This is a genomic window from Clostridium sp., assembly GCF_036660475.1.
GTDB lineage: Bacteria > Bacillota > Clostridia > Clostridiales > Clostridiaceae > Clostridium_J.
This window is the reverse complement of record NZ_JAVXAO010000012.1, coordinates 1-57,671: the sequence shown is the minus strand read 5'-3', so window position 1 is coordinate 57,671 and position 57,671 is coordinate 1. Positions and strand designations below refer to the sequence as shown.

At 30.3% G+C, this 57,671-nt stretch carries 45 protein-coding genes and 1 other annotated feature; of the genes, 39 read left to right on the top strand and 6 right to left on the bottom strand.

Annotation, left to right across the window (positions count from 1 at the left end; translation table 11 throughout):
* Positions 1–142 precede the first annotated feature (142 nt).
* Positions 143–354 (top strand) — a binding site (T-box leader).
* A gap of 114 nt (positions 355–468) precedes the next feature.
* Together ileS and RSA29_RS15175 are read left to right on the top strand one after the other, a co-directional pair.
* Positions 469–3,570: an isoleucine--tRNA ligase gene (gene ileS, locus RSA29_RS15180; RefSeq protein WP_346944599.1), complete on the top strand. Its 3,102-nt coding sequence runs from the start codon at positions 469–471 to the stop codon at positions 3,568–3,570.
* 191 nt (positions 3,571–3,761) lie between these two features.
* Positions 3,762–4,757 (top strand): LacI family DNA-binding transcriptional regulator, encoded by a 996-nt coding sequence (locus RSA29_RS15175; RefSeq protein ID WP_346943584.1) that lies wholly within the window; start codon positions 3,762–3,764, stop codon positions 4,755–4,757.
* Between the two features lie 176 nt (positions 4,758–4,933).
* Here the strand turns inward: RSA29_RS15175 and RSA29_RS15170 are convergent, their stop codons facing one another.
* A complete protein-coding gene (locus tag RSA29_RS15170) occupies positions 4,934–6,424 on the bottom strand; it encodes a 4Fe-4S dicluster domain-containing protein (RefSeq protein WP_346943585.1) in 1,491 nt (496 codons plus the stop codon).
* Positions 6,425–6,749: 325 nt separating this feature from the next.
* Between RSA29_RS15170 and RSA29_RS15165 the strand changes: the two genes are divergently transcribed.
* The 33 genes from RSA29_RS15165 to rfbB all read left to right on the top strand — a co-directional run bounded on the left by RSA29_RS15165 (position 6,750) and on the right by rfbB (position 47,623).
* Positions 6,750–8,057 carry a hypothetical protein gene (locus RSA29_RS15165; RefSeq protein WP_346943586.1) on the top strand — a complete coding sequence of 436 codons (1,308 nt, stop codon included), beginning with the start codon at positions 6,750–6,752 and terminating at the stop codon, positions 8,055–8,057.
* A gap of 53 nt (positions 8,058–8,110) precedes the next feature.
* A complete protein-coding gene (locus tag RSA29_RS15160) occupies positions 8,111–8,470 on the top strand; it encodes a hypothetical protein (protein WP_346943587.1) in 360 nt (119 codons plus the stop codon).
* Between the two features lie 446 nt (positions 8,471–8,916).
* Positions 8,917–10,344 carry an MBOAT family protein gene (locus RSA29_RS15155; RefSeq protein ID WP_346943588.1) on the top strand — a complete coding sequence of 476 codons (1,428 nt, stop codon included), beginning with the start codon at positions 8,917–8,919 and terminating at the stop codon, positions 10,342–10,344.
* Positions 10,345–10,359: 15 nt separating this feature from the next.
* A complete protein-coding gene (locus RSA29_RS15150; protein WP_346943589.1) occupies positions 10,360–12,102 on the top strand; it encodes a DHHW family protein in 1,743 nt (580 codons plus the stop codon).
* A 197-nt stretch (positions 12,103–12,299) separates the two neighbouring features.
* Entirely contained in the window at positions 12,300–13,001 is a 702-nt protein-coding gene (locus RSA29_RS15145; RefSeq protein WP_346944598.1) for an acyltransferase, read from the top strand.
* 19 nt (positions 13,002–13,020) lie between these two features.
* Positions 13,021–14,442, top strand: coding sequence for an oligosaccharide flippase family protein (locus RSA29_RS15140; RefSeq protein WP_346943591.1), 1,422 nt, complete (start codon positions 13,021–13,023; stop codon positions 14,440–14,442).
* A 3-nt stretch (positions 14,443–14,445) separates the two neighbouring features.
* Entirely contained in the window at positions 14,446–15,540 is a 1,095-nt protein-coding gene (locus RSA29_RS15135) for a glycosyltransferase family 1 protein (protein WP_346943592.1), read from the top strand.
* An 18-nt stretch (positions 15,541–15,558) separates the two neighbouring features.
* Positions 15,559–16,878 carry a hypothetical protein gene (locus tag RSA29_RS15130; protein ID WP_346943593.1) on the top strand — a complete coding sequence of 440 codons (1,320 nt, stop codon included), beginning with the start codon at positions 15,559–15,561 and terminating at the stop codon, positions 16,876–16,878.
* A complete protein-coding gene (locus RSA29_RS15125) occupies positions 16,857–17,726 on the top strand; it encodes a glycosyltransferase family 2 protein (RefSeq protein ID WP_346943594.1) in 870 nt (289 codons plus the stop codon). The genes RSA29_RS15130 and RSA29_RS15125 overlap by 22 nt, the downstream gene beginning before the upstream one ends.
* A 477-nt stretch (positions 17,727–18,203) precedes the next feature.
* On the top strand, positions 18,204–20,630 hold the full coding sequence (locus RSA29_RS15120; protein WP_346943595.1) for a hypothetical protein: 2,427 nt from the start codon (positions 18,204–18,206) through the stop codon (positions 20,628–20,630).
* 310 nt (positions 20,631–20,940) lie between these two features.
* Complete coding sequence (locus RSA29_RS15115; RefSeq protein WP_346943596.1) at positions 20,941–21,948, top strand: hypothetical protein; 1,008 nt, start codon at positions 20,941–20,943, stop codon at positions 21,946–21,948.
* A 69-nt stretch (positions 21,949–22,017) separates the two neighbouring features.
* On the top strand, positions 22,018–22,881 hold the full coding sequence (locus RSA29_RS15110; RefSeq protein ID WP_346943597.1) for an SLAP domain-containing protein: 864 nt from the start codon (positions 22,018–22,020) through the stop codon (positions 22,879–22,881).
* A gap of 274 nt (positions 22,882–23,155) precedes the next feature.
* A complete protein-coding gene (secA, locus tag RSA29_RS15105; RefSeq protein WP_346943598.1) occupies positions 23,156–25,633 on the top strand; it encodes a preprotein translocase subunit SecA in 2,478 nt (825 codons plus the stop codon).
* A complete protein-coding gene (locus RSA29_RS15100) occupies positions 25,620–26,558 on the top strand; it encodes an NAD-dependent epimerase/dehydratase family protein (protein WP_346943599.1) in 939 nt (312 codons plus the stop codon). Before secA ends, RSA29_RS15100 begins: the two co-directional genes overlap by 14 nt.
* A gap of 2 nt (positions 26,559–26,560) precedes the next feature.
* Positions 26,561–27,340, top strand: coding sequence for a sugar phosphate isomerase/epimerase family protein (locus RSA29_RS15095; protein ID WP_346943600.1), 780 nt, complete (start codon positions 26,561–26,563; stop codon positions 27,338–27,340).
* Positions 27,341–27,356: 16 nt separating this feature from the next.
* Complete coding sequence (locus RSA29_RS15090) at positions 27,357–28,136, top strand: glycosyltransferase family 2 protein (protein WP_346943601.1); 780 nt, start codon at positions 27,357–27,359, stop codon at positions 28,134–28,136.
* A gap of 23 nt (positions 28,137–28,159) precedes the next feature.
* Positions 28,160–29,278 carry an FAD-dependent oxidoreductase gene (locus RSA29_RS15085; protein ID WP_346943602.1) on the top strand — a complete coding sequence of 373 codons (1,119 nt, stop codon included), beginning with the start codon at positions 28,160–28,162 and terminating at the stop codon, positions 29,276–29,278.
* Positions 29,275–30,222 carry a glycosyltransferase gene (locus RSA29_RS15080; protein ID WP_346943603.1) on the top strand — a complete coding sequence of 316 codons (948 nt, stop codon included), beginning with the start codon at positions 29,275–29,277 and terminating at the stop codon, positions 30,220–30,222. The genes RSA29_RS15085 and RSA29_RS15080 overlap by 4 nt, the downstream gene beginning before the upstream one ends.
* A 29-nt stretch (positions 30,223–30,251) precedes the next feature.
* Positions 30,252–33,209 (top strand): hypothetical protein, encoded by a 2,958-nt coding sequence (locus tag RSA29_RS15075; RefSeq protein ID WP_346943604.1) that lies wholly within the window; start codon positions 30,252–30,254, stop codon positions 33,207–33,209.
* Between the two features lie 198 nt (positions 33,210–33,407).
* A complete protein-coding gene (locus tag RSA29_RS15070) occupies positions 33,408–34,079 on the top strand; it encodes a sugar transferase (RefSeq protein WP_346943605.1) in 672 nt (223 codons plus the stop codon).
* Between the two features lie 51 nt (positions 34,080–34,130).
* Entirely contained in the window at positions 34,131–35,234 is a 1,104-nt protein-coding gene (glf, locus tag RSA29_RS15065) for a UDP-galactopyranose mutase (protein ID WP_346943606.1), read from the top strand.
* Complete coding sequence (locus RSA29_RS15060; RefSeq protein WP_346943607.1) at positions 35,234–36,007, top strand: DUF4422 domain-containing protein; 774 nt, start codon at positions 35,234–35,236, stop codon at positions 36,005–36,007. Before glf ends, RSA29_RS15060 begins: the two co-directional genes overlap by 1 nt.
* Before the next feature lie 32 nt (positions 36,008–36,039).
* Positions 36,040–37,170 (top strand): CDP-glycerol glycerophosphotransferase family protein, encoded by a 1,131-nt coding sequence (locus RSA29_RS15055; RefSeq protein WP_346943608.1) that lies wholly within the window; start codon positions 36,040–36,042, stop codon positions 37,168–37,170.
* A 37-nt stretch (positions 37,171–37,207) separates the two neighbouring features.
* A complete protein-coding gene (ispD, locus tag RSA29_RS15050) occupies positions 37,208–37,915 on the top strand; it encodes a 2-C-methyl-D-erythritol 4-phosphate cytidylyltransferase (RefSeq protein WP_346943609.1) in 708 nt (235 codons plus the stop codon).
* A gap of 114 nt (positions 37,916–38,029) precedes the next feature.
* A complete protein-coding gene (locus RSA29_RS15045; RefSeq protein WP_346943610.1) occupies positions 38,030–39,118 on the top strand; it encodes an alcohol dehydrogenase catalytic domain-containing protein in 1,089 nt (362 codons plus the stop codon).
* Between the two features lie 12 nt (positions 39,119–39,130).
* Entirely contained in the window at positions 39,131–40,117 is a 987-nt protein-coding gene (locus RSA29_RS15040) for a glycosyltransferase (RefSeq protein ID WP_346943611.1), read from the top strand.
* 77 nt (positions 40,118–40,194) lie between these two features.
* Positions 40,195–41,718 (top strand): O-unit flippase, encoded by a 1,524-nt coding sequence (locus tag RSA29_RS15035; RefSeq protein ID WP_346943612.1) that lies wholly within the window; start codon positions 40,195–40,197, stop codon positions 41,716–41,718.
* 57 nt (positions 41,719–41,775) lie between these two features.
* Entirely contained in the window at positions 41,776–43,050 is a 1,275-nt protein-coding gene (locus tag RSA29_RS15030) for an O-antigen ligase (protein ID WP_346943613.1), read from the top strand.
* The gene (locus RSA29_RS15025) at positions 43,051–44,091 is read left to right on the top strand and encodes a mannose-1-phosphate guanylyltransferase (protein ID WP_346943614.1); all 1,041 of its coding nucleotides are present in this window, start codon (positions 43,051–43,053) and stop codon (positions 44,089–44,091) included.
* A gap of 21 nt (positions 44,092–44,112) precedes the next feature.
* Entirely contained in the window at positions 44,113–44,991 is an 879-nt protein-coding gene (locus RSA29_RS15020) for a glycosyltransferase (protein WP_346943615.1), read from the top strand.
* Positions 44,991–45,857 carry a glucose-1-phosphate thymidylyltransferase RfbA gene (gene rfbA, locus RSA29_RS15015; protein ID WP_346943616.1) on the top strand — a complete coding sequence of 289 codons (867 nt, stop codon included), beginning with the start codon at positions 44,991–44,993 and terminating at the stop codon, positions 45,855–45,857. Before RSA29_RS15020 ends, rfbA begins: the two co-directional genes overlap by 1 nt.
* 22 nt (positions 45,858–45,879) lie before the next feature.
* On the top strand, positions 45,880–46,437 hold the full coding sequence (gene rfbC / locus RSA29_RS15010) for a dTDP-4-dehydrorhamnose 3,5-epimerase (RefSeq protein WP_346943617.1): 558 nt from the start codon (positions 45,880–45,882) through the stop codon (positions 46,435–46,437).
* A 142-nt stretch (positions 46,438–46,579) separates the two neighbouring features.
* Complete coding sequence (rfbB, locus tag RSA29_RS15005) at positions 46,580–47,623, top strand: dTDP-glucose 4,6-dehydratase (RefSeq protein ID WP_346943618.1); 1,044 nt, start codon at positions 46,580–46,582, stop codon at positions 47,621–47,623.
* A 132-nt stretch (positions 47,624–47,755) separates the two neighbouring features.
* On the opposite strand, the gene RSA29_RS15000 is transcribed toward rfbB, so the two are convergent.
* Both RSA29_RS15000 and RSA29_RS14995 read right to left on the bottom strand, forming a co-directional pair.
* A complete protein-coding gene (locus RSA29_RS15000; RefSeq protein WP_346943619.1) occupies positions 47,756–48,841 on the bottom strand; it encodes an acyltransferase in 1,086 nt (361 codons plus the stop codon).
* Between the two features lie 158 nt (positions 48,842–48,999).
* Entirely contained in the window at positions 49,000–49,569 is a 570-nt protein-coding gene (locus RSA29_RS14995; protein ID WP_346943620.1) for a sigma-70 family RNA polymerase sigma factor, read from the bottom strand.
* Positions 49,570–49,865: 296 nt separating this feature from the next.
* Here RSA29_RS14995 and rfbD point away from each other — a divergent pair, with 296 nt between their 5' ends.
* The 3 genes from rfbD to RSA29_RS14980 all read left to right on the top strand — a co-directional run bounded on the left by rfbD (position 49,866) and on the right by RSA29_RS14980 (position 53,320).
* Positions 49,866–50,747 carry a dTDP-4-dehydrorhamnose reductase gene (rfbD, locus tag RSA29_RS14990; RefSeq protein WP_346943621.1) on the top strand — a complete coding sequence of 294 codons (882 nt, stop codon included), beginning with the start codon at positions 49,866–49,868 and terminating at the stop codon, positions 50,745–50,747.
* A 73-nt stretch (positions 50,748–50,820) separates the two neighbouring features.
* Positions 50,821–51,561, top strand: coding sequence for a DapH/DapD/GlmU-related protein (locus RSA29_RS14985; protein WP_346943622.1), 741 nt, complete (start codon positions 50,821–50,823; stop codon positions 51,559–51,561).
* A gap of 31 nt (positions 51,562–51,592) precedes the next feature.
* On the top strand, positions 51,593–53,320 hold the full coding sequence (locus RSA29_RS14980) for a phospho-sugar mutase (RefSeq protein ID WP_346933320.1): 1,728 nt from the start codon (positions 51,593–51,595) through the stop codon (positions 53,318–53,320).
* An 83-nt stretch (positions 53,321–53,403) separates the two neighbouring features.
* On the opposite strand, the gene RSA29_RS14975 is transcribed toward RSA29_RS14980, so the two are convergent.
* From RSA29_RS14975 to RSA29_RS14965, 3 genes are all read right to left on the bottom strand, one after another.
* Entirely contained in the window at positions 53,404–54,444 is a 1,041-nt protein-coding gene (locus RSA29_RS14975) for an LCP family protein (protein ID WP_346943623.1), read from the bottom strand.
* 47 nt (positions 54,445–54,491) lie between these two features.
* The gene (locus RSA29_RS14970; protein WP_346943624.1) at positions 54,492–55,721 is read right to left on the bottom strand and encodes an LCP family protein; all 1,230 of its coding nucleotides are present in this window, start codon (positions 55,719–55,721) and stop codon (positions 54,492–54,494) included.
* A 231-nt stretch (positions 55,722–55,952) separates the two neighbouring features.
* Complete coding sequence (locus RSA29_RS14965) at positions 55,953–57,053, bottom strand: LCP family protein (protein ID WP_346943625.1); 1,101 nt, start codon at positions 57,051–57,053, stop codon at positions 55,953–55,955.
* 361 nt (positions 57,054–57,414) lie between these two features.
* Between RSA29_RS14965 and RSA29_RS14960 the strand changes: the two genes are divergently transcribed.
* Positions 57,415–57,671, top strand: a 257-nt coding sequence (locus tag RSA29_RS14960) for a sugar phosphate nucleotidyltransferase (protein WP_346944597.1), incomplete at its 3' end; no start/stop codon positions are given.

The following is a 57,671-nucleotide window of genomic DNA, read 5'->3' as shown; positions in this document are numbered from 1 at the left end:
GATTATTATAATATCATTATTGACAAGAATCATAGAATTTAAAATTCAGACATAGAATTTTATAATTTATAAATTCCCTTTACATTGAAAAATATATGTAATATAATTATTATAAAATTAATTTTCAAAAACAATTATGTATATAAAAGCTAAGAATAGGAGAGTATTCTAAAGGAAACTTAAAGAGAGTGGGGACTGGTGGAAACCCATAGTTGAGATTAGAAGAAAATCACCTAGGAGCTGAGGACTGAAATTAAGTAGGTTTTTCCGTATTTCTGCGTTAAAGAATAGGATATGTTGGTATCTGAAAAAATTAACACTGTGGTGGTATAGCGAAGTAACTTCGTCCTTAGTTGGGCGGAGTTTTATTTTTATAATTTAAAATTGAAGATTAAAAATTATAAATTATAATTCACAATTTAAAGTCATTTTGCATTTTAAATTTTTAATTTAGAAAGGGAGGGTATTATGTACAAGAAAATCGACAATACAAAATCATTTATGGATATCGAAAAAGACATATTAAAACTTTGGGAAGAAAAAGACGTAATACAAAAGAATTTTGATTTAAATGATGAAGGGGAATACTTCACATTTTATGATGGTCCACCAACGGCTAATGGGAAGCCTCATATAGGTCATGTTATAACAAGAGTTATGAAGGATATAATTCCAAGATATAAAGTTATGAAGGGTTATAAGGTTTTAAGAAAAGCTGGATGGGATACACATGGACTTCCAGTAGAGCTTGAAATAGAGAAGAAACTTGGAATCTCAGGAAAGCCGCAAATTGAAGAGTATGGTGTAGAGAAGTTCGTTACAGAATGTAAAGATAGTGTATTCTCTTATGTTGAAATGTGGAGAGAGATGTCTGAGAGACTTGGATATTGGGTTGATATGGAGAATCCATATGTAACATACCATAATGACTATATAGAATCAGTATGGTGGGCATTAAAGAAAATGTGGGATAAGGATTTACTATACAAAGGTCATAAAGTAATGCCTTATTGCCCAAGATGTGGAACTACTTTATCATCACATGAAGTAGCTCAAGGATATAAGGATGTAAAAGATAGCTCTGCATATGTTAAGTTTAAAGTTAAGGGTGAAGATAAATCTATATTAGTATGGACAACAACTCCTTGGACATTACCAAGTAACGTTGCACTTGCAGTAAATAAATCTTATGACTATGTAGAGGTTTTACATGAAGGTGAAAATCTTATTCTTTCAAAAACACTTTTAAATAAGCTACAAGGCGAGTATGAAGTGGTAGCTGAGTTTAAAGGGGAAGCTTTACTTGGAAAAGAATATGACCAAATGTTTAACTTTGAAGTGCCAGAAGAAAAAGCTTTCTATATAGTTCATGGTGATTTCGTTACATTAACAGATGGTACTGGTATAGTTCATATAGCGCCTGCTTATGGTGATGATGATAACCAAATAGGAAAGAAATATGGTCTTCCAATGATAAATCTAGTAGATGGAGAAGGTAACTTTGTACCTGCAGTAACTCCATGGGCTGGAACATTTGTTAAAAAAGCTGATGAAAAGATTTTAGCTTATTTAAAAGAAAATAATATACTTTATAAAAGTGAAAAATTCACTCACTCATATCCACACTGCTGGAGATGTGACACACCACTTCTTTACTATCCAAGAGAAAGCTGGTTTGTAAGAATGTCTTCTGTAAGAGATCAACTTATGGAGAATAATAATAAAATTAACTGGTTACCAGACAATATAAGAACAGGTAGAATGGGTAAATTCCTTGAGAATGTAATTGATTGGGGTATTTCAAGAAATAGATACTGGGGAACTCCACTTCCAATATGGGAATGTGAATGTGGACACAGAGAAATGATAGGTAGCATCGAAGAACTGAACACTAAGGGTATAAATGTACCTGAGGGAATAGAACTTCATAAGCCATATATCGATAAAGTTAAGTTAAATTGCCCTCATTGTCAGAAGGAAATGACTAGAGTGGAAGAGGTTATTGACTGTTGGTTTGATTCAGGATCAATGCCGTTTGCACAATACCATTATCCCTTTGAAAACAAAGAGCTATTTGAAGCTAACTTCCCAGCACAGTTTATTTCAGAAGCCGTAGATCAAACAAGAGGATGGTTCTATACATTACTTGCAATATCTACAACAGTATTTGAAAATAAACCATTTGAAAACTGTATAGTATTAGGTCATGTCCTTGATAAAGATGGAATAAAAATGTCTAAGCATAAGGGTAATGTACTTAGTCCATTTACAGTTCTTGAAAATGAAGGCGCGGATGCTTTAAGATGGTACTTCTACACTGGTAGTGCACCATGGCTTCCATCAAGATTCTATGAGGATGCAGTTATAGATGCTCAAAGAAAATTCATAGGAACTCTATGGAATGTATATTCATTCTATGTTCTATATGCAGAACTTGATAACTTTAACCCAATAGAGTATAAAGACTTTAAGTCAGAAAATATAATGGATAAGTGGATGATGTCTAAGCTTAATACATTAGTAAAAAATACTGATGAGCATTTAGCTAACTACAGAATAACTCAAGGGGCTAAAGAACTTGAAGAGTTCGTAGATGAATTATCTAACTGGTATGTAAGAAGAAATAGATCAAGATTCTGGGGAGAAGAGCTTACAAATGGTAAAATAGGAGCATACATGACTTTATATAATGTGCTTGTAACATTCTCAAGAATAGCATCTCCATTCATACCATTTGTAACAGAAGAATTATATCAAAATCTTGTAGTTGCATTTGATACAGAAGCTCCAGAAAGTGTTCATTTATGTAAATGGCCAGAATATATGGAATGTGAAGTTGATAAAGAACTAGAAGATCAGATGGATAAGGCTTATAAAATAGTTAAACTTGGAAGAAGTGCTAGAAATGGTGCTAACATCAAGAATAGACAGCCACTTGGAATGATGCTTGTATCTGTAGATTCTCTTCCAGAGTACTATGGAGATATAGTTAAGGATGAGCTTAACATTAAAAATGTACAGCTTGGAGCTGACCTTTCTAAATATGTTAACTTTGAAATAAAACCTAATCTTCCAGTCCTAGGAAAAGCTTATGGAAAGATGATTCCAGGAATCAGAAAAGCTATCGGAGCTATGAACCAAATGGAACTTTCACAAAGAGTAAACAGTGGTGAAGTGGTAATGATAGATGTGGATGGAATTAAGATAGAACTTAACAAAGAAAATCTTCTTGTAACAATGCAAGGACTAGAAGGCTTTGCCTTTGCAGGAGAAGGTGAAATTGGAGTAGTTCTAGATACTAACATTTCTGAGGAACTTAGAGAAGAAGGTCATATAAGAGAAGTGCTAAGTAAAATTCAGAATATGAGAAAAGAGAGTGGTTTTGAAGTTTCAGATAAGATTAATTTATATCTATCAGGAAATGAAACCCTTGAAAGTATCGTAAGAAAATTTGAAGAGCAAATAAAGAGAGATACTCTTGCGGTAGAAGTAACTTATGGAAGTGATAAGGCTACTACTGAAGTAAAAATAAATGGAGAAAAGTTATTTTTACAAGTAGAAAGGGTATAATAGATATTAAATCTAAATTTATTAAATAATACTATGGCTTAGATAGGTATTCTAAATAGAATATCGCATCTAAGCCTTAGAGTTATTTTAAATTGAAAATTGAAAATTTAAATTAAAAAATTTATAATTTATAATTCATAATTTAAAATGTTTTAACCAAAGATGATAATTTAAGAAAGAGGTGATATATATTGGCAGCGTCAATTAAAGATGTAGCAAAAGAGGCAAATGTATCTATTGCTACAGTTTCAAGAGTACTAAATGACATAGATGTAGTAAATCAAGAAACGAAACAAAGAGTTTTAGATGCTATAGAACATCTAGATTATAGACCTAATATTTTAGCTAGAAGCTTAAAAACTCAAAGATCTAGCACTATTGGAATAATAATTCCTGACATATCAAACTCTGCTTACCCTGAGATTGTAAGAGGTGCAGAGGATTTAGCCAGTATTTATAACTATAATATAATGTTATGTAATACGGACTTAGATAAAGAGCGTGAAAAGGAAAGTTTCAATATATTAAGAGAAAAAATGGTAGATGGAATCATATACATGGGAGATTCCCTAGATGATAACATAAAATCAGCTATAAAATCAGTAGGGACACCAGTTGTATCTATCGGTACTATGGATGATGAGTTTGAGGTTCCAAGTGTAGGAATAGATAGTTATAAAGCAGCATATGAGGCTGTGGAATATCTAGTTAAAAAGGGAAATAAGAACATAGCATATATAGGCTATGGCAAGGAAGAAGCACTTGAACATGAAAAGATTTACAAGGGCTATAAGGATGCAATTGATCAATTTGTAGGTTTCAACGAAAACCTAATTTACCGTGAAAACATAAAATATGAAGATGGAATTGAAGGCATAAATACTATCATTAAAAATAATAAAGTAGATGCAGTATTATGCGGAAGTGACCAATCAGCCATTGGGGTTATTAATGCTTTAAGAGAAAATGGAATTAAAGTGCCAGAAGATATAGATGTTATGGGATTTGATAATATAGCATTATCTGCAGTATTTTACCCTAAGTTAACTACTGTATGCCGTCCTCTATACGATATGGGATCAGTAGGAATGAGGATTCTTATAAAGTTGATAAATAAAATTCCAATGGAGGAAAGTTATCATAGAGTACCGCACAATATTATAGAAAGAGATTCTTGTAAAATTTAAAATTAAGAATGCAGATTTAATGTGAAATTGAAAATGCAGAATTAATGTGAAATTGAAAATGAAAAATTTAAAATTAGGGAGAAAATTCCCACGGAATTTTTGGATAAACCAGAAATTCCGTGGGAATTTTTACTTTAATTTTCAATTCTTAATTTATAATTTTCAATTCATAATTCTCAATTTCTATCCATAGATATAGCGTGTGCATCTTCGGATGTCTTATTATCTATAACATTCTTCACGGAAGATGATTTACCTTCTTTAACAAAGGCAGTTTTACTCATATCAGGCGGTGAAAATACTCCAGCACCATTTATACATCCACCATTACACATCATGCCTTCAATGAAGTTTCCTTGTAATTTATTGACTTTACCAAGTGTTAAAGCTCTTTTTATTTCTAAAGGACCAGAAACTTTAATTGGTTTAAATTCTGCAGTAATATTTTCAGTTTTTATATAATTTTCTACAGATGCTGTAAGGCCACCAGCCATACCAAAACCTCTTCCGAAAATAGAACCATCATTAACTTCATCCTCACCACATTCTGATGGGTTAACATCAAAAGCATCAAAGAGAGCAGTAAGTTCTTCGAAGGTTAATACATAGTCTACAGCTCCAGCTACATCAGCTCTTTTAGCTTCAGCTTTTTTTGCAGTACAAGGCCCAATGAAGACTACCTTGACATCAGGATCTTTGGATTTTAATAGACGAGCCATTGCTATCATTGGGGATACTGTATTTGAAATACGAGATACCTCACTTGGGAATTTCTTTTCTATATAGCTAAAGAATCCAGGACAACAAGAGTTAGTCATATAAGAATCGCCATTTTCCATTCTTTCCGCAAATTCATTGGCTTCATGAATAGTTACTATATCCGCTCCACAGGAAGCTTCATACATGTCATTAAAGCCCATAGATTTAAGAGCTGATTTTACTTTTCCAATGGAAACATCTTGTCCAAATTGACCAGAAATAGAAGGTGCTACGATAGCAACCATAGGTTTGTTTGTATGTAATCTTTTTGCTACAGGAACTATTAAACTTTTATCAGAGATAGCTCCAAATGGGCAAGCTGTCATACAAGCACCACATTGCACACAATCTTCATTTTTTATTATGGCACGTCTATTATGATCATTTACACTAAGAGCTCCAGTCGGACAACCAATCTTACATGGACGGAGTACCTCAGAAATAGCATTATAAGGACAAACCTTTTTACAAAGCCCACATTCCTTACATAGATCTTGGTTTATGTAGGACTTACCGCTTACTGTCATCATGGCATTAGCAGGGCAAACTTCTTTACATTTATGTGTAATACATCCTCTGCAAGCTTCAGTTACGGTGTATTTATTTATAGGACATCTATCACAGGCAGCCTCTATAATATACATGATTTGATCAGAATTTCTAATATCAATAAGATCGCTATATTCATCATCTATTGGCATATAGCCAGCTGCTAGTTTAGCCCTTTGATTTACTATAGCTCTTTCTTTAAATACGCAACATCTATACATTGCAGTATCTTCATCCACTATAAATTTATGTATATTAAATATTTCTTTTGTGGTTAAGTTATCATTAATAGCAAGAAGTGCTATTTGTTTTAATACTTCGTGTTTAATTTTTTTTAGAGTAGTTTCAAAAGTAAACATATAATAATCCCCCCTGAAGTTTAAATAATATTGTTAATTTTTTAACTATACTGATTATATTATTATATCCATACAAATGCAATATGCAATAGAAAAAGTATTTTTAGCTTTAACATTGGAAATAATATTATCTAGGCATTTGAAAATAAATAATAAGTCAAAGATGCAAAGAATGTTTTGAGGTACACAAGGAGATAGGTTCCGTGAATAGCATAACTATCTAAGGGGTATGTTGACACAGTATAACTCAAAATAGTCGAGTATACTAATGTATTTATTTTTGAAGATACCTTATGACTAAAATCAAAATGGTGGAAGGTATTTTATGAATAAGATGAGTAGTGAAAAAGAAAAATTGGAAATGAAAGTTGGACAGTTGCATAGAGAGGTTATGGCAAAGGGTATCCCCCTCATAATTATATTTCAAGGAAAATTCAAGGGTGAAGAAAAGAAAATTATTAATTCGGTTCTCAGTATAATGGATTATAGGGTTACAAAATTACATACGAATAATAGCAAAGAAGCACATAAAAATCATAATAAAAATATGGATGGGGTAAAAGAATTTTGGATTAACATTCCTAAAGGTGGTAATACATCGATATTTTATACGGATGATTATTTTGGACTTATGGATAATAGAAAAAATCTTGAGTATATAAGAGTATTTGAAGAATCATTAATTCAGGAAAATTATATAATAATAAAATTTATTTTTGAAAAAAATAGAAATAAAAACTATGGAAATAACATAGAATTTATTAAAGCGGCTACTGTAGATAAAAGTTGTTTTAAACAGATTGATTTAGAAAACAATCATAATATTATTGAGGTCTATGAAGAGCTAATTGAGAAATTAACCAAGGCTAAAACACAGGGGAGAACTATAAAAAGTGAGAATATAAAACTTGATATAGATAAAAAAGACTTTTTGAAGATTGAGACTTTAACAGTCCCAATAAATAAAAAAGTATATATCAAAAGAATTAAAGAACTAGAAATCTCGATGTATAAGTTACAAAAGCAGTTAGTAAAAAAGAAAAAATCCTTAATAATAGTATATGAAGGCTGGGATGCATCGGGAAAAGGTGGTAATATAGGACGGGTAGTAAAAAGGTTAGACCCAACGTTGTATAAAGTTATACCTATATGTGCACCAACCGAAGAAGAAAAATCATATCACTACATGTGGAGATTCTGGAAATGGGTTCCGGAGAATGGTAATATAGTGATATTTGATAGATCCTGGTATGGAAGAGTGTTGGTAGAGCAGGTTGAAGAGTTATGTGAACCTTACAAATGGGAAAAGGCCTATGATGAAATAAATATGTTTGAAGAATACCTCACTAATAATAATTGTATATTAATAAAGATATTTCTGAATATATCAAACAAAGAGCAGTTAAAAAGATTTAATCGAAGACAGAACAATCCATTAAAATCATATAAAATAACCCAGGAGGATTGGAGAAACAGAGAAAAGTGGGATGAATACAAGGATGTAATAAATAAATGCATAGATATTACATCTAAAGATTATAACCCATGGGTAGTCATTGATGGTGATTTGAAATATAATGCAAGGGTGGAAGCTTTGGATTATATATGTAAGGTACTAAAGAAAAACTTATAATTTGAATCAAAGATTTAGTATGAAATGGTGGCAGCTATAAGGAGTGAAGAAAAATGAAAAATAGAAAGAATTTAATAGTAAAAAATAAAGCTAATCTAATATGGAGAAGTAAAGAGGACAATGCGTTCACTATAGGTGAAGTATTGAATTGTGATAGAAGCTACTACTTTAGTTACAATCAAGTCGAGGTTAAAAGGGCAGTAGAGGAAGGGTTTGAACTGCTACTAGGTTTTCCGAGGGTGAATTCTAAATATTTTAGCGAAGAAAATTTCAAGCTATTTACTGGATGGGCAAAAGAATACCAAAAGGTAGAAAGTAAGAACTTTGAAATACTGAAAGGTCTTACCCATGGAGCATTTAGATTTGAAGAGGTTATGGAAGTTGATAATGAAGAAGCAATTAATGTAGAATAAAGTAAGGATTACGATATGTATCATAATTAATATATTTTATTTGAAAAATCCATTACGGGTTTTATTCTAATTTTTTTATGCTAGATTTTTAAATTCAAACTTTAAATCTTAAATCTTAAATCCTAAATTTTGAATTTTGAATTTTGAATTTAAAACTCAACCTAACAATGTGAATACCATGATAAAACAGAAATCAACAGCTGTTTTATCATGGTATTTTACATATGAAATAGCAAAGTGTATTTGTAAATTTTAGTAGTACATTTTATGAAGATGTACTATAATTGTGTAGATGTATATTAACTGTGATTATGATATATCTAGAATATAATATGATATTAAATTTAAATCTTATGATATTTATTATGCATTTACATATTCGATTAAGTAATTTCTAATTTATTTTAAATTAGTGGTGCTTAGAAGAAAATTTGGAGGAAGATTAAATGGTTTTTACGTCTACGATATTTATGTTTGTATTTTTACCTGCAATTATAACTACATACTTTTTAATTCCAGAAAAATATAGAAATATATTACTGCTATTAGCAAGTCTTTTTTTCTATGCGTGGGGAGAGCCTAAACATATTGTAGTAATGCTTGTATCAATATTAATTAACTACTACTTTGGATATAAGGTTCATGAAAATGCTGAAAATAGCAAGAAAAAAAGAAATTCGTTAATATTAGCAATAATAGCTAATCTATCAATGTTAATGTTCTTTAAATATGGGAACTTCATTGTAAATAATATTAATAGTATGTTAGGTTTAGTCAGGGTAAATCAGCAGATTAATATAAATCCAATTCATTTACCAATAGGAATATCTTTCTTTACATTTCAAGGATTATCCTATGTATTAGATGTATATAAAAACGAAGCTAAAGTTCAGAAGAATATATATAATTTAGCATTATATATATCATTATTTCCACAGTTGATAGCGGGTCCAATAGTAAGATATCAGGATGTGGCAGATGAAATAGAGAAAAGGGAAGTCACAACAGAAAAGTTTGCAGCTGGTATAAAGAGATTTGTAATTGGATTTGCAAAGAAAATCTTAATAGCAAATCAATTAGGACTTGTAGCAGATAAAATTTTTAGTATAGAGATAGCTGGTGTACCAACATCGGTAGCGTGGCTTGGAGTTATATGCTATACAATGCAGATATACTATGACTTCTCAGGATATTCTGATATGGCAATAGGTCTTGGGAAAATATTTGGGTTTACATTCTTAGAAAATTTCAATTTTCCATATGTATCAAAATCTATAACTGAATTTTGGAGAAGGTGGCATATATCGTTAACTACTTGGTTTAGAGATTATGTTTATATTCCACTTGGAGGTAACAGAAAAGGACAAGCTAGGAGTTACATAAATCTTTTTATAGTATTTTTATTGTCAGGATTGTGGCATGGAGCTAGTTGGAACTTTGTTTTTTGGGGAGTTTATAATGGTGGATTCTTAGCATTAGAAAAAGCCGGATTTGGGAAGTTTTTAAATAAGTTATGGAAACCTCTTAGACATATTTACACCATGGTAATAGTAATGGTAGGATGGGTATTCTTTAGAATTGAAAATTTAGCAAGTGCTGTAGAATATTTAAAACATATGTTTATATATGAAGCTCCAACAAACTTACATTATATGAATTTATATATAAATCCTAAAATTGTACTTGTGTTGATAATGGCAGTAATACTTTCTGCACCAATACTAAAGTATATGAAAAGTGGTATAGATAAAATTATGGGGGATAAGGTTATTTATAATGTGGCTATAAACATTGGAATTATGGCATTATTGATAATATGCCTTATAGTACTAGCTGGAAGCACCTATAATCCATTCATATACTTTAGATTTTAACATTGAGGTGAAAAAATGAGAAATAACAGAAAAATAATGGTTAAACCTACTGCAGCATTTATAATAACATTTATGACGATTATCTTAATTATAACAGCCTTATATGTTGGGATGTTTGGAACTAACATAAAGGTTGAAATGCTAGTTAGGACAGAGAGTGACAATGGATTTACATTGTTTTATACAGATAAGAAGGTACCTATATATAATGATGAAATGGCAGTTAAGGTGGTTAATTCCAAAAGCAATGAATTTAACAATATAAAATTTACAATACCAGGTAGAGAAATAGAAGGTCTTAAGATACACTTTGGATATGAGACACAAACAGTTCAAGTGAAGAAACTAATAGTAAAAACTCCATTTAAAAGGTTTGTAATATTACCAACTGATATAAAATCTATATTTACAGAGGTATCTCCTGATGTCGAAGAACTTACCATAGAGGATGAAGTTTTGACTATGAAGCCTAAATCGGCAGATGCATATGTATATTCAGATGAAATGGGAAGGCTTATAAAAGAGTCCAGAGTAAACTTAATACCACCAATTTTAATATTTATACTTGCAATTATATTAACTAAAGTTTTACTAAGTATATATGATTACTTAGTGGTAAAAGGGGTTAAACCTAGGGATTTCTCCTTAGTAGCTTTATTTATATTTGTGTTGTATGCACCTACACTTTTCACTATATCGGGTATAAGTGATGGAGAAAATACTGAAAAGGGAGGGGCGTCATACGTGTCAGATAAGAATGCTGGGACGCTAAATGCACTTATACGTAAAGTTGAATCTGCATATGATAATAATTTTGGATTGAGAAATTTACTAATAAGACTAAATAGTTCAATGAACTTAAACTTATTTAACATACCATCTACAGATAAGGTGGTTTTAGGAGAAGAAGGCTGGCTATATTATGGGATAGATGAAGGCCGAAATGTAACAGAACAGTTCAGAGGGATAACTAAATTTACAGATGAAGAACTAGCAAAAATAAAAACTAATTTAGAAGAAAAGAAAAGGTTTCTTGAGAGTAAAGGTACACCATTCATATTAATGATAACTCCAGATAAAGAGAGTATATATCCAGAGTATTATAATAAGGAATATAAAGTAGTTAGTGAAGAAACTAGGTTAGATCAATTGGTGGAATATCTAGATGAAAATTCAGATATACATGTAATCGACTTGAGAGAAGAGTTAATTAGTAAAAAATCAGAGGAACTATTATATTATGTAACGGATAGCCATTGGAATGAATACGGAGCATATTATGGATATAAAGTATTAATCGAAGAAATAGGGAAATACATTCCTATAGTAGAGCCAAAGAAATTAGATGAATTTGATATAGTTAAGGATTATAGGGAAATTGGTGGAGGTGATTTAGCGAATATGTTAAGTCTTCCTAAAAGATACCCTGAAGAGCATATATTATTAAAACCAAAAGTGATTAGAACATCTAAGCCATTTGTAGATTATAATTATGAATTAATTCGTGGTGCAGTTATGAAAAACAAAGATAATACGATGCCAAGACTATTAATGTTTAGAGATTCATTTACGGTGGCATTAGGTCCATTTATATCAGAACATTTTAGTGAAACTGTATATCAATGGGATCAATACTTTGATATTGATTTAGTGAATGAAGTAAACCCAGATATTATAGTTCAACAGATTGTTGAGAGGAATATTGGGAAATTATTAATGGATAATCCACAAGAAATAAAGGAGTCTCAGCAACAATAGCTGAGACTCTTTCTAAAAAGTTGAGATATTTTAAAAAGTGAAATATTAAGAATATGTTTACTGAAAACAAATTTTACATTTATTGATTATATGCTATAATGCCTATAGATATGTGATATATAAAGTTAAGCAGCACATATATAATTATAAATTATTAAAATAATAATCTTAGAATAAAGGAGAAAATAAGAATTGATATGGATAAATGCAAAATATTAACCAGATTAAGGAGGATTTATCTCCTTATTAGAGCGATACCTAAAACAGTATATTTCAACATGAAATACTTACCACTCTCACAGGCGATAAAAATGCCAGTATTGGTATCTCATAGAATGTGGATTATGAACTTAGGTGGACAAGTGACTATAGATAACAGAGAAATCAAGCCTTTTATGATAAGGCTAGGATTCAATGAAGTGGGAATCTTTGATCAGATGAGGTCAAGAGGGGTTTGGAATGTAAATGGTAAAGTGATATTTAAGGGTAAAGCAGCAATAGGGCATGGAAGTAAAATATCAGTAGAATCTAAAGGTGAACTTGAATTTGGTGAAAACACTATAATAACAGCAGAGAGTTCTATTATATGTAGAAAAAATATAGTAATAAAAAGTGATGTTATGATTTCCTGGGAAGTACAAATAATGGATACAGATCTTCATGCAATAATTGATAAACAGGGCGATATAATAAATGAAGATGAGAAAGTAGAGATAGGTCATGGAGTTTGGATAGGATCTAGAGCCATGATTTTAAAAGGCGTAATCTTAAAGCGTGGAGTCATAGTGGCTGCATCAACAGTAATTTCAAAATCAACAAACAAAATTATAAAAGAGTGCTCATTGGTAGGAGGAAACCCTGTAAAGATATTAAAGGAAGATGTAACCTTTAAAGCATAGAATGTGGGGATATTTAGATATGATGAAAACTTTAATAAAAGATAAAAGGATAATAGACTTAGCTTATACATTAGGTGGCAATGTAATAGCATTATTAACCGGCATTATCCTAACATTTATAATTCCTAAAATATTACCTATGGATGAATATGGATATTTTAGGATTTTTACATTTTACTTAGGGTATGTAGGTCTGTTTCATCTAGGTTTTAACGATGGAATATATATGAATTATGGTAAATATGATTATGATACTTTGCCTAAGGAAAAGTTTAGAACATATTTTAAGTTTCTATGGATATTTCAGGGCGGGTTAGCGATTATAGTAATGGCAATTGGAATGCTACTAATAAAAAATCCTATGAGACAGCTAATATGTGTATTTCTGGCTATAAATATATTTGTATTAAACCTTACTTGTTATTTTGAATTTATTAGTCAGTGTGTAAGAGAGTTCAAAGTGTACTCTAGAAATATGGTATTATCCAAGGTATTATTTATATTATTAGTAATTCCATTGATATTACTTGATTATGCAAATGCTATATACTTAATAGTATTTCAAACCATTGTTAATATAACAATATTAGTTATATATATAATAAAATATAGACAGATAAACTTTGGATATAAAAAATCCTTGATATCCATAAAAGATGATATTAAATCAAATATATCTTTAGGTTTCTTTATAATGATTGGTAACTTTGTTAGTATTATAATAATCGGAGTAGATAGAATATTTATAGATAAATTTTTTACTATAGAAGACTTTGCTATGTATTCTTTCGCTGTATCATTACTCTCTATGGTATATATATTGTTAAATGGTATACGAACGGTAGTATATCCATACCTAGCAAGAAGTAATGAGAAAAACCAAGGGAAAACTTACGAAACTATGAAGACTGTAGTATTTATACTTCTTGGATATTGTCTTGCTACCTATTTTGTATTTAAGGGCATAGTAGGAAGCTTTCTTCCAGATTATATAGATGCACTGTCTATTACTGCAATAATATTTCCTACTATAATATTAAGTGGAGAAATAAACATAGTTTCCTCTAACTTTTATAAGACCTTGAAATTAGAAAAATATTATACTAAGAATAATTTATATGCAGTAATAATTTCGTTAATTACCATACTTATAGCATTTCTTTTATTTAGAACTAAGGAAGCTATAGCAGTATCATCCTTAATATCCTTTTATTTATGGGGATTATACGGAGATAAATTTTTTAGAAAACATATAGGCGCAGTAACTTTAAAACATCATATAGCAGAGATTATAACCATAGGATTATTTTTGTACTTATCATTTAATTTTAAGTGGTATATATCTATGGTCATATATATTATTGGATTTACAGCTATTGTAGTTGCTATATTTTTACCAAATATAAAAGAACTTAGAGATACTCTAATGAAAAGGAGTTAGTATATGAAAAATAAAATATTTGTAAATGGAACTATATTAAATGAGAGTCCTACGGGACTTGGAGTGTATGCAAAAAATGTTATAAATAAACTTAAGAATATTACTGAAATAAAGGTTATTGCACCTATTCATATAGAAGGTGTAGAAGTTATAAAAACTACAAAATATGTAGAACCAACATATAAGAAAAAGGGCGGAATAGTAAGATTTCTATACACGCAATTTACCATGCCTTTTAAAGTGGAAAAAGGTGGACTGTTATATCATCCATTTCAATATCTTTGTGTTTTGAGCGGAAGGAAGCAAATAATAACAATACATGATTTTATTCCAATGTATTATAAAGAAGTAGCATATCATCAATACCTATACTATAAATATTTTATGCCACTACTTTTAAAGAGAGCTTATAAGATTATATGCATATCAAACAATACGAAGGATGATTTATTAAAATTTTATAAGGTAGATAAGAGTAAAGTCCATGTTGTATACAATGGATATGATGGAGCTTTGTTTAATGAAGAAAATGTAAAAGACGATATTTTGCGAAAGTACAATATAGATTACAGATATATGGTTATGATAGGTGGCGGATATAGTCATAAAAACTTGCATAGAGCAATAGAAGCTTTTAGTGATATAGACGATAGAAAAGGAATGAAGATTGTAATTGTAGGAAAAACGTCTGCATATATGGAAGAAGTTAAAAGCCTAGCTAAAAAGTTAAACTTAGACAAGGATGTAATATTTTTAGGATACGTACCAGATGTGGACTTACCTACTATTTATGGTAAATCACAAGGACTTATATATCCATCTCTATATGAAGGGTTCGGGCTGACAATTTTAGAGGCTTGGGCATGTGATACCTTAGTGTTATGTTCAAACAATTCGTCATTAAAAGAAGTAGCAAAGGATGGGGCAATAACTTTTAATCCTGAAAGGGTAGAGGAAATTAAGGAAGCCATAGAATTAGTTATTAATGATGAAAAAATAGAAGAAATTGAGAAATTGAAATTAAGATCAAAAGAGTTGTTAAAAGACTTTTCGTGGGATAAGACGGCAAAGGAAATCTATGAAGTAATGAATCAGTAGAAGGGGTGTAGGATAAACGTGTATGAAATTTTAGCAGTAATTCAACTTATACTTTTTATATTAGTAATACGAGGGTTTATAAGAAAAAGAGGAATAATATTTTTAGTAGACCAAGGAAAAATTATGTTTATGCTATGGACAATAGCAATAATACTATATAATTTCAAATTTAGTAGTCTTTACACACCAACTATGTTAATAAACATAATAGTAATATCCATATCCCTTAGCTTTTTTGCACTGTCAAAATACATTTCTCTTGAAGAACGGGATATAGACAATATGTTTTCTGACTTTAAAGATGGCAAAGGTAAATATAAAATATATAGCACATTATCTAATCTAATATTTATAGCGGGACTAGCTATGTTTTCTATAAATGTTTATAAATATGGATTAGCAATTTTGGCAGACAATAAGATAGATAAACAAAGCTTGGAACATTTTGCTACCTACGTGGTATACATGTTAGTTCTATGTGGAGAGATAAAGTATATTTTATATAGGAATTATAAAAGAAAATTAGATCTTGCAGTGTTAATAGGTGCAGTGGGAATACTGTTTCTAACTCTAAATAGAGGACCAATTGCATTTATGATTATTACATTGGGAATATATGAAGTATTTAACTTTATCAATATAAAGAAGACATTAACGAGAAAGCAAATATATCTTACCTATGGTGGATTTTTTGGAGTGCTACTAATATCTATATGTTTTTTTGGGTATGTAGGGAATCTAAGAATGGATTTCGTTCTTGAGAATGTCTACAATAGAACATTATGGGAACACTATGGTGTTAGTGAAGTAATGCCATCCTCTATTATATGGGTATATATATACCTTACAAGCCCACTACAAAACGTAGCTTACAGCTTAGCTAACCAAGTATTACTTGGTCATAGTTTTTTTGCGAATTTGTTTTATCCATTTGTAAAATTTGGAGCTAACCTTATAGGGCAAGGAGATGCACTTAAGGATTGGATAGTATCAAAAGGCGTATACATACCACAACTTCAAAATGAGGTTGGATTAAATGCAATGACATTCATACCAGAATCTTTTCAAGATGGTGGGGTATTTGGATTTGTAGTTTATTTATGTATATACTTATTGTTAGCTTATATATCAATAAAGATTATAAAGCAGAAGAAATTATCACCTATGGGGAAGGTTCTTATATATGGGAACATAACTAGTATTTTGCTTTGGAGTATATTTGTAAACTCCTTTAGGATTCCAATACTAATAATGAACATATTTTTGGTTTTAGCTGTAGAATTCTTATTAGGAAAAAGAGAAAGTTGGATTAAGCCATGGATGAAAAAGTTTATATAATACTTCTGAATTATAAGGGGTATGAGGATACTATGGAATGTATAAAATCCTTAGAAAGTATTACTTATAAAAATTATAAAATAGTAATAGTGGATAATAACTCTCCAGATGATAGTTATAGTAAAATTTCTAAAGAGTTAAAGAAAGATCATATACTTATAAAGGCAGAAGATAATGGCGGCTTTGCAAAAGGAAATAATATAGGTATAAAATATGCTCTTAATAATGGAGCAGATTATATACTATTAATTAATAATGATACATTAGTTGAGAAAAACCTAATAGAAGAACTGCTAAAGCCATTTAAGCGTGAGAAAAACTTAGGACTTACCACAGGAAAGATATACTATGAAGGAAAACGAGATACCTTATGGTTTGCTGGAGGTACATTTAACGAAAAAAGATTTTACGGAATGCACCTAGGTGAAGGGGAAAAAGATATAGGTAAGTATGATAAGGATAAGGAAATAACTTTTTCTACGGGATGTCTTATGATGATAAAAAGAGAAGTCTTTGAAGAGATTGGATATCTTCCAGAGGAATACTTTATGTATTATGAAGATGTTGATTATTGCCTTAAGCTGAGACAAGCAGGATATAGACTATGGTTTAATCCTAAAGCTGTTATATATCATAAAGTAAGTGCATCAACAGGTGGGGAAGCTTCACCATTTGCATTGAAATTGAATACTAGAAATAGAATTGTATTAATGAAGAAACATAAAAAAAATCTAATGTTTTTTTATGCGACAAGAATTATAGTAATTATTAGATATGCTGTTAAGGGAGAAACACAAAGATGTAAAGGTGTTATAGAGGGGATAAAAGAAGGAATTAAAGTAAAATGAATTAAAATAAATGGTTTAAATTTAAATAAGAGTGGAGAGGTATAAAATCTAAAAAAGATTTTATACCTCTTCTTTTTTATGTTTATATTAAAACAATTAGAATTTAAAAAAGAGTTATTTTAGTTGAAATATAGAGAATATAAAAAAAATATCACAAATTATAGGTAAATACTTGAAAAAAATATTGTTATAGTATACAATAGTGGATAATGATAGGTAATAAAGATTATATTGGAGTTAAAACCAATAACCATACTTTGAAACCTAAAAAATACAAAAATGTGGACAACGGTACTTTTTTATATTATAATTACAGTATTGTAATTATTGTATGTAAATTTGAATATAATTACCTATAAGGATTTTCAAAGTCAAAGAGTATTTAATTGAGTATAATAAGTTAAGTTCATCTAAGATGGACTAGCTTTTGGCTCATTATATAAATTTTATTATCTAAATTTAGGAGGGAAACTTAATATGAGTAAAAAAAGCACAAAGGTGTTAAGTGGAGCATTAGCTACTAGTCTTATGATGGGGGCTATGCCAGTATTTGCAGCAGACGCAACTGCACCAGATTATGATGCATTATATGCGGCAGCATTAACAGCAGCACAAAAAGCTGAAACAGACAAAACACAGGTAGCGGTTACAGCTGCAAGAACAGCAATAAAGCCATTACTTGATGCTTACAAAAATGGAGAAACATGGTTAGAGTCAATGGTTGGAACTCTATCAAGCATGGTAGATGCAGTTCAACAGAACTTATTTAATGAATTCTACGCTATACTTTATGTTAATGGGGGATTAAAACCAACTTTAACTCAAGCTGAAATAGACCAAGCTAGAGGATATGTAGATGGATTTAAAACATATGAAGGAAATACAGAATATATTACATCATGGTCTTCAGCAGTAGATACATTCCAACAAGCTAAATTTGATGTTGCTTTCGCAGCAGTTGAAAAAGCTAAAAAATCAGGATTAAAAGTTGACGTAGATGCAGCTCAAGTATTATTAGATGAAATAGCAACTTCTAAAGTTGAGTCAGTTAAAGCATGGGCTAAGACAGTACAAGCTCAATTAGATACTGCTATTGTTGATAAAGCAACTCCAGCGGTAGTTTTAGCTGAAAAAACATTATTAGAAGCAGATCTTAAAGCAGCAAAAGAATTAGTTGCTGAGCTTAAAGAGTCTGATACTAAAATATTATTAGAAGCAAGACTTGCTAAAGTTCAATTAACAATCAATGGAATAATAGCATCAGTAAATGCAGCTGATACAGAAGTTAAATTATATGCTGCAATAAATAGAGCTCCATTTATAGGTGTTGATGTAAAAAATATAACTGCTTACAAAGCAGCTATAGCTTCAGATAACACAACTATAGCTGGAATTCAAGATAAGATTAATTTAGTAAACAGTGGATTAACAGAAGCAGCTATAGGTACTCTAGTAGAGACTGCAAAAACAGCGATGACTGCGGTAACTACTACTCCAAATGGTTCAACATCTGTTAATGGTGTAGCTGTGAAAAATGTTGTTATTGCTCAAGAAGCTGTAACTGCATTACCTGCAGTATTACCAGAATCAGTTGCAGCTAGCAAAGGTGTAACAACTGATTATAAAGCAAAAGCACAAGTTATAATTGAAGAAATGAAAGTTGTAATTCCAGTAATGGATGCTACAAATCAAATACAATTATTAGCTGCACTTCAAAACCCAGCATTTGCAAGAGTTAATGCTGACTTTATAGCAGAATATGAAACAACTAAATCTGCAAAAACAGTTGTAGCTATACAAACAATAATTGATACTAAAAACGTTGCAAAAACAACAGAAGTAGTTGCAGCAGCAGAAACAGGTTTAACTACTGATAAAGTTAATGCTGCACAAGTGTTAGTAAGTGCTTTAAAAGCTGATGTAGAAGGCGTAACAACAAAAGCTGATTTACAAAAGAGATTAGATGTTGTTAAGGCTGTAATAGCTGTTAAAGAAGCAAAAACAGAAGCTACATTATTAACTGCTCTTAAGAGTACAGTATTAGCATTAACTGATGTTAATGAAGCAGTAATAAAAGAATATAAAGCAATAATTGATGATGCTGTTAAAAATGCTACAGTAATTGATAAAGCAGCAGTTCAAACTATAGTAGTAAATCCAGGAAATGCTACAGCGTTAACAACTGCAGTAGGAAATGTAGTAACAAACTTCGCTACTTATACTCCAGCTACAGCTACAGCAGAAGTTAAAGCAAAAGCATTAGCAGAGTTAAACAGACTTGCAGATGTATCAATAGTTGATAAAGCTATTGTAGATGCTACATTAATAACAGAATATATGACAGCTATTAAAGCTGACTTAACTGGTTCTCCTACAATAACTGGAACAGATGTTGCTAAAGCAACAGCAGTTCAAGCTATAATCGTTAATGCAAACAAAGCAAAAGCAGTAGAAACAAGATTAGCAGCTGTAAACAATGCAACAACAGCAGCAGCTATGGCAGATGCATTAACTAAAGTTGCGTTAAATGAATCTCCTGCAATGGCAGATTACATCAACCTTTCTTCACAAGCGAAACTTGAGGTTGCTGAACTTGTAATGGTAGCAAGAAATGCAGTACCAACTACAGCTAAGTTTGAAAATACTGCAGCTGTAACAACTGCAATAACTACTGGAATCGGTGCTAGAACTACTTTCTTAACAAATGTAAATGCTGCAACTGATATATCAGCAATGAAAACAGCTTTAACTAGCGATGTTCTTTCAGGATTTGCAAAATTATCAGCAGATGTACAAGTTACAGTAGCTGAAAAAGTTCTTAATAAATTAGTAGAACTTAAAGCTCAAACTCCAAAAGCTCAATTTAACAATGTTTCTGAAGTTAAATTAGCAGCAGGACTATAATATATAGAAATAACAGTTAAATGTATTTCTTTAGAGTGTTAAAGTTCTAGAAATTTCTAGTGATAAACTATGAAAAAATAGTTATATAAAGAGAGAATCGTCAGAGATGGCGGTTCTCTTTTGATTTTATTAACTTATAGTTAAACAACTTAACTTTTAAACATTATTTCCATAAGAACAATATTTATGCATGAAATAAAGAAGATATTATACAAACTTACCTAAATTAATAGTATAATATATGTAAGTTTGATAAAATGGATTTTTTATCTATATGAATATTATGAACTAAAGCTATGGAGGGATTTTTTTGAAGGAAGATAAAATATTAATTATAGATTTGAAGAAAAGAATATGTGAAGACAGTGTGATTTTAAACATTGATGACAGTGAGGTTGTTCCAATTAACTTAGATTTTAATTTAATTGAAAAGAACAATGAGATTCTTCAGTGTATTAAAAGTATGGACATTAATAAAGGTATTATAATAATTAAAGAGTGCACGGAAATGGTTAGACAAGGATTTATTAAAAATACATATCCGGAAGAGGTTAAGAAGTATTCAAAACTAAGTAAGTTTATTGATGCTATGAATCTTGCTAATGATGCTATTAAGCAAAAAAAGTCTATGGACAATTTTCTTAAGTGTAGAGATATATTAAAAATACTAACTGGAATTGAAATTTATAATGACATATCAGATATAAGAGATGTCTATAATCACTTTCATGTGGAAATACTTAAAATCATAGATAGCTATGATATTTCTTTTTTAATTAAAGAACTTGAAGATAACTTGGATTCAGAAAAGAACATGGAAAAATCCATAAATATAGCGATTAAGGAAAAATCCATTATAGAGACTATAGATGAAGGAAAAAATCTACTGTTACATGTAGGTGAAATTAAGACAGGATTAATAACTGAGTTTAATAGTGGAACCAATACCAGTGGTGTAATAAGGAAACTATTTGGAGAATCCTATAAAGAAATCTTAAACTCCTCTGATTCATACAAATACTTAGAGTTATTAAAACCTAGTTATGAGAGCTATGATGAAATTAAAAAAGATATGGAATTTATAAATAATATATATTTAATGAATAATGCAAATAACTTTAATGATTATTATAATGCATTACTTTCACTTGATATAACTAAATTAATAAATATGACATCTTATTTAAGAGAATATATATCTAATAAAATCTTTGAAGAGAAGGTAAAATATTATTCTCTTGAGAAGATAGAAGATAGAATTAATACTATTATAAATGAAGTTAATCTTAGTAACTACCCTACAATGATTCCAATTTAATTAATTTGGTATATCTATGTAGAAAACTGTAATACCATATTAAAAATTAAGTGTTGTAGGAGTGATAAAATGCCAAGTATATTTGAAAAATTATTTAAAAAGCCAGAGGATATAGCGACCAAGCTTGAAGAAAGTATAATAGATGGTGTGGGTGAAACGCTACCATTGCAGTTTGATTACGGAACATCTGATTTTAAAAAGAATTTACTCTATAATGAATATAAAAAAATAGATAAGATTTCTGTGAGTGATTACCTTTCTATAGAAACGGTAAACATATACCATGGTTATGAAGGTGTTGAAGCTCAGGTTTTTATAACTAATACCTCATCAACATCAGTAGAGTTACACAATGTTCCTCTTGGACTTTTAAACCAAGAGGGAAAATTAGTAGCTGATAAGGTAATTGATTTTAAGGGTGATTATAGAATAAAAGGAAATTCTTCATTCTACTATGAGGTACTCTTTGAAGGGGTTACTATGAGTGAAGAGATTAAGGATTTGAAGGTAGTATTTTCTTCTTTATATAATACTGGATTCGCATATACAAAAGATATGGATATAGATTCGTTTATAGATGACAATTTGCCAAGGGATACAAAGGAATTTATAAGAGAAAAACTATATGATATTCCATCAATTCGTCAAGGGGAATTTATTATTGATCCTATAGTTGCAATAGGTCAATCTGAGGGCATTGTTGCTTTAGTGCTTCTTAGAAATGGAAGTAATAGAGATGTTACAATCAGCTCACTACCTATAAGTGTGTTCTTAGAAGGTGATATTTTGGTATATAAAGGCAGTCACGCCTTAGAGGATAAGGGTATACTTGTTGAGAAAAATAAGGGGAAACTTATTGATATAAGGATTCCTAAAGGATATATATATGGTGAAGCTATAGAGGATTATATTTATAATTTAAAGGTAAAGTAATGAAGCTGTGTCGAAGTAAAATATAGGTATGTTATACACTTATATGCTATAAAACCATGAATAATATATAAATGATAAATTTATATATATTGTAGAAATAACTTTCATTTTTACAATATATATGATACAATAAATATAGTAAAACATATATTTTTTAGTTAGAAGAGAAATGCTTCGGCACTTCTATTTAGATAATAAAAAACAAGGGTTACTCCTATGGAGTAACCCTTTGTTCTACTATAGAATAAACAAATTAAATAAGGTATAATTAATAATGACATTAAATTCAAAAAAGTTAAAGGATGGTATAGCTATGGTAGGTATATTAGATATATTAGGAACGTACAGTGAAAGAGAATTAAAAAGTGTTTATAAAATTGTTGATAAAATAGAGAGTTTTCATGATGAATTAAAATCATTTTCGGATATAGAATTAAAGGAAAAAACTATAGAGTTTAAAGAAAGATTAGGAATTGGAGAATCTTTGGACAATCTTCTTCCTGAGGCTTTTGCAGTGGTTAGGGAGGCTTCATCTAGAGTTTTAAGTATGAAGCATTATAGAGTTCAACTTATTGGTGGAGTTATCCTTCATCAAGGTAGAATTGCAGAGATGAAAACAGGGGAAGGTAAGACGTTAGTTGCCACACTTTCTTCTTATCTTAATGCGCTTACAGGAGAACCAGTTCATATCATCACTACAAATGACTATCTTGCAAAGAGAGATAGAGATGAAATGGGTAGAGTACATGAATTTTTAGGTCTTACTGTTGGGGTTATTCTCCATGAGATGAAACCAGATGAAAGAAGACAACAGTATAACTGTGATATTGTTTATGGAACTAATAGTGAGTTTGGATTTGATTATCTTAGAGACAATATGGCAGTTAAGAAAGAAAAGAGAGTTCAAAGAGGACTTGAGTATTGTGTTGTAGATGAAATAGATTCAATATTAATAGATGAAGCTAGGACTCCTTTAATAATTTCTGGTGAGGGAGAGAAATCTACAGAACTTTATGTTATTGCAGATAAATTTGTTAAGTCATTAAAGAAGAATGTGGATTATGAAATAGATAGAGGTGGGAGATCAGCAGTTCTTACTGATGCAGGGATAGAACTACTTGAGAAAAAGTTTAATATAGAGAATTATTCTGATATGGAAAATAGGGATATACAGCACCATATTGCGCAGGCTTTAAAGGCGAATTACACCATGGAGCTTAATAAGGATTATATATCTAAAAAAGGTGAAATTTTCATTGTAGATGGATTTACTGGGAGAGTAATGGAAGGTCGTAGATTCAGTGAAGGTCTTCATCAAGCTATTGAGGCTAAGGAAGGTGTGAAAATTCAAAAAGAGTCAAAGACCTTGGCAACAATAACACTACAAAATTACTTTAGAATGTATACGAAGCTTTCAGGGATGTCAGGAACTGCTATAACTGAAGATTTAGAATTCCAAGAGATATATGGATTAGACGTTATAGCGATACCAACTAACAAGCCTGTAGCAAGGGTTGATGAGCTTGATTTTGTATACAAGACCTTAACCAGTAAATATAATGCAATAATCGAAGATATTGTTTCTTGCAACAAAAAAGGACAACCTATTCTAGTAGGAACTTCTAACATACAGAAGTCTGAGGATATATCTTATCTTTTAAAGAGAAGAGGAATAAAGCATTATGTTTTAAATGCTAAAAACCATGAAAAAGAGGCTGCGATAGTAGAAAATGCAGGTCAATTTGGGGCTATTACTATTGCTACTAATATGGCGGGAAGAGGTACTGATATAAAGCTTGATTCCGAAGTTGTATCATTAGGTGGATTAAGAGTTATTGGTACTGACAGACATGAAGCTAGGAGAATTGATAATCAATTAAGAGGACGATCAGGGCGTCAAGGTGATGTAGGAAGCTCAAGATTTTACTTGTCGCTTCAGGATGATCTTTTTAAGGTTTATGAGGCTGATAGGTTTAATTCTTTATTTGGTAGAATGGAATTGCCAGAGGATACACCAATTGAGAGAAGACTTGTTTCAAAGATTGTGGAGAATGCACAGAAGAATGTGGAGGGAAATAGTTTTGAAACAAGAAAGAATCTTATTGGATTTGATGATGTTATAAACAAACAGAGGCTTGTTATTTATGATGAGAGAAACTTCGTTTTAGATAATGGTGATGTAAGTCAGTACATTAAGGATATGATAGAGTTTGTATCAAAAGATATGGTAAAGAATCACCTAGAGGCTAATATTGGAGAAAATGACGATTATGAAGAAATCTATGAGTCAAATATGAGAGATTTAATTGTATTTGCAAGAGGACTTGGAATAGAAAAAGAGGAAATAGATTTAGAAATTTTAATTTATGAAGATGTAGATAAGGTTCAGAAAATCTTTAATGAAACTATTATGGATATGTACAAAAGTCTCGAGGAAAGCTTTGTAGTAGAGCAAACGCTTAATGATGATGAGGACGTTAAAAAACAAGATAAAATAAATGAAGAATTTAAAAACTTTGAGAGAGGAATACTTCTTTCAGTGGTAGATGAAAAATGGGTTGACCATATAGATAATATGGAACATCTAAAAGAAGGTATAAAGCTTAGAGCGTATAGACAAGTAGACCCAGTGGTTGAGTTCAAGATGGAGAGCAGTGAAGCTTTCGAAGATATGGTTAAGAGCGTGAAGTACAGTGTAGTTAAAGAAGTCATTAAGAATTCTTGCGCGAGGGTAAATTATGATAAATTATAATAATGTATCTTTAGTTGGATATTCAGGATTTGTTGGTTCAAATTTAGCCAGTGAATACGGGTTTAATAATTCATATAATTCTAAAAACATACATGAGGCATTTGATACAATCCCAGATGTCCTTGTGTATAGTGGCGTTAGAGCAGAGAAGTTTATAGCAAATAAGAATCCTGAGGCTGATAGAGAACATATACTAGAGGCTATTGAAAATATAAAAAAAATAAGGCCTAAAAAGCTAGTTTTAATTTCAACAATAGATGTATATGGAAATGCTATTAATGTTAATGAAGATACAGATGTAAGTTGTGATGTAGTTGAGGCTTATGGACTTAATCGAAGATATCTTGAGAATTGGGTTAAGGAAAACGTTAAGGATTACTTAATAGTTAGGTTACCAGGGCTATACGGTGACAATCTTAAGAAAAATTTCATCTATGATATGATTAGTGTAATTCCAGCTATGCTTACTAAGGCTAAATTAGATGAACTTAGCAAGTGTAATGATAAGATTAAAACACAGTATGTGCTTCAATCTAATGGATTTTATAAATGTACTGAGGGAACAGTAGAAGACAAAGAGGAACTAAAAAGGTATTTTAAGTCTGTAGGGTTTTCGGCTATTAATTTTACAGATTCTAGAGGTGTATTCCAATTTTACAATCTTAAATATCTATGGAGACATATAGAAATAGCTATGTCAAAAGGGATTAAAGTTCTAAATTTAGCATCTGAGCCTATTTGTGCTAGTGAATTATATGAATATGTATTTGGGCATGAATTTATCAATGAAATAACGACAAACCCTGTATCATATGATTTTAGAACAATCCATCATAAGGATTTTAATGGAGACGGTGGGTATATATTTACAAAGGAATTTATGTTAAAGGATATAAAACAATTTATAGATAAGGGGATAAGGTAATTATGAAACTTTCAATTTCTAACATTGGATGGAAAAAAGAAGATGATGAAGAAGTTTATAGAATGTTAAATAAGCTTAATTACTCTGCAATAGAAATTGCGCCTACTAGGATTTTCCCTGTTAATCCATATGAAAAACTTCAAGAGGCTAGAGAATGGTCTGAGGAGTTGAAAGGGAACTATGGTCTTAAGGTATCTTCTATGCAATCTATAATATTCGGTAAAACTGAAAGATTATTTGGAGATGAGACGGAAAGAGAAATACTAAAGCAGTATATTAAAGCTGGAATTGATTTTGCAGCAGTGATAGGTTGTAATAATTTAGTTTTTGGGTCTCCTAAGAATAGAATTATAGAAAGTGAAGCTGACTATGGGGTAGCAGTAGAATTCTTTAGAGAACTTGGTGAGTATGCAAGTAATAAAAATACTATATTGTCAATTGAGCCGAACCCTACTCTATATGGAACAAATTTTATAAACTATACAGAGGACGCCTTTAATATTGCTAGTGAAATAGGAAGCGACGGATTTAAGGTAAATGTAGACTTTGGAACCATAATAGAAAACAATGAAGATATAAGGGTGTTAGCTGAGAATATAGAACTAATTAATCATGTGCATATAAGTGAACCAAACCTTGTTCATATATTAGAGAGAAGTCAGCATAGAGAACTTTTTTCGTTATTAAGAGAAGTTAAGTATGATAAATACGTGTCTATAGAAATGAAACAGTGTGAACTTAATAAGATTAAGGATACTTTATCCTATGTAGCGAATTTATAAGATTTGGAGGAAAACCATGGTTAATGAAATACCTAAATTTTCATCTGTTGTTTTTAGAGAGAAAGCAAATAAATATTGTTTATGTATACCTGTGATAAATGAAGGAAGTCGAATAATAGAAGAACTTATGAAGTTGAAAGAAAATAATATTCATAAGGTAGTAGATATTATTTTATGTGATGGTGGTTCAATGGACGGTTCGATGGAAATAGAAGGATTAAAGGCGCTTAGTGTGAATACACTTTTAACTAAGACGGACAATGGTAAATTAAGTGCCCAACTTAGGATGGGTTACTACTGGGCTCTTGAGAGAGGGTATAAAGGAATTATAACTGTGGATGGCAATAACAAGGATAGTGTTGAATCAATACCATTATTTGTTGAAAAACTAGATGCAGGTTATGATATGATACAAGGATCTAGATTCATAGAGGGTGGGCATGCTATAAATACACCTATGATAAGGCATTTAGCGGTTAAACTAATACATGCACCAGCAATATCTATAGCAGCTAAACATAGGTTTACTGATACGACTAATGGGTTTAGAGGATATTCTAAAATATATTTAGAAGATAATAGAGTTAAGCCTTTTAGGAATATATTTGATTCCTATGAGCTATTAGCGTATTTATCGGTTAGAGCAACCCAATTAGGGATGAAGGTTATAGAGGTTCCGGTTACTAGAAGTTACCCAGAGGATGGTGGCGTTCCGACTAAGATTAGTGGGATAAAGGGAAACTTGAATTTATTAAATATACTGTTTAAAACATTGATAGGAAAATATAATCCTTAAGAATTTATGAGAAGGTGAAGAATATGGATTATGATAAAATTATAATAGGTGCAGGTATCTATGGACTATATGCAGCTGAAACTTGCGGGCGGAAGGGTGAAAAAGTTTTAGTATTAGAATATGATGATGATTGTTTTGAAAGGGCTACCTATATAAATCAAGCAAGGGTACATATGGGATACCATTATCCTAGGTCATATTCTACAGCAACAAAATCAGCAGGATACTTTGAAAGATTTTGTGAGGAATGCAATTTTTGCATACATGATGAATTCAAAAAAATTTATGCTATAAGTAGCAATTTTTCATGGACAAGTGGCAAGCAATTTGAAAAGTTTTGTAAAGATTCCAATATAGCTTGTGAAAAGATAAATCATAATAAATATTTCAATGAGGGTATGTGTGATGGAGCTTTTGAGACTAAGGAATTTACATATGATGCTATGATATTAAAAGCTGATGTTAAAAGTAAGTTAGAGAAATACAATAATGTTGAAATAAGATATTCAACTAGGATTGAGAGTATAAACAAATTAGATGATGCTTATGAAATTTACTTATCAAGTGGAGAAAAAGTCTCTACAGCATTCCTAATTAATGCTACATATGCGTCAGTTAATCAAGTACTATCTATGCTAGATTACGAACCTTTTAAAATTAAATATGAATTATGTGAAATAATTCTGTGCAAGGTTGATGATAAACTAAAAGATATAGGGATAACGGTTATGGATGGACCGTTCTTTTCAATCATGCCATTTGGAAAAACTGGATATCATTCTTTAACCTCTGTAACTTTTACTCCACATATAACTAGTTATGAGGTTTTACCAACATTTGATTGTCAGAAAACTAGTGGGGGGTATTGTTCACCTAAACAATTAGGGAATTGCAATATGTGTCCAAGTAAACCTAAAAGTTCATGGGTGTATATGTCAAGTCTTGCTAAAAAATACTTGAAGGAAGATTTGAAATTTGAATATGTGGAATCATTATTCTCAATGAAGCCCATACTGATGGCTTCAGAAATAGATGATTCAAGGCCTACGTTGATAAGAAAGTTTTCTGAAAAACCTACATTTATAAGTGTGTTATCAGGAAAAATAAATACGGTTTATGACTTGGATGAGGTGTTAAAGTGATAAAAGAAAAAGAAAAAAACTTTATTTCAACAGTGATATATGTCCATAATAGTGAAGCTATAGTAGGTCATTTTTTAAAGTCGTTATACAATGTTCTAAACGATAATTTTAAAAACTTTGAAATTATATGCGTAAATGATTCTTCTACAGATAATAGTGTGAATGTTATTAAGGATTTATCTAAAGATTTACCAAATTCAATTTTAACCATTGTGAATATGGGGTACTACCAAGGCATTGAGTTATCTATGATTGCGGGGGTAGATTTATCCATAGGAGATTTAGTATTTGAATTTGATGGTTTGGTTATGGATTATGATATAAACACAATAATGGCGGTTTATAATAAGGCATTAAGTGGCTATGATATAGTATCTGCATCACCTAAGAATACAACAAAGTTAGCCTCTAAAATTTTCTATAGATTATTTAATAGATTTTATAATAGTGCATCAATACTTAAGACGGAAACTTTTAGAATAATTTCAAGAAGAGCTATAAATAGAGTAAGTTCGTTAAATAAAACTATACCATATAGAAAAGCTGTATATTCAAATTCGGGACTAAAAACTAATAGTATTATATATGAAAATAAAATTATAGAAAATTCGAATTTAAAGTCAGATAATAATGGGAGAGAAAGAGAGACCTTAGCGATAAATTCATTTATATTATTCACGGATATTGGTTATAAAATATCTTTGTTTTTCTCATGTTTAATGATCTGTTTTACTATATTCACAGGGAGTTATGTTGTAGTTACATATTTTAGTTTGAACAAGCCTATAGAAGGATGGACAACAACTATGTTATTTCTTTCAGTGGCGTTTCTTGGACTATTTTTAATAATGACTATTATAATTAAATATTTATCTATAATATTAGATCTTTCATTTAGAAGGCAGAAGTATATTATACAATCTATAGATAAAATTACTAAATAGATGCCGTTGAAGGAGGCTAATATTACTTAATGAAAAGAATTTTTAAATTTCATAGTAAATCAATATTACCATCACTGTTTTTAGCTCTATATTTTTCATATTGTTATGAACCAATGAATAATGGAATAGTTAGCTTTAATAGAGTTATAGGAAATATGGCCTTATATGGTGGGGATGTATCAGATAGGGTTAGGCAATTTTACATGTTATCAATTATTATCATTCCTTTATTATATTTTTTGATTTATAGCATTCTAAGCAATGTATATATAGGTATTGAAAACAAGGAATCCACATCAATGGAAGGGTTAGAATTTGTTAATGTAGTATCTATAGTTGGAATTATACCCTTAATTTTAGCGTGGTTAAGCAAGTTTAAAACCCAGGGGCCCGTCCAGATGGATTTAGCTATTTACATTTGTCTTCTTTGGATAAGTGTATTTTTAACAATGGATATATTAAAAATATATTTAAAAGAAAAAATACCAAAATATAAAGCAATTAAGTGGGGATTATTAATATCAATACCTCTTACTTTATTTTTTCTTACACTTCAGTATAAATTAAAAAAAGAATTTAATATGGAAGGATTTTTAGGACTATATACATTTACGGTAGTTGTCATAAACCTATTGATTATTTTATGGCACAACATAATAAGAAAATTAAATTTGGATTATAATTATAGTGAAAAAGCGCTACAAATGTCATTTGTGCCATTTTTACTGTCTAGTGGGATAGTATCTATACTAATAGAAATCTTTAATATATTAAACCAACATAATATTTTTATAAAAGGTAGAGTAAAAATTTATATTTTAACATATTTTATTTTGTTTTTAATATCTGCATCTATTTACATTTATGTGAATCTTATAAAGCAGAAATGGCTTTATAAGTTTAATATGGAGTTTTGGTATTACATAATAATTATAATATCAGTAGTTTTAGTTTTTGCTCAAATACCATTACAATCAGCAATAACCACTGATTATTTTGAAGCAGCGAATCATGGTTTAGCTATTAGCGAATTTTTTAGGTATGGTAAAATTCCAATAGTAGAGACTTTCGATGCACATATGTTAAAAGTACAGTTATCTGGACATATTTTTGGATTACTTAATGGATATTCTTTAGATGCGGTATTTGTGCCTTATTTTGTTTATTCAAATATATTACTATATACTTTTATATACATGGTGTTTAGTAAGATTTTCAATAGAGATTTTGCATTTATATTTACACTTATATTTCCTATTTATTTAGATAAAGCTATAACTTTATACTTCTTTGGATTTATAACAGTATTGGCTTTAATTAAAGCAATTAAAAAGCAAAAAGTAAGAAATTATTTTATGTATTGGATAAGTATAGGTGCTACCTGTTTATATTCATTGGATGTAGGTATGGCATTTACTGTAAGCACTCTTATTATTTTTGTGTTAGTAAGAATCCTATATAAGGAAAAAATAAGGTGGAAAGCATTGGCGATTACTGGAGTTGTTATAGCATTTATCGCAGGAACAACTTTTTCATTAATGTGCATATTTAAGGATATAAATCCAATAAATCGAATACGTGAGTTTTTATCTATAGCATTATCTAATCAAAATTGGGCAATTAATGGGTTAGGTCATACTACACTGATCTCATTTGTTACTAGTTATGTGGTTATACCAACTACAGCTACGTTCCTATTTATTTTAATACTATATAAGGTTAAGCAAAATAAGGATACGATAGATATGAATAAATTTATATTCATGGCTACCGGGTTCTTGGTTTTCTTGGTAAATGCGCCAAGGGGGATAATAAGACATTCTCTTGCTAGTCACATGAACCATGTGTTATTGTATTCATTGCCTATTTTCATAGCTTTAGCTTTTACTGTCTTAATAAAAAGAAATAGGTATAAAGTATTTACAGTTTCATACTTTTTAACGCTAATGGTCTTTGGTGGAGTGTTAGGGGCAGAGATACCCGTAGAACAGTCTTTATTAGATATGACTTTTAAAAATTATTCTTCCTATGAGCAATTTAAGGGGGATTTTTCTAAGAAAGCAACTAGAGTTAAGTTAGATAATGCAATGGCTGAATTAGGCAAATCTATGAAGTATACTTTTGATAATATATTTGAACAAGATGAAACCTATTTAGATTTTACAAATCAATCACTGCTATATGCATTAACAGATCGTGAGAAACCTGTTTATATTAATCAATCACCAGGGTTGTTAAATGACGTATACTCTCAAGAGCAATTCATAGAAGAAGTTAACAATTCAACTAAAAGAGTTAGTTTTGCACTGATGCCTATAGATGATGGAGTATTAACTTTACAGTTAGACGGAGTTAAGAATTCTTATAAATATTATCTAGTCTCAGAATATATAAGTAAAAATTATACTCCTCTTTTTAAGATAAAGGGCTTTGCTATATGGTGCTTAAATGATGAATATGAATCTAAAGTTCAAAGATTAAATGAATTTATGGAAAATAATAAGGCTTCTGGGATTAAGTCAGATGTAGAATTAATAAATGAATATTATGGGGATCCAAAACTATTGCACCGGTATGACTTGATGCAAGTGCCATATATTTGGGGGACTTATGATGAGAAGAATTCAGCTATTAATTGTAATAATCAATCAGGGGTGTTGGATAATGTTGTTTTGAGTAATGGTGTTCCTGTAATCGAAGATATAGATTTAACCTCTATAGATAAATCTACGGGGAATTACATTAAGGTTAACGGAGATAGTGATAATGAGGGAATTTTTAATGTTGAGTTAGGAATGGTTGATAAAGATAGTAAGTTTACTACAGCTATTGCGTATTCCTTTAATATAGTAAAAGGTGAAGATATAAACTATATGTTAAGGGTAAGTAGTGACTTTTTATGGTATTTAGGAAATGTTAATTCAATTAGAGTGACATCGAATACTGATATGGAGAATGTAACAATATCTATATTGAAAGGTGACTGAAAATAAAAGAAAAAGATGGGTGAAAGAAATCCTTTTTTAAGATACTATAATATAAGTATCTAAAAAAGGATTTTTACTTTTGTAGTAGAAGATTAAGTAATTATTAGGAAGTTTCACTTGATAAACCAATTTCACATTATTATAAAACGTGTTATAATATGTATTATACACAATAGAATTATGGAAGGAGAACGTGTAATGCAGCAAATAAAGGCTAAGTATGAGGATACTATTGTAGATATTAATACGTTAAAAGCAAAAAATAAATCTTACTTTGTTGTAAAAAGAATTATAGATATAATTGGGTCATTAGCAGGACTAATAGTTCTTTCACCTGTTTTTTTAATATTATCAATAATAGTTAGATGGGATTCTAAGGGGCCTATATTTTTTGCTCACGACAGATTAGGCGAGAAGGGGAATATAATTAAGATATATAAGTTTAGAACTATGGTAATAAATGCTGAGGAACTGCTAAACAATTTATCATCAGAACAAAAAAAAGAGTTTGCCGAGAATTTCAAACTTGAAAACGATCCTAGAATAACAAAGGTTGGAAATTTTCTTAGAAAATCAAGTCTTGATGAACTACCGCAGCTTTTAAATATTTTAACTGGTGAACTTAGCATAGTCGGTCCAAGGCCTATAGTTGAAAAGGAAATTGAAAACTACGGGATTTATGGAGACAAGCTACTTATGGTAAAGCCAGGGCTTACAGGAAACTGGCAGGCTAATGGTAGAAGTGATACTACATATGAAGAACGAGTTCAAATGGATATGGATTACATAGATAATAGAAGTATATGGATGGACATTAAAATAATATTTAAAACATTTACTGCTGTAATAAAAAAACAGGGGGCTAGATAAATAGTTTTAAATACATTAATTAATATATTTAACGAAAAGGAGAGCCTTTTAATGAAGAAATATGATTATTTAATCGTAGGAGCAGGTCTCTATGGAGCTGTTTTTGCTCATGAGGCAACTAAAAGAGGAAAACAATGTTTAGTTATAGATAGAAGAAATCATAATGGTGGGAATATTTACTGTGAAAGTAAAGAAGGAATAAATATTCACAAGTATGGTGCCCATATTTTTCATACTAGTGATGAAGAAGTATGGAGCTATGTGAATAGTATGGTTGAATTCAATAGATTTACAAACTCTCCTATTGCTAACTATAAGGGCGAGTTATATAACCTACCATTTAATATGAATACTTTTAATAAACTTTGGGGGGTAATAACACCCGCGGAAGCAAAAGCTAAGATTGAGGAGCAAAGAGCTGTCCTTAATGGCAAAAGTCCAGAAAATTTAGAAGAGCAAGCCATTTCATTGGTAGGAACGGATATATATGAAAAGTTAATAAAGGGATATACAGAAAAACAGTGGGGACGAAGATGTGAAGAGCTGCCGGCATTTATTATAAAGAGACTGCCAGTAAGATACACCTACGATAACAACTATTTTAATGATAAATATCAAGGTATACCTGTAGGAGGCTACAATAAACTCATAGAATCACTTTTAGAAGGTTCGGATGTAAGACTTGCTACAGATTTTTTCTGTAATAGAGAGGACCTTGTAGAAGAAGCTGATAAAGTAGTATTTACAGGGATGATTGATGAGTTCTATGATTACAAATTTGGTGTTTTAGAATATAGATCCTTAAGATTTGAAACAGAGCTTATAGAGGAAGAAAATTATCAAGGAAATGCAGTTGTAAACTATACAGACACAGAGACGACCTATACTAGGATTATTGAGCATAAGCATTTCGAATTTGGGACTGGAGAGAATACCTTTATAACTAAAGAATATCCAAAAGAATGGGAAAAGGGTGACGAACCTTATTATCCTGTATTAGATGATAAAAACATAAGAAATTATGAAAAATATAGGGAATTGGCAGATAAAGAGGCTAACATTATATTTGGTGGCAGACTTGGGGAATATAAATATTATGATATGCACAATGTAATTAAAGCTGCCTTAGATAAAGTTAAAGAGGAGTTTATGTAATGGATATAAAAATACTAGTCGCTACTCACAAAAAATATAAAATGCCTAAGGATAACATGTATTTGCCATTACATGTAGGAAGAAATGGTAAAGCGGACTTAGGATATGCAGGAGATAATACTGGAGATAATATATCCTCAAAGAATGCTAATTTTTGCGAGTTAACAGGTCTTTATTGGGCATATAAAAATTTAAAGTGCGACTATATTGGACTTTGTCATTATAGAAGATACTTTACCCTTAAATCTAATATTGAAGTAGTTAAAGAGAAAAATAATAAATTTTCACTAATCCTTTCCACAGAAGAAGTAAAAAAATTAATGGATAGTTATGATGTGATTTTGCCAAAAAAAAGAAATTATTACATAGAAACAGTAAAATCACACTATAAAAATGCTCATCATATTGAAGACCTAGATAGAGTTGAAAACATAATAAAAAAATACCATAGTGAATATAGTGAAAGCTTTAATCAGGTCATGGATAACTCAAAACTTTATCTATATAATATGTTTATTATGAGTAAAAGTGACTTTGACAATTACTGTAGTTGGCTATTTGACATTCTATTTAGATTAGAGAAAGAAATAGACATTACAGATTATGATAGTTATCAAAGTAGGATTTACGGATTTTTAAGTGAAAGACTTTTCAATGTTTGGTTACATAAACAAAGTTTTAAAACTAAAGAAATATCCGTAATAAATATGGAAAATGTAAATTGGTACAAGAAGATTAAAGACTTCTTGAAAAGGAAAATTGCATCGAATTGAAAATTTTAAATTTAAAAAAGGGGTTCGGGTTAGTGAATAAATTAATATTTTTTATTTCATCAATTATATATAAGGGATTGACTATATTTAAAGTAAGAGCTAATAGAGTTATCATGGAATGTGATTATGGTAAGGGCTTTTATGGGAACTTGCAATACATATATGAGGAAATTGAGAGAGAAAAACTTCCTCTAGAAATTATAATCCCTATAAATAAAGGGGTAGAAATAAAAATAAAAGAAGATGATAAGGTTAAGATTGTAAGGACGAGAACGCCGAAACATCTATATTACTTGGCTACATCTAAGTTATGGATAACTAATAACCATTATTATCATTTTCTAAAAAAACGTAAAGAAACTACCATGATAAACACTTGGCATGCATTAGGAGCCTTCAAAAAATTTGGTCTTGATTCCGCTAAAAATCATGAGGAAATAGATAGATTTAAAGCTGATAGTAGGAATATAGACTATCTTTTAGTTAGTTCAGAGGAATTAAAACCTATATATTCAAAAGCCCTTGGGGTAAATGAAAATAAAATATTATCGATGGGAATCCCAAGAACTGATATTCTTTTTAATGAAGCTTCAAAGGAAAGCATCAGGAATGCATTTTTAAGTAAATACCCGGAGCTTAAAAATAAAAAAGTCATACTATATGCACCAACATTTAGAGATGATGAGAAGATGAATTTCAATATGAAGTTAAACCTTCATGAATTACAGAACAGACTAGGTGAAGATTATATGTTTTTATATAAACTGCATCCAATAATACGAAATCCTTACGTAGTTCAAGAGGAATTAAAGGATTTTGCCATAGATATGGGGAAAGAAAACATTAATGATTTGATGATTATAGCGGATCTTTTAATCACTGACTATTCCTCAGTGATTTTTGAATATTCATTACTGAATAAGCCAATGATATTTTTTGCTTATGATTATGATAAATACAAAAATCAGCTTAGAAACTTTTACTTTGATTTTGAAGAATTTATACCAGGGGACATGGTTACTACCACCGAAGAAATCATAGATTTTGTAGGTAAGGTAGATAGAAATGACTTTGATAAAAAGAAAATTTTAGAATTCTCAAAGAGATTTTGTGAATATACAGACGGAGAAGCTTCAAAGAGATTTGTTAAGAAGTTTATTTGAAATTGAAAATTGAAAATTAAAAGAAAGGGTGTAGGTTATGAATATAGGAATTATACTAGCGGGAGGAAGCGGCACAAGAATGGGCAGTGACCTTCCAAAACAGTTTATAGATATATATGGAAAACCATTGATTGTTCATACAGTGGAGGCTTTTGATATTAATCCTAACATTGACTATATTGCGGTGATATGTAAGGAAGAGTTTAAAGAGGATTTAACTATATGGGTTAGAAAGTATGGATTAACTAAAGTAAAGTGGATAGTAGATGGCGGAGATACAAGACAAAGTTCTGTTGAAAGTGGATTAAATGCTATAAAAGATTTTTGTGGAGAGAAGGATATAGTTGTTATACATGATGCAGCGAGACCTTTGATATCTCAAAGAATTATAGATGAGAATATAGAGATGGCTAAGGTATATGGGGCAGTGGATACAGTAATACCTAGTGCTGATACTATAATAAGAACTAAGACAGGGGAGTTTATAGATGAAGTGCCTCCAAGATCAGAATTATATCTAGGGCAAACCCCTCAAAGCTTCGAGTATGGATTGATAAAGAAAGCACATGAAAATGCAAGAATAAGTAATATAGAAACCGCTACTGATGATTGTCAGTTAGTGCTTAGATTAGGAGAAAAGGTTTATCTTGTAAATGGGGATAAATTAAACTTTAAGGTTACTACATTTGAGGATTTATTAATACTAAAGTCAGTGATAAAACTTGGTAAGTTAGAAGTAAATTAAGGTGGAAAATTAGGTTTAAGGGTAAATTAGCTTTGTAAGTTAAAGTTTAAGATGTAGTGAAATTTGATATTTGTGATACGACGGAAAATGGTAAGTATTACAGGGAGGTGGAATATGTTAAGTAAGGGGTTTAAAATAGTCTCACCTAAGACATTTGAAATATATTATGAGGATATAAATATAGCCAAAGGTGAAGCTTTGGTGAAAATTAATATGGCTGCAATATGTAAGGCTGATTTAAGATATTATTTAGGGTTAAGGGATGAAAAAACCCTTGGACTTAAGTATCCAATGAGGCTTATCCATGAGGCTGTAGGAACTATAATAAAAGATCCTACAAATACTTTTAATAGTGGAGAGACTGTAGTTTTAGTTCCAAATATAACATCATGCAACATTGGCAGTGATAAGGGCTCATCGGTAGATGAGACCTGCAGTTTGGGAGAGATTATAGGTAAGTGTAAGCTGAATCATAGACACCTGGGTGAAAATTATTGTCCAAAGGCTAAATTTGCTTCAAGTAATACGGATGGCTTTTCATGTGAATATCTTTCTTTTCCAGTTGAAAACCTAGTAAGGGTTAGTCCTAAAGTTAGTAAGGAAGTTGCTGTGTTTTCAGAACTTACCTCAGTGGCCATGGCAGCGATTAGAAAGATTAGAGATTTGGATGATAAGGTTATAGGAATTTGGGGAGACGGAATAGTTGGATATATTTTAACAGCGGTACTAAAAAATCTTACTAATAGTAAAGTTATAATAGTAGGAAAAAATCCAGATAAATTAGGTAAGTTTACTGCTGATGAAGCTTATAAAACAGGAGATAGTGCTATAAGGCATATTGGTATTGATATAGCATTTGAATGTGTTGGTGGTAAAGGATCAGAAAGTGCTATAAATGAAATTATAGATAATATTAATATCGGTGGAGAAATAGTACTCGCCGGAGTATCAGAAAAAAATGTGGAGATTAATACAAGAAAAATCTTAGAAAAAGGCCTTCTTATTACTGGAACTACTAGAAGCTCTGTAGAAGATTTTAAAAAATCTGTAGACCTTATGAAAGAGGATACATATTCAAAGGCTATAGAAACCCTTATAAAGGAAATAAAGCAAATTAGAGATATTAGTAATTATTATGATATTTTTGAAGCGGAAGTTAAAAATACTTCACTTGAAAAAACTGTAATGAAATTTTCTATATAGAAAGGTACATTTATGGACGTTAAAATTTCGGTGATAATACCAGTTTATAATGTGGGAAATTATATAGTGAAAACTATAGAATCTCTTAATAATCAAACATTTAAAGAGTTTGAGGTAATTGTAGTAAATGATGGTTCTACAGATAACTCTAAGAAGGTTACTGTGGACAACCTTGAAAAATATGATTTAAATTATACTATAATAAACAAAGAGAATCAGGGTGTAAGCATAGCAAGAAACATAGGCATAGAGAAATCTAAAGGCGAGTATATATACTTTTTAGATGGAGATGACTATGTTGAACCTACATTTTTAGAAAAATTATATTCATATACAAGTAGTAATGGTGTAGACATAGCCTTTTGTGGATATACACATCTAAATGCGCAAGATAATTATAGTGAAGCCGCAAGGGTTCACAAATATATAGATAAAATAATAGACGGAAGAGAAGCCGCAGCAAGAATGCTTAGAAGTGAGTTTTGGATAAGTGCAATTTCAGGGTTTTACAGAAGAGATTTTATAGAGGAAAATAACCTTAGATTTCCTACAGATATAAAATTTGGAGAGGATACAGTTTTTATAATAAAGGCATTAATGAATTCTAAAAGGGTAGGTTGCGTAAAAGAACCTTTAGTAAATTACGTAAGAAGATCATCATCGGTAACGAAAACTCCAAGTGATACCTATTATAACCTTTATGAATCTGATATTAGAATTTTGAATTATAATCAAGAAACAATAAAGGATAAAGAAATAGAAGAAGCACTTATAACCTACCATATACCTAGAAATATAATTAGAATATTTTCCACCATGGCTAAAGGTGGTGGGGATAAGGAAAAATTAATCACTTTCATAAAGAAAGATGAAATAACAGGGTATCTAAAGAAATTCAAAACACCAAGCAAAAAATTCAAGGTAGCAGCAATTGTGATTTTGAAATTTCCAACTATAGCATTTTTAATTTTAAATTTAAAACTAAAAATTAAAAATTAAGAAACTCCATAGGAGTTTAAACATAAAAATTACATTTTGTATTTTAAAATTTAAATTAACAAAGTAGGAGTACATTTATGAGAGTAAAGCATGCAAAGAAGAATGTAATATATGGAACTATGACTTATGTCTTATTGATGGCACTAACTTTTGTAAATAGAAGAATATTTATAGATGTACTAGGTCAAGATATGGCGGGGCTACAAGGGTTACTCCAAAATCTATTAAGTTTGCTTAATTTGGTAGAATCGGGAGTGGGAATGGCGATAATGTTTTCGCTTTACAAACCCTTTGCTGAGGATGATAGGATTCAGATAAAGAGTACTGTAACCTTGTATTCTAAAATCTATAAAATTTCAGGGACAATACTTTTGGTTGGTGGAATAATACTCTCGGGGTGTTTGGGCATATTTGTGAAAAATCAAATACCTATGGGGTATGCTAGGATATGTTTTATTCTTTATATAATAGACACTACGTTGACCTATTATTTTTCTTATAAAACTTGTATGCTTTATGCTAGCCAGAGTGGATACGTGATATCATTTTGGGATTTTATCTTTAAATTTTTAAGAAGTGCAGTACAAATAATAGTTTTATTTGTATTTAAATCTTTCTTAGTATTTATACTAATACAAATTATAACTAATATAGGATACCTAGTAACTATAAACTATATAATTGCTAAGAAATTTCCATGGTTTAAAACTACAGAGGTTTCAACCGTCCAGGGGAAGGACAATATAATAAAAAATATAAAGGCACTATTTATTCATAAGATAGGTAGCTTTGTAGTGTTTGGGACAGATAATATAGTAATATCCTATTTTATAAATCTGAAAACTGTGGCTATGTATACTAATTACAGTATGGTAATTAGTTTTTGTCAGAACTTTATAAACAAAATTTTTGACGGACTTACAGCCAGCATCGGAAATCTTCTTACAGAGAAGGATTCAGAGAAAGCTTTTCAAGTGTTTAACAAGCTTATGTTTCTTAACTTTTGGATTTCATCCTTTGTAACAATTTCTTTATACAATACCTTAGATGATTTTGTTAGGATTTGGCTTGGTAAAGAGTTTGTATTAGATAATATAGTAATAATAGTTTTACTTATGAATTTTTATATTACAACAATGAGAATGTGTATAGATAAGTTTAAGGAAAGTGGAGGACTATATTATGAAGATAGATACGCACCACTTTTTGAAATTACAATAAACTTAGTATTTTCCATAGTCTTAGTAAATTACATAGGACTTGTGGGGGTATTTATAGGAACATTAATAAGTAATTTAACAGTTATATTTTGGGTTAAGCCAAAAATTGTTTTTAAAAATGTATTTAATCGAGGGTTAGGAGAATACTTTAAAAGGTATATTGGATATATGAGTTTAGGGATAATACCTTTAGGATTAACTATATACTTAGGAAGAGCTATAAACTTTGACAGCTTATTTATAACATTTATACTAAAAGTTATTTTAAATATAGTTGTAATTAACCTAACATATATTATTATATTTTATAGGAATAAAGAGTTCTTATATTATAAGAATTTGGTAATGAAGAAGTTAGGAGTAAGTAAATTTAAAAACTAGTATAGGAAACATATTTTTAAATAGGTATGAATATTAAATTAAGGTAGGGAAGTATATATGGATTTTATAAATAATCAATGTAATAGGCTAAGTAGGTTTTCTGAGAAGGAAGTCTTTAAATATATCTTGTTATTTTCTATTTTGGGTTTAAGTTCAGGGATAAGATATATAGAGGAGTATAAATTTTTAGGAATTATTAAAGATATATTTATGGTAGTAACTCCAATAATATTGTTAATTATAATCATAAATAAAAAGCAACTAAATAGATGTAAAAGGGGAGTGAATTTATTATTCATACTCACTGCAGTTTTTGCTTTAGTATCATCTATATGGTCCCAGGAGCCCATGGTTACATTTAAAAATGGAATATTACTAGGGAGTACCACAATAATAGCAATATATATGGCTTTGAATTTTACTAAAGAAGAAATTTTTGAGATGCTATTATTATGGTTTATTGCAATAGTTGCAATAAATTTAGTGTTAATAGTATTTAAAATTGGTAATATATATGATGTGCAAGAGGTAAGATATAAAAGTGTTGTAAAGGGAATATTTAAACATAGAAATCTCCTGGGATTTTATATGACATTAGCAATGGGGTTAAATCTTTGGTTTGTGTTATATAAGTGTGAGGGGGAGGCTATGAAGAATGTTTGTACTGCTACAATCATAGTTTCTATAATAATTTTATATATGAGTAAAAGTATGACTTCTATGATATTGGCGGTTGGTATGTTTATACTAGTATTCATAACTAAATTTAAAAAAGTGAGAAAAATAATAATCTATGGAATAATTCCAGCGCTAATACTGGTAATTTATATGATTATTTATCAGCCACAATGGTATGTGGATTTACTTGCGTTGATTGGAAGAACTCCAGATCTAACGGATAGGGATGTTATTTGGAGAGGTGTAATAGCAGGAATACAAACTAAACCTTTATTAGGATATGGATACACAGGCTATTGGACAAATAATATTTATTCTGTAAACTTTGTTGCAAAATTTTATGGTGGATTTCCTAATCATGCTCATAATGGATATTTAGAAATATTATTAGATTTTGGAGTTATAGGGGCAACTATAATAGTAGCAAACTTTGCCATTATAATGAATAAAATTAAAAAAATGGGTGATATAGCTAAGGGTAATGATTTAGTTTATGTAAACTTTATATTGGCATTTGTAACATTTATGCTTTGTTACAATTTAATAGAAAGTCCGTTGGTAAGACATATGTCTACTATATACATACTATTTATTTTGTTTTTTAATATTGTGGAGGGTATTTATAGTAGGTCCAAAATAAAGGAGGACAATTAGATGTTATGTGCTTTAATTATGGCAGGTGGAAAAGGAACTAGATTTTGGCCATTGTCTACAGAAAAAAATCCAAAACAATTTTTAAATTTGTTAGGAGAAGACACAATGGTGCAAATGACGGTAAAAAGATTACTGCCATTAATACCTATGGAGAGGATATTTGCTGTAACGTCAGAAGAATATATAGATATTCTCAGGAAACAGTTACCTTATCTCAAAAGAGAAAATATAATAGTTGAGCCGGTAGGTAGGAATACAGCACCATGCATAGCTTTATCAGCGTTGCATATATCTAAGATTTATAAAGAGGCAACTATGCTAGTACTTCCCTCAGACCATTTAATAAGGAATGAAAATGCATTTCTTGAAGTAGTAGACGGTGGGGCAGAATTTATTGAAAAGAATAAGGAAGCTATAATTACAATAGGAATAAAACCTACAAGGGCAGAGACAGGCTATGGATATATAAGGTATAAGGATAAATTTGAGGGTGAGCCTATGAAAGTAGAAGCTTTTGTGGAAAAACCAAATTTACAGTTAGCCGAGAAATATATGAAAAGTGGACAATATCTATGGAATAGTGGAATGTTTATGTGGAAGTGCCAACATATTTTGAATTTGATGAAGATGTATGAAGGGAATACCTATGATATTTTAAAAGAAATTGCTATTACTAAAGAAGAAAAATATCATGATGTTTTAGAGCAAAGGTATAAGGATGTAGATAGTATATCTGTAGATTTTGCAATTATGGAAAAGGCAGAAAATATATATGTAATTCCAGGAGAGCTTGGTTGGGACGACATAGGAAGTTGGAAGGCTATTGAAAGATATGGAATAAAGGACGATCAAGATAATATAATCATTGGAAACGTGAGAGCAGTTAAAGGTAATGGTAATATTATTATTGGTAAGGATAAGCCTATAATAATTTCAGATGTAGATAATATGGTTATAGTAGAGAGTGAAGAACTAATTTATATAGGTAAGAAAGAAGATATTGAAAGTATAGCAGTATTAAAGGCGAGATATAATCTTTAATTGTATAGAGAAGGAGAAGATATGAATATTTCTATAATATGCCCATTATATAATGGAGAGTCCTTTTTAGAAGAACTCCATTATTCATTAATAAATCAAGAAAATGTTGAAATTTCATCTATAGATTATAGAATGACAGAAGGGAAAGATAAAACTGAAGAAATTCTACAGAAGTTAAATTGTAATTATAGAAAGATTAAATCTAAGGAGTTTTCCCATAGTATTACTAGAGAGGAAGCAGCATTTGAAGCAACTGGTGATATTTTAGTTTTCATAACTCAAGACATTATAATTAAGGATAATAGATGGCTTTATAATCTTGTAAAACCAATAGAAGAGGGAAGCTGTGTAGCATCCTTTAGTAGGCAGATATGTGACAACGATACTCTTGAAAAATATACAAGAGAGAATAACTATCCAAAAGAATCTAAAATAAAATCTAAAGCAGATATTAAAGAGCTTGGAATAAAGACATTCTTTTTTTCAGATGCATCTTCAGCTATAAGAAGAGACATATTTTTAAATGTTAACGGATATGATCAAAAAAAGCTATTAACGAATGAAGACATGTATATTGCACATAAGCTTATAATGGCAGGGCACAAAATAAGATATTCAGCAGAGTCATGGGTAATACATTCTCATAAATTTACTTTGAAACAGCTATATAAGAGATACTATGATACTGGGGTATTTTTAGGTGAACATAATTACCTTTTGGATTATAAAGCAAATAAGGCAGCTACTGGGCTTCTTGGCTATGTGGTAAGAAGGGCGATAGAAGAAAGAAATTATAAAGCACTTGTAAGGGTTATACCAAATTTTGGTGCTAGATATTTAGGAAACTTTTTTGGAAAGAAAAAGGGTGAACGATTAGGACGAAATGGAGGGATGCAGTAATGAAGGGAATTATACTAGCTGGAGGATCAGGTACGAGATTATATCCAGTAACAAAAGCTATGTCAAAACAAATGGTTCCAATATATGACAAACCAATGATATATTATCCTATGTCAGTATTAATGTTATCTGGTATAAAGGAGATACTTATAATTTCAACCAAGAGAGATGTTGTAACATTTGAAGAGTTATTTGGAGATGGAAGTGAACTAGGACTTAATATCTCATATGAAGTTCAAAACGAACCAAATGGTCTTGCAGAAGCCTTTATTATTGGTGAAGAATTTATAGGTGATGACAGTGTATCATTAATTCTTGGAGATAATATATTTTGGGGACAAAGTTTTGATAAACATTTAAAATCAGGTTTTGAAATTGAAAAAGGTGCACTTATATATGGATACTATGTACAGAATCCAAGAGAATTCGGCGTAGTACAATTTGATGAAAATAATAAGGTTATATCACTAGAGGAGAAACCAGAAAAACCTAAATCTAAATATGCTATACCGGGATTATATTTTTATGATAATACAGTAGTGGCAAAAGCAAAAGGACTAAAACCTTCTAAACGAGGAGAGCTAGAAATAACAGATTTAAATAAATTGTACATGCAGGAAGGTACCCTTAAGGTGGATCTTTTAGGACGTGGAATGGCATGGCTAGACACAGGCACTCACAGTTCCATGCTTAAAGCATCAAACTTTGTAGAGGCGGTTCAGAATACTCAAGGAACATACATAGCAAGCCTTGAAGAAATTTCCTTTAGAAAAGGGTGGATAACGAAAGAAAAACTTAAGGAATTAGCACAACCACTTATAAAGACCAGTTATGGAAAATATTTAATGGAAATATGCGAGGAGTAATTTTAAATTAAGAGGAGAGTATATGGGAAATTTTAATTTTAAGCCAACTTCAATAGAGGGATTATATATAATAAAGCCAAGGGTGTTTAAAGATAATAGAGGGTACTTCATGGAAAGCTACAATAAAAATGAATTTTTTGAGAATGGATTAACAATGGAATTTGTACAAGATAACGAATCTTTTTCAACTAAAGGAGTTTTAAGAGGGTTACACTTCCAAGATAAGCACTCACAAGGAAAGCTAGTAAGAGTTATAGCGGGAGAAATCTTCGATGTAGCAGTAGACCTTAGAAGAGACTCTGAAACTTACTTAAAGTGGGAAGGGGTTTATCTATCAGGAGAAAATAAAACCCAATTTTATATCCCAGAAGGCTTCGCCCATGGATTTTTAGTTTTATCAGACACTGTAACCTTTAACTACAAATGTACAGATTTCTATCATCCAGAGTATGATAATGGATTAAAGTGGGATGATGAAACCATAGGAATAAAGTGGCCACTTGAAAATATAGAAGAGGTAATTCTTTCAGAGAAGGATAAGAGTCAGCAATTAGTTATGAGATTTAAAACGCCGTTTTAAATTAAAAATTAAAAATGTAAAATTTATCACAAAACTCCATAGGAGTTTTTGAAAGAGAAAACAAAAAAGAAGTTCTGAAAGAATTTCCACAACAATTTATAATTCAAAATTTATAATTTTAGATTGCAAAAGGGGTGTTGCTATGAAAACTTACTTAGTAACTGGTGGAGCTGGATTTATTGGCTCAAATTTTATAATATATATGTTAAGTAAATATGATGACGTGAAAATTGTAAATCTAGATAGTTTAACCTATGCGGGTAATTTACAAAATTTAGAATCAGTGCAGAGTAATAAAAACTATACGTTTATCCGTGGAGATATATGTGATAATTTCCCGGTAAATAAGATATTTAATGATTACGATGTGGATTATGTCGTAAATTTTGCTGCAGAGAGCCATGTGGATAGAAGTATAGCTGATCCAGATATTTTTGTTAGAACAAATGTGCTTGGAACTTTAAACCTTTTGAACTGTGCTAAGAAAGCTTGGTTTAAGGATGGAAAATGGCAAGAGGGAAGAAGATTTCATCAGGTTGGCACAGATGAAGTTTATGGCTCGTTAGGAGATACAGGATTCTTCACTGAGGATTCAAAATTAGATCCTCATAGCCCGTATTCTGCAAGTAAGACATCAGCAGATTTAATGGCAAAATCATATTTTGATACCTACAATATGCCTATTAGCATAACTAGATGTTCTAATAATTATGGGCCTTTTCAGTTTCCAGAGAAGTTAATACCGTTGCTTATAAATAATGCTGTAAATCATAAAAATATTCCTGTATATGGAGATGGACTAAATGTTAGAGATTGGCTTTATGTAGAAGATCACTGTAAGGCTATAGATATGGTAATTAGAGAAGGTGTTGAAGGTCAGGTATACAATGTTGGAGGCCATAATGAGAAAAAGAATATAGAGATAGTTAAAGAAGTAATAGATTATTTGAATGAGAATTATGACAAAACTATTACTAAGGATTTAATTACCTACGTAGAAGATAGAAAAGGTCACGACAGAAGATATGCAATAGATCCAAAGAAGATTAAAGATGAACTAGGATGGTATCCTGAAACACCATTTAATGAAGGAATAATAAAAACTATAAGATGGTACTTAGATAATAAGATTTGGATGGATGAAGTAATTTCAGGCGAATATGAGAGAATTAATTGTAATATATGAAAAAAGAATTGAATGGATTGATATAACAAAGGTAATTGCTATTTAAGTAGTAATTTAAAGTGATAAGAAAATAGACAATAGTAACTTCTGTAGTTACCATTGTCTATTTTCTTATATAATATTTGAAATAAATTAAATTCTTATTCTATCCTTAAAGAGCATGTGTTTACCATAAGTCACTAGCTTTGAAACCATTATTGATAAAATTAGTGTTGTTATAGAAAGAAAGACAAATAACATTTTAGGTGAAATATTAACATTCTTCATCAATACTATAATTGAAAGCATTATGGGATGATGAAACAAATAAATATCAAAATTACATTCATTTATTAGTTTATATAATTTATTATTTGTTATCTTATTTATTACTAAATCGATTTTACATATATATAAAGCAAAATAAAACATAAATATAATACCTAATATTGAGATCGCTTCTATAGTGAGAATATTAAATAGTTTATTATATTTAGGGCTTAAATTAATATTAAATAAGGAAAAATATTTAATATTAAACAATGCTAAATGTGCTACAAAGTAAGTGATTATTTTTATAGGGGTTACTTTAATTTTATCTATATTACGACTAAGAATGTATCCCATATAAAAGAATATTAAGTACTTAAGACTGAAGGTTATATAGTATGCTCCATACATCCTTGTAATGTCATATGAAGCTATATAAACTAGGGTGAATATTAAAAGGTTCACTATATAGTTATTTTTATTAATTGTATTTTCTATGATTTTAAAAAGGATGAATAAGCTAAATAACATAAGTAAATACCATAAGTGAGTAGGTCGTTTTGCCAATATTATTTCATTTATAGCTCTAGTGATAAATGAATTATTATCTGGGAATACATTAAAAATCATTTGAATAGGAACCATGAAAAAAATTCCTGAAACAAAATAGGGAAGTAATAATCTTTTAGATTTATTTAAGGTAAGTTTGTATAAAGAATAATTTTTCCCAAGTTTCTCTTTATTATAGTTATATATATATCCAGATATAAACACAAATAGAGGCATATGAAAACTATAAATATATTCTGTTATATATCTGAGTTTTTCAGATTTACCATGTACTACAGGCAAACTCCATTTACCTGCATAGATGCATCCCGCATGACCTACTACAACAAGTATTATTGCAATATTCTTCAATAATGAAATATAATTTATTTCATTATTTTTACTATAAGCTACTTTCACCTTATCCACTCCTAATTTTTTTATTGATATATAACTTTTCAATATATAGATATAAGTCCATTTAACTTATATAGACTGCTTGTCCTTGAAAATAAATCAAGTTAATTACAGTAGATACTAATTATATCATAATTGGAAATAGGGTGTGAAGGTATTACTTAAATTTCAACCATAGCCCTCAACTTTTCAAAGGCTAAATCTTTTCTCTTTATGACCGTATTATAATTAATGTTATTTATTTTTGAATACTCTTTTAGAGAACCAAGGCTATCTAGATATACAAAATGTATTACATCTCTAAGTTTGTCTGAAAGATTATCTACAGCCTTTCTTAAAGTCTCATAGTGCTCCTTTTGAACATAATCATCTTCTGTGGAGAATTCATCTACTAATAAGTCCAAGAGGGTTAAATCTTTTGACACTGGAGCATCTAAGCTTTGAGTAAGGTTTTCACGAACTCTTTGTCTTATTAAATAATTAAAGTTGTTTGTTATTGCAAAGGTAACATATCCGGTGAAGGTTCCTTTACCAGCAGTATAGTTATCGATAGCCTTTAGAATTGACATGTTTCCTATTTGGATTAAATCAACCATATCATATCCGTCAATATATACCCGAGAAGCAGCTTTTATTATAAATCCTCTATAAGTTTTTAATAACCCCTCAATAGCAACTTGATCTTTGTTTTTGGCTTTTACAACTAGTACCTCTAATTCTTGATAATTCATTAGCATGTCCTCCTTTAATCTGTTTAACAATATATATGCAAAATATTTATTAAATGTAAAATATATGAAGATATAAATTATGATAACACGAACGTATATTCGAAGTAAAGCGAAATATTCAAATTGATATTAAAAATTTAAGTGAAAACTTGTTAATAAAATACAGATAAAAGATGATGAGAAAAAAACTTTAGAGTTAAGTTTGTAGGGGTTTTTGTTTAACTAAAATATATTATGGGATATAATATAAGTAGTAAAAGTAATAAATATGATGGAAATAGAATTAGGGGTGACATATGAAGATTTTGATTACAGGAGGAAACTCTCAGTTAGCAAAAGATATACATAGAATAATAAAGAGTGGAAAATCGTCACTAGGATTTATAGATGATAGAATATCTAGAGCAGAGGTGATTTCTCTCTCAAGGGAACAGTTAGATATTTGTGAACTGAAGCAAGTTGAGGAAACGTTAAAGGAGATTTGTCCGGATGTAGTTCTTAATTGCGCTGCATATACTAATGTAGATCGTTGTGAAACTGATTTTCAGGAGGCTTTTAGAGTAAATGCAATAGGTCCTAGAAATTTGGCTATAGGAACGGAATCAATAGGAGCTAAGCTGTTACATTTTTCAACGGATTATGTTTTTAACGGAGAAGATCATATTCCTTATAGTGAATATGATAAAACTAACCCTAAGAGTATATATGGAAAGACTAAGGTGTTAGGTGAAGACTATGTGAGAGATTTTTCAACTAAATATTTCATAGTAAGAACTTCTTGGCTTTATAGTAGAGAAGGGAACAATTTTGTTAATACTATTATTAATTTAGCTCAGAAAAATTCGGATATAAAGGTTGTAGATGACCAAAGAGGGAATCCTACGAGTTGTGAAGACTTAGCTTATCACGTTTTAAAGCTGATACTTACACAGGAGTATGGTATATATCATTGTAGTGGTAAGGGTGTTTGCTCTTGGTATGAATTTGCTACAGAAATAATCAAGCTTAAAAAGCTCAACTGTAAGGTTAATCCGTGCACCACAGAGGAATTTCCAAGACCAGCGAAAAGACCGGCTTATTCACATTTAAACAATTTAATGTTAGAAGAAACAATAGGTAATTCCATGAGACCATGGAAGGAAGCTTTGAGGGAATCTATTTTAGGTATGTCAAAATAAATAATAAATGTAGGAAAATAAGCTTAAATAGAATATTATATGAGTAAAAAAGATATAAATAGGAGTGACGTATATGAATTATGTATCAGAAAAAGCAACAATAGGAGAAAATGTTAAGATTGGTAGATTTGCAGTTATTGAGGATAATGTAGTTATAGGAGATAATTGTATCATAGGACATAATGTAGTTATTCATGAGGATACTATAATAAAAGCAAATGTGAGAATTGACGATAACACAGTTATAGGAAAAAGTCCTATGAGGGGTGTAAATAGTATATTTAAAGATGAAGATAAACTTCCACCATGCATCATCGGAGAAGGCTGTTTAATTGGAGCAACAACTATTATATACATAGGGGCAACGATCGGAGATAAAACTCTTATTGCAGATATGGCAACAGTTAGGGAAAATGTTACTATTGGTGAAAGAACAGTTATAGGTAGAGGAACTACAATAGAGAACTTCTGCACAGTAGGTTCAAATTGTAAGATTCAAACAAATGTATATCTTACTGCATATTCAACAGTTGAAGATTATGTATTCATTGCACCTTGTGTTGTTACATCAAATGATAACTATGCAGCACGATCTAAAGAGCGATTTGGCAAGTTTAAAGGTGTTACTATTAAAAAAGGTGGTAGAATTGGTGCCGGAACTATAGTTCTGCCAGGTAAGGTAATAGAAGAAGAAGGATTTGCAGCAGCAGGTGCTGTAGTAACTAAAGATGTACCAAGTAAAAAGGTAGTAGTAGGAAGCCCAGCAAAGGTATTAAGAGACGTACCAGAAGATCAGCTTTTAGAGAACCAGTAATGGGGTTAAATTAAAAGAAAGGGTGTGTATTATGAATTATAAAGAGAAGTACGATTTATGGCTTAATTCTCCGTTTATAGATAGTGAAACAAAGTTAGAGCTAAGTAATGTTAAGGATGAAATTGATATTGAGGATAGATTTTATAAGGATTTAGAATTTGGTACTGGTGGACTTAGAGGTGTAATAGGGGCTGGTAGTAATAGACTTAATATATATACTGTGGGCAAGGCTACACAGGGGTTTGCAAATTATCTAAAAGCTCATCACAAGAAGCCTAAGGTTGCTATAGCTTATGACTCTAGACATATGTCTGTGGAGTTTTCAGAGTATGCAGCAAGGGTTTTAGCTGGGAATGGGATAAAAGTATATTTGTTTGATAAATTAACGCCTACACCTATGCTTTCTTATGCGGTTAGAGAGCTTAAGTGTCAGGGTGGAATTGTTCTTACTGCATCACATAATCCTAAGGAATACAATGGATATAAGGTTTATGGTAGCGATGGATGCCAGGTTACAGATATGGTGGCAGGTGAAATTATTGATTTTGTAAATAAGGTGGATTCTTTTGAAGAAATTTTAGTTGTTAACAAGACGGAAGCTGCATCAAAATCTTTTATTAAATATATAGGCGAAGATATTTATGCTACCTATATAGAAAAGGTTAAGGATCTTACAATAAGAAAGGATCTTGTTAGAAATGCTGCTAAGGCTTTGAAAATAATATATACACCTATTCACGGGACAGGCAATATTCCAGTGAGAAGAGTCCTTGAGGAGCTTTCATATAAAAATTTAGCTGTGGTTAAGGAACAGGAGCTTCCAGATGGAGATTTCCCAACTGCACCTTATCCTAATCCAGAGGATAGCAAGGTATTTGAGTTAGCTTTAGAAATGGCTAAAGATTTTAATCCGGATATTATTCTTGGAACAGATCCGGATTGTGATAGAATTGGTGCTGTGGTTAAAGATAATAAAGGTGAGTATAGAGTACTTACAGGGAACCAGGTAGGCGTGTTATTATCACATTATATAGTATCATCATTAAAAGAAATTGATGAACTTGAGAGCAATGGCACAATTATAAAGACTATAGTCTCAACAGATATGATAAAGCCGATTTGTAAGGAATTTGGAGTACAATTAAAAGAAGTTCTAACAGGGTTTAAATATATTGGAGAGCTTATTGGAACCTTTGACAAGAAACATAATAAAAATAAGTTTCTTCTTGGATTTGAAGAGAGTTATGGTTATTTAGCGGGGGATTTCGTAAGAGACAAGGATGCGGTTATAGCGGCTATGCTGATATGTGAGATGACACTTTACTATAAATCTATAGGAAAGACATTATATGAGGGATTAGTTGAGTTATACGACAAGTACGGGTATTATAAGGAGAAATTAATATCTATTGAGTTAAAAGGAAAAGATGGTCAAGAGAAGATTAGTGAGATAATAGAGTACTTTAGAGCTGAAGATATAAGAACCTTTGGTGAATATAACATTGAATTTAAAGAGGACTACAAGCTAAGTTCTAGAAAAATATTTAAGGATTTGAGTGAAGAGGAAATAAATCTTCCTAAGTCTAACGTTATTAAATTTATTTTTTCAAATGGATGCTATTTTGTAGTACGTCCTTCAGGTACAGAACCAAAGATGAAAATATATCTAGGTGTTACGGCACAAAGTGATATAGAAGCTGATGAGAAGTTGGGGTATTTGGAAGAAGCAGTTTCAAAATGTGTAAATAAGTTATTATAAAAAAACATGGTGCGTAGCTTACGTACCATGTTTTTATTTATAGTATATGATTTTAAATATTCATTGTAAATTTAATTTAATTATTACTCAGTAGGTTTTATATCCCTATAGATATAATCCTGAATTTGACTTTTAGTTAAAGGTTCATCAAAGGTAGTATAATAAACTCCATTTATTGTATCGGGTTTACTACAGCTTGATAGAGGAAATCTTAATTGTTCAATTTCAGACATTCCAGAGTTTAAAACCTTGGTACCGATACTTATTATTTCTGAAGTGCTAAGACTAGTTTTTACATTAGGTAATATACTGTTTACTACAGAAGGTAGTTTAAGTACACCTACATTAGAAACCTTATTAAAGATTGCAGTTAAAACCATTCTATGTCTTTCAGTTCTCTTGTCGTCTCCACCACTAGTAGCTCTTATTCTTGAATATGCAGTTGCCTGAAGTCCGGTTACTACTTGTTTTCCAGATGACTTTATATAAGTGGGGGTAATGCCTTTGTCTGCTGAAAGATCTCTGATGTAATTATTTATGAATTCTACTTCTTCATTGTTTATTGTAAGTTCTATGCCTCCAAGAGAATCAATGATTTCTTCAAGTTCAGTAAAGTTAACCTTAGCATAGTCAGTTATATCAAGTCCAAAAGTTTGATTTATGGTTTTAATAGCTAGTTCTTCTTTTCCATAGGCATAGGCATGAGTAAGTTTGTCATAGCCATGACCATCAATGTTAACATAACTATCTCTAGAAAGAGAAGTTACTTTGAGTTTTTTATGCTTGGAGTCGAAGGTTGCTATCATCATAGCATCTGAACGACCGGAGTCACCTTCACTTTGATCGATACCGAGTAGCAGGATGTTTTTAATTTTATTATCACCATTACTACTAGATGAGTTATTAGATTTATCAATACCTAGATCCGTGTCGTTAAAATCTGAGTCACTAACTTTACCCATAATAGATAAAGCATAGGTAGCTCCAGCAGCAATACAAAATAATAGCAAAGTTAATATTACTATTGTTATTTTTTTGCCGGAGCTCATTCTCCTCTTTCTTTTCCTTTTTCGTCTTCTAATGGGCTGTACATTATCTTTATCTTTATTTGAATCGTTATTCATATTAATCTCCTTCTATGATGCTCAAAAATAGTTGAACACCCCGTAGTTTAATTACCCTTAGGTGGATCTACTTTAGGTGGATCGACTTTAGGTGGATCTACCTTGGGAGGGTCTACTTTAGGAGGATCTACTTTAGGTGGTGTAGTTTGATTATTATTGGTTATAGGATTAGTTATCGCTGGCTTTTTATTCTCATTTGGATGTTCCTTTTCATGGATATAAACCTTTTGATTAGGCTCTAACCATAGTTTTTTATCATTGAAAATATATTCTGAGATTTGTTTTTCAGTATATTCTTCATCATAGCATAGATACCATATATTAAGACCTATTCCTGGATTCCAAATTTCTGAGCCATGGGTATATTCATCTCTAGGGAATCGTTCCTGTTCTAAATTAGAGGTTCCTAAACTAAGAATATTAGTCCCAAGGTTTAATATTTCTTTTGTAGATAAACTAGTCTCTACATAAGGTAAAAGCTTAGTTGCCATAGAGGCAAGTTCGGTTATACCTGCTGAAGATACCTTGTTGAACATTTCAGCGATGATTTTACGGTGTCTTTCGGTTCTGTCAAAATCACCATTTCCAAAGTCACGTACTCTACAATACCCCAAGGTTTGAAATCCATCTAGATGAACTTTTCCTAAATTATCTTTAACAAGGAGTTTGGTTGGAATTTTAAGTGCTTCAGAAACTAGCTTTATATAATCATTAACTTCTACAATTTCATCTTCGGATAGAGTTATATCGATACCGCCAATGGCATCTACTAAACCCTCTAATTCCTCAAAATTAATTTTTACATAATCTTTTATGTTCAGACCAAAGTTCTGATTTATAGTCTTAATAGTAAGTTGAGCGCCGCCATAGGCAAAGGAATGGTTAAGTTTATCCTTCCCATTACCAGGGATATCAACGTAGCTATCTCTCATAAGTGAAGTTATTTTAATTTTTTTATGGATCGGATCAAAGGTAGCTATCATCATAGCATCAGAACGGCCTACGTCATTACCAGTCTCATCTACACCAAGGATAGCTATGTTTACAATATCACTTATTTCATCCATTTCTATTTTAGCAGTAACCTCGTCCTTTATACCTAAATCAGTTTCGTCGAGTTTAGTTTGAGTCATTTTAGAGAGTTGATAATTACCCCAAAATAAACCGATACCTGCGATTAAAGCTATTACCAATAGAATTATAATGGCAACTTTAATAATTATATTCTTTTTACTTTTGTTACTTTTTTCTGAGTCTTTAATTTTATCATTCTTCAAAATTTCATCACATCCTAAGATTTATTATTATATATTTACAAATACATTTAGGGTATATTATATGGATAAATATTTATATAACATAGAAAAGTAAGGTTTGGATACCCCGTTTATATAAAATTAATATTGTGTTTATAATTATATAACATAGGGTGGTAGAATAATAGAAATTATAGAAATTAAAGGGCTATTGATACAAAAATTAACACAATATTTATAATTATACATAAACTATGGCGTTTGCCATAGTTTATTATCGTTGAAGATATATTGATATATTTCCTTTTTGGCAATTTCTTCATCATAGGTTAGATAAAATATCTTATTGATTAGGGCATTTTCACTATATTCATCTCTAGGAAACCTAGCTTGCTCTAAATTGCTAGAGCCCATTTGTAAAACTTGGGTACCTAGATTTAAGATTTCTGTATTTGACAAACTTGTTTCTACAAAAGGTAGAAGTTTATTTGTCATAAGAGCTAATTTAGTAATTCCAGCACTAGAAATTTTATTAAACATTTCATTAGTTATTTTTCTCTGTCTTTCAGTTCTATCAAAATCACCATTATCAGTTCCTCTTATTCTTGTATAGCCAAGAGCCTCGTAACCAGTCATATGAACTTTACCATCACGATTAAAGGATACATGTTTAGGGGTTTTCTTAGCAGCTGTATACACTGTATCAAGATAGGCATTTACATGCTCTAGTTCAGTTTGAGTCATTTCCATATCGATTCCACCGATGGCATCAATAATGCTCTCAAGCTCTGTAAAATCTACAGATACATAGTCAGTTATATTAAGATCGAAGTTCTTATTTATTGTTTTAATTGCAAGCTCTGGTCCACCAAAGGCATAGGCGTGATTAAGTTTATCATATCCATAGCCAGGAATGTTAACGTAAGTATCTCTCATTAAAGAAGTAATTTTAATTTTATTATTTAATGGATCAAGAGTCCCTATCATTATGGCATCAGAACGCTGAATATTATCAACCTTTTCATCTAGTCCAAAGAGAACTATATTAACTATGTTTTTATAGGTTTTAGAGGAGCCTTCGTTGTTTTTGAATTTATCACTAATACCCAAGTTGTTGTCATTAAGCTCAGTACGTTTCATTTTACCTACAGTAAAAAAGAGTGATACTGAAAAAATAGCCACAATTGCAATGGCGGAGATTAGTATAGTTAAAATTAATCTCTTTCTTTTTTTGCGCTTCAGTCGTTTTCTCCTTAACTCATTTTTATTAGAGTCAGTAGAGTTAGCAGAGTTTACATTTTTAGTTTTAGCAACCCTGTTTACAGAAGTTTTATTATCTTTATTACTGCCCAAAATCTAATCACCCTTTCTAAGTAATTTGTTATAGTATTATATATTCTAATTAATAATGTACAATTTAGAATTTTAAACTAAGTATTAAAATCCTTAATAGATTTGATTATAATATATATTTTATATTATATAATTTAAAATTAACACTTCTAAATTAAGTATTTAGAATTTTAAATTAAGCATTAGAATCCTTAATAGATTTTAAAAAAATAAAATGTATAGATTTAATTATAATATAAACATTATATAATTATACGACAAATTTTAGTTTAAGGGTATTAATAAAAGAATTTTTTTTATTCTTCACATAATTGTTTTCAGTATCATATTATAAAAATAAGCAATGTAAAAGGTGATGCGGGTGTTATATGCATTAATTTTGGCCGGTGGAAAAGGTACTAGACTTTATCCATTGTCGCGCTCTAGTAATCCAAAACAATTTTTGAAAGTTTTTAATGAAGAGAGTTTTTTAAGAAATACAGTTAATAGAATAGAACCTTTAATAAATAAGGAAAATATATTTGTAGTTACAAATAAGGAATATATAGATAAGATTCAAAATGAGTTATCACAAATAAAAAAAGAAAATATATTTGTGGAGCCTAGTAACAAAGAAAC

Bases quoted from the DNA above. Each gene is read 5' to 3' on its own strand.
- RSA29_RS15155 (WP_346943588.1), top strand. From the start codon at position 8,917: ATGGTTTTTACGTCTACGATATTTATGTTTGTATTTTTACCTGCAATT.
- RSA29_RS15100 (WP_346943599.1), top strand. From the start codon at position 25,620: ATGATAAATTATAATAATGTATCTTTAGTTGGATATTCAGGATTTGTT.
- RSA29_RS15030 (WP_346943613.1), top strand. From the start codon at position 41,776: ATGGATTTTATAAATAATCAATGTAATAGGCTAAGTAGGTTTTCTGAG.
- RSA29_RS15075 (WP_346943604.1), top strand. From the start codon at position 30,252: ATGAAAAGAATTTTTAAATTTCATAGTAAATCAATATTACCATCACTG.
- rfbD (WP_346943621.1), top strand. From the start codon at position 49,866: ATGAAGATTTTGATTACAGGAGGAAACTCTCAGTTAGCAAAAGATATA.
- RSA29_RS15095 (WP_346943600.1), top strand. From the start codon at position 26,561: ATGAAACTTTCAATTTCTAACATTGGATGGAAAAAAGAAGATGATGAA.
- RSA29_RS15090 (WP_346943601.1), top strand. From the start codon at position 27,357: ATGGTTAATGAAATACCTAAATTTTCATCTGTTGTTTTTAGAGAGAAA.
- RSA29_RS15125 (WP_346943594.1), top strand. From the start codon at position 16,857: ATGGATGAAAAAGTTTATATAATACTTCTGAATTATAAGGGGTATGAG.
- RSA29_RS15135 (WP_346943592.1), top strand. From the start codon at position 14,446: ATGAAAAATAAAATATTTGTAAATGGAACTATATTAAATGAGAGTCCT.
- RSA29_RS15025 (WP_346943614.1), top strand. From the start codon at position 43,051: ATGTTATGTGCTTTAATTATGGCAGGTGGAAAAGGAACTAGATTTTGG.
- RSA29_RS15070 (WP_346943605.1), top strand. From the start codon at position 33,408: ATGCAGCAAATAAAGGCTAAGTATGAGGATACTATTGTAGATATTAAT.
- glf (WP_346943606.1), top strand. From the start codon at position 34,131: ATGAAGAAATATGATTATTTAATCGTAGGAGCAGGTCTCTATGGAGCT.
- rfbB (WP_346943618.1), top strand. From the start codon at position 46,580: ATGAAAACTTACTTAGTAACTGGTGGAGCTGGATTTATTGGCTCAAAT.
- RSA29_RS14985 (WP_346943622.1), top strand. From the start codon at position 50,821: ATGAATTATGTATCAGAAAAAGCAACAATAGGAGAAAATGTTAAGATT.
- RSA29_RS15040 (WP_346943611.1), top strand. From the start codon at position 39,131: ATGGACGTTAAAATTTCGGTGATAATACCAGTTTATAATGTGGGAAAT.
- ispD (WP_346943609.1), top strand. From the start codon at position 37,208: ATGAATATAGGAATTATACTAGCGGGAGGAAGCGGCACAAGAATGGGC.
- RSA29_RS15120 (WP_346943595.1), top strand. From the start codon at position 18,204: ATGAGTAAAAAAAGCACAAAGGTGTTAAGTGGAGCATTAGCTACTAGT.
- RSA29_RS15160 (WP_346943587.1), top strand. From the start codon at position 8,111: ATGAAAAATAGAAAGAATTTAATAGTAAAAAATAAAGCTAATCTAATA.
- rfbA (WP_346943616.1), top strand. From the start codon at position 44,991: ATGAAGGGAATTATACTAGCTGGAGGATCAGGTACGAGATTATATCCA.
- RSA29_RS15145 (WP_346944598.1), top strand. From the start codon at position 12,300: ATGGATAAATGCAAAATATTAACCAGATTAAGGAGGATTTATCTCCTT.
- RSA29_RS15020 (WP_346943615.1), top strand. From the start codon at position 44,113: ATGAATATTTCTATAATATGCCCATTATATAATGGAGAGTCCTTTTTA.
- ileS (WP_346944599.1), top strand. From the start codon at position 469: ATGTACAAGAAAATCGACAATACAAAATCATTTATGGATATCGAAAAA.
- RSA29_RS15165 (WP_346943586.1), top strand. From the start codon at position 6,750: ATGAATAAGATGAGTAGTGAAAAAGAAAAATTGGAAATGAAAGTTGGA.
- rfbC (WP_346943617.1), top strand. From the start codon at position 45,880: ATGGGAAATTTTAATTTTAAGCCAACTTCAATAGAGGGATTATATATA.
- RSA29_RS15150 (WP_346943589.1), top strand. From the start codon at position 10,360: ATGAGAAATAACAGAAAAATAATGGTTAAACCTACTGCAGCATTTATA.
- RSA29_RS15170 (WP_346943585.1), bottom strand. From the start codon at position 6,424: ATGTTTACTTTTGAAACTACTCTAAAAAAAATTAAACACGAAGTATTA.
- RSA29_RS15060 (WP_346943607.1), top strand. From the start codon at position 35,234: ATGGATATAAAAATACTAGTCGCTACTCACAAAAAATATAAAATGCCT.
- RSA29_RS15085 (WP_346943602.1), top strand. From the start codon at position 28,160: ATGGATTATGATAAAATTATAATAGGTGCAGGTATCTATGGACTATAT.
- RSA29_RS14995 (WP_346943620.1), bottom strand. From the start codon at position 49,569: ATGAATTATCAAGAATTAGAGGTACTAGTTGTAAAAGCCAAAAACAAA.
- RSA29_RS15110 (WP_346943597.1), top strand. From the start codon at position 22,018: ATGCCAAGTATATTTGAAAAATTATTTAAAAAGCCAGAGGATATAGCG.
- RSA29_RS14975 (WP_346943623.1), bottom strand. From the start codon at position 54,444: ATGAATAACGATTCAAATAAAGATAAAGATAATGTACAGCCCATTAGA.
- RSA29_RS15140 (WP_346943591.1), top strand. From the start codon at position 13,021: ATGATGAAAACTTTAATAAAAGATAAAAGGATAATAGACTTAGCTTAT.
- RSA29_RS15035 (WP_346943612.1), top strand. From the start codon at position 40,195: ATGAGAGTAAAGCATGCAAAGAAGAATGTAATATATGGAACTATGACT.
- secA (WP_346943598.1), top strand. From the start codon at position 23,156: ATGACATTAAATTCAAAAAAGTTAAAGGATGGTATAGCTATGGTAGGT.
- RSA29_RS14980 (WP_346933320.1), top strand. From the start codon at position 51,593: ATGAATTATAAAGAGAAGTACGATTTATGGCTTAATTCTCCGTTTATA.
- RSA29_RS15045 (WP_346943610.1), top strand. From the start codon at position 38,030: ATGTTAAGTAAGGGGTTTAAAATAGTCTCACCTAAGACATTTGAAATA.